Origin of the sequence: Streptomyces sp. LHD-70 (genome assembly GCF_031157275.1) — a bacterium.
Classification (GTDB): Bacteria; Actinomycetota; Actinomycetes; order Streptomycetales; family Streptomycetaceae; genus Streptomyces.
Genome location: NZ_JAVIFW010000003.1, coordinates 169,881 through 225,683 on the forward strand (window position 1 = coordinate 169,881; position 55,803 = coordinate 225,683).

Sequence of the window (55,803 nt, forward strand, 5' to 3'; positions counted from 1 at the left end):
CGCGCGAAGTCCGCGTTGGACACGGCACACGCGTCGATCCGGTACGCGCCCGTGGACACCGTACGAACCGGCCCCTCCCCGTCCGCCGCATAGGCCGACTCGTGCTCGCTGCCCATCCGGAACTCCCCGGCCGGCAGGAACACCATCCCCGCGCGCGAAGCCGTCCGCGTACGGGCGGGAGCGGCGGCCGGACCCGCGTCCGGCCGCCGCCCGCCCGAGGGGGCGCAGCAGCTCACTGCGCCCCCATGACGCGCCGGTGCAGTCCACCCTCGTAGTCCTGCTCGTGCCCGGCAGGACCTTCGAGGTCGATGCGCACGGTGTGCACGGTCCCGGTGAACTCGTTGTCGATGACCGCGTACTCCTCGCTGACCGGGGTGCCCAGGTCCACGCCGACGTTCAAGGTCTCGTCGAAGGAGAAGTAGTACGGGATGGTCTGCTCGACGCGTCCCGTGGCCTGCTCCTTGCCGTCCACGGTGAGCGTGACCGCGCCGCCCTTGCCGAGCCCGCCCCCGTCGTAGCCGAACTCCAGGCGCACCTCGTGGCGGCCGGGGGAGAGCGGCAGGGCGGCCTCGATCCGGTAGCGGTGCAGGTCGAACCAGTTGTACTCGTACGCGGGCCGGCCGTCCTTGACGTACAGGGTCCAGCCGCCGAAGCGGCCGCCCTGCGCGATGAGCACGCCCCGCGCGTCCGGCTCCGGCGTCTCGATGTCCGCGGTGATGCTGTGCGAACGGTTCTTGACGTTGGGCGTGGTCTCCTCCGTGAAACGGCGCATGCCGCCCCGGTACGTCACGGAGGTGCGGTCGCCGAGCAGGTTGATGCGGCCGGCCACGGCGGGGTTCTCGCGTTCGGTGACGCGGTCGTCGAGGGGGAACACCTGGTGCTTGGCGGCCTCGATGAGGAACAGGTCCTGCAACCGCCGCAGTTTTTGCGGGTGTTGGGCCGCTAGGTCGTGGGCCTGGCTCCAGTCCGTGGTCAGGTCGTACAGCTCCCAGACGTCGTCGGCGAAGGGCCGGTCCTTGTCGGGGACCATCTCCCAGGGCACGCCGTGCCGGGTCACGGCCATCCAGCCGTCGTGGTAGATGCCGCGGTTGCCGCACATCTCGAAGTACTGCGTGCGGTGCCGCTCGGGCGCGTCCGCGTCGGTGAGCGTCGCGTGCATGCTCGTGCCCTCGACGGGCTGCTGCGCCACCCCGTCCACGCTGTGCGGCTGCGGGATGCCCGCGCAGTCCAGGACCGTCGGCAGCACGTCGATGACATGCGTGAACTGGTGCCGCAGACCGCCGCGTTCGGGCGCGCCCTGCGGCCAGTGCAGGATCATGCCGTCCCGGGTGCCCCCGAGGTGCGAGGCGACCTGCTTGGTCCACTGGTACGGGGTGTTGAGCGCGAGCGCCCAGCCGGCCGGGGCGATCGGGTAGCTCTTCGGCCCGCCGATCTCGTCCAGGTGCCCGATCATCTCCTCCGGGTCGTCCACCACCCCGTGCCCGAGCCGGTGCTCGACGACGGTGCCCTCGATGCCGCCCTCGCCGGAGGCGCCGTTGTCCCCGAGGATGTACAGGAACACCGTGTTGTCCAGCTCGCCGAGCTCCGCCAACACGTCCACGAACCGGCCCACTTGGGCATCGGCGTGCTCGGTGAACCCGGCGAAGGTCTCCATGAACCGGGCGGTGAGGCGCCGCTGGGTGTCGGACAGCTCGTCCCAGCGCGGCACGCCCTCGGCCCAGGCCGCCAGTTCGGTGCCGGGCGGCACGACCCCGAGCTCCTTCTGCTGCTCAAGGGTCAACTCCCGCTGCCGGTCCCAGCCGTGGTCGAAGCGGCCCTCGTACTTCTCCTGCCACTCGTGGGCCACGTGCAGCGGGGCGTGCGAGGCGCCGAGCGCGAGATACGTGAAGAACGGGCGGTCCGGGGTGAGCGTGCGCTGCGTGCGCACCCAGTCCACGGCGTGGTCCACGAGGTCCTCGGTGAGGTGGTAGCCGTCCTCCGGGCGCCGGTCCGGCTCGACCGGGGTGGTGCCCTGGTAGAGCTGCGGGTACCAGTGGTTCATCTCGGCGCCCATGAAGCCGTAGAAGGTGTCGAAGCCCTCCCCGGTGGGCCAGCGGTCGAAGGGGCCGACGGCGCTGATCTCCCGCGGCGGCGTCTGGTGCCACTTGCCGAACGCGGCCGTGCTGTAGCCGTTGCCCTGGAGGATCTGCGCGAGGGTCGCGGCACTGCGCGGCCGGAACCCGTTGTAGCCGGGCGCGGCGGTGGCCATCTCGGTGGTGCCGCCCATGCCGACCGAGTGGTGGTTGCGGCCGGTCAACAGGGCCTGCCGGGTGGGCGAGCAGAGCGCCGTCACATGGAAGCGGGTGTAGCGCAGGCCGTCCGCGGCGAGCCGGTCGGCGGTCGGCATCTCGCACGGCCCGCCGAAGGCGCTGGACGTGCCGAAGCCGAGGTCGTCCACGAGGACGACGACGACATTCGGCGCACCCGGCGGTGGCGGGACCGGGCCGATGGGGGAGAAGGCGCTGTCCTGTTCGTGCACGTCCATCGCGGTGGACACCGGCGTACGCAGGTCCGGCTGGGGCAGTACATGGCGTCCGGCAACGAAGTCCGACAAAGGTGCCTCCTCGAGCGTCAGCTGTTCGCCGTAAGAAAGGGGGGCTGCGATGTCAGAAAAATGGCAGCCGCCGTCCTGGCCGGTCAACAGATTCCCGAGGAGGAGCCGGGACTCAAATTGAATGCGCCCGGTAGAAAATTTCTATGGAGCAGAGGAATTCCCTATTCCCGCCCCTGCACCCCGCCCCTGCACCCCGCCCTTGCACCCCGCCCCTGCACCCCGCCCCCTACACCACCGGAACCGGCGAGAACCGCCCCGCGATCCGCAGATCCGCCTCGATCCGCGCGGCCGTGGCCCGCAGCTCCGGCAGCACCTCGTCCCGCACCTGCGCGGGCGTACGACGACTGCTGTGCATGGCGACGTTCACGGCCGCCACCGCGCGCCCGGACGCGTCCCGCACGGGCACGGCGAGGGAACGCAGCCCCTCCTCCAACTCCTCGTCGACCAGGGCATGCCGGGCCGCACCCACCTCGTCCAGGAGGGCGTCGAGCGAGGCCCGGTCGGTGACGGTGTGCGGGGTCAGCGCCCGCAGTTCGCTCCGGTCGAGCAGGGCGGCACGCTCGTCCGCGGGCAGGTCGGCGAGCAGCACGCGGCCCATCGACGCGGCGTACGCGGGCAGCCGGGTGCCGATGGTGATGTGCACGCTCATGATGCGGCTGGTGGCGACCCGCGCCGTGTACCGGATGGCGTCCCCGTCGAGCACCGCGAGCGACGCCGAGTCGTGCACCGTCCGGACCAGGGCGGCCAGATGGGGCGAGGCGATCTCGGGCAGTGTGCTGCGAGAGAGCGGCGCGTGCCCGAGGTCGAGGACGCGCGGCGTGAGCCGGAACTCGCGGTCGTCGCGGCGGACGAGCCCGAGGTGCTCGAAGCTCAGCAGGGCCCGGCGGGCCGTCGCGCGGACGAGCCCGGTGGCCTCGGCGACGGCGGTCAGGCTGAGCGCGTCCCGGCCCTCGTCGAAGGCGGTCAGCACGGTCAGGCCCCGGGCCAGGGACTCCACGAACCCGGAACCCAGCTCCTGCTTGGACGCCGTGGTCCAGTCGGTGAGCCGCGCCTCAGGCCGGGTGCGCGGGGCGGCGGGTGCCCGCAGCAGCCGCTCCATCGCGGCCACCGTGCGGCGCGCGCCGGGCAGCAGCGAGCGGCGCAGGGACGCGGCGCTGTGCCGACTGGTGTGGCTGACCACGCTGAGCGCGCACACCGTACGGCCCTCCGGGTCGCGCACCGGGAGCGCGACGGCGACGAGTCCCGGCTCGATCAGCTGGTCGTCCACGGCGAGCCCGGCGTCCCGAGCCTCGGCGGCGCGCCCCTCGAACTCCTTTACAGAAGAAGCAAGTTGAGGGGACTCGGCCTCGGTCTCGGGGCGGCCGGGGATGGCGGGAAAGCCCCGGTCGAGCGGGTCGGCGGCGCGCCGTTCACGCCAGTGCGTCCACTGCTCGTCGGTCCAGTCGGCGGCGAACAGGGCGCCGGGCGCGGTGCGTTCGGCGGGCAGCAGGTCGCCGATGCGGAAGGAGAGCGACATGGCGCGGCGCCGTGTCGACTGGTGCACGAAGCGGATGCCGTCGCCGTCCGGCACGGCAAGGGACACCGACTCGTCCAGCTCGTCGGCGAGTTGCTCGGCGAGCGGCCCCAGCGGCCCCGGCACGTGCAGCGCCCCGAGGAAGGCGTTGCCGAGCTCCATCAGGCGCGGGGCGAGTGACGCGGTGTGCGCGTCGAGCCGTACGTACCCCATGCGGGCCAGGGTCGCGGTGACGCGGTCGACGGTGGAGCGGGCCAGGCCGGTCGCGCGGACCAGCTCGCCGACCGGGCAGCGACCGTCGGCGGCGCCGAGCGCACGCAGCACGGCGACCCCACGCAGCAGCGGGCCGACGGCCTCGGCCGGCGGTCCGCTCGGGTCGGCGGGCGGGGGTGTGACGGCCATGGCTCCTCCGCTGCGATGCCGGTCGAGCCGTACGGAACCGGCCGTTGACATCGGGACCGGCCGCGCGCAGACTCGGGGCGCTCAAGAATGAACACAAGTTCACTGGGCGAACGCAGCCTAGCACTGCGGCGCCCACGCCCGAGCGCCCCGCACCGAGGAGGACCCTGATGCACCCCGAGCACACGCGTGTCGCCATCGTCGGCGCGGGGCCGGCGGGCCTGCTGCTCGCCCGCCTGCTGCACCGCGCGGGCGTCGACACCGTCGTCCTGGAGAGCCGGGACCGGGCGTACGTCGAGCGCCGCCAGCGCGCCGGAATCCTGGAGCAGGCCACCGTGGACGCCCTGCGCGCAGCCGGAGCCGGTGACCGCATGGACCGCGAGGGCATCCCGCACGACGGCATAGAGCTGCGCTTCGGCCGCCGCGCCCACCGCGTCGACTTCCCCGCCCTGACCGGCGGCCGGCGCGTGATGGTGTACGCGCAGACCGAGGTCGTCAAGGACCTCGTCTCCCTCCAACTCGCCGACGGGGGGCCGCTGTTGTTCGAGACCGAGGTGCGGGAGGTCACCGGCGCCGACACCGCCCGCCCCGTCGTCCACTACCGCCACGAGGGCCGCGACCGCACGCTCAGCTGCGACTACGTCGTCGGCTGTGACGGCTTCCACGGCGTCGTCAGGAACGCCGTCCCGGAGTCGGTGCGCAGCACGTACGAACGCGTCTATCCGTACTCCTGGCTCGGCATCCTCGCCGAAGCGCCGCCCGTCTACGACGAGTTGATCTACGCCCACTCGGAGCGCGGCTTCGCCCTCGCCAGCATGCGCTCGCCCCAGGTCGGCCGCCTCTACCTCCAGGTCCCGAACGGCACCGACCCCGCCGACTGGCCGGACGACCGCATCTGGGACGAACTCGACGCCCGCTTCGCCCTCGACGCCGAGCCCGCCCTGAAGCTGCGGCGCGGCCCGATCACCGCCAAGTCGGTCCTCCCGATGCGCAGCCACGTCACCGAACCCATGCGGTACGGGCGCGTGTTGCTCGCCGGTGACGCCGCCCACATCGTCCCGCCGACCGGCGCCAAGGGCCTCAACCTCGCCGCCGCCGACGTGATCGTCCTCGCCCGCGCCCTCACCGCCCGGTACCGCGACGGCTCGACGGCGCTCCTCGACTCGTACTCCGACACCTGCCTGCGCCGGGTCTGGCGCGCCGAGCACTTCTCGTACTTCATGACGACGACGCTGCACGCCGACCCGGACCAGAGCGCGTTCGACACCCGTCTCCAGCTCGCCCAGCTGGAGCGGGTGTCGACCTCGACGCACGCGGCGGCCGAACTGGCCGAGAACTACACGGGGTTGCCGATCTCGGACTGAGCCGGGGCGGGTGCGCGGCGGTCGGCGAGTCGGCCTGCGAGGGGGACCAGGGCGATCGCCGCCGCACCCACCAGGCCGGCCACCGCGAACGCCGTGAAGCCCCAGCTCTCGTTGCCGTTGGCGGCGAGCGCCCCGCCCAGCCACGGGCCGAGGACCGCGCCGGTACGCCCGACCCCGGTCACCCAGCCGAGCCCGGCGGCCCGCTCGCCGGCGCCGTACACGGTGTCGGTCGCGGCGTACACCATCACCTGCGCGATGAACAGCCACACACCGGTGATCGCCACGACCACGTAGGTGACGCCGAGCGGCAGCTGCTCCCTGAGGAGCAGCGCACCCGCGGCCGTGAGCACGAACCACAGCGCCGACACCCGCACCGCGCCGAACCGGTCCGCGGTACGGCCCGCGATCAGCATGCCGACGATGCCGCCCGCGTTGATGACCATCAGGAAGCTCACCGAGGACGTGAGGCCGTAGCCGGAGGCGCGCATCAGCTGCGGCAGCCACGTCGAAACCCCGTACACGAGCAGCAGCCCGCAGAACGAGGCGAGCCAGAGCAGCGGCGTCGACCCGCGCGTGCCCGGCGCGAACAGCGCGCGCACGGCGGCCAGTCGGCCCTTCACGCCGCTCGCGGGCGCCTCCACCGGCGTGGGCTCCGGCAGCCCGTACCGCACGGCCACCTCCCGCGCCCGCTCCCGCTGACCGCGCGCGAGCAGCACACCCGGCGACTCGGGCAGCAGCTTCAGGAGCAGCGGTACGGCGATCAGCGCGGGCGCGACCCCCGCCCAGAACACCCAGCGCCAGCCGACCGCGGGCGCGACGGTCAGGCCGAGACCCGTCGCCGCCCGCGTGGTACGAGGTCATCAGGACGCCCGTGGTCAGCGCGGCCCGGCGCGGCGGCGCGAACTCCAGGACCATCGCCAGGCACAGCGGCATCAGACCGCCGAGCCCGAGCCCCGCCAGGAACCGCCCGGCACCGAAGAGCCCCGGCGACATGGCGAGCGCGCACACGGCACTGCCGAGCGAGAACAGCGTCACGCTCGCCACCAGCATCGGCCTGCGCCCCAGCCAGTCCGTGAGGTTCCCGGCGACCAGCGCGCCGATCAGCATCCCCAACGTGGTCCAGCTCCCGATCGTCCCCGCCGACGCGGGCGTCAGGCCGAGCCCCGGGTCGTCGAGCATGTGCGGCATGACGGCGCCGTAGATGTTCACGTCCATGCCGTCGAAGAACACGGCGAGCCAGCACAGCGCGAGCACGGGAAGGACGGATCGGAAGGTGTGTGCGGGGGCCGGGCCGGGCGGCTGCGGCTCGGCGGACGCGCGGGAAGAAGTCATGGCAGTCCCTGAATCCCTGGGAACGAGCGGCTTGTTCGCGTGGCGAACTTCGCTTCACTGTTAGGAGCTGCATGAGTGTCGGGGCGGCGGGTGTGGCTGTCAATGAGTGGGACACGCCCTTTTCACACGCCCTTTTCACGCGCCCTTCTCGCGAGCCCTTGGTGGCCGCCCCCGCCCCGCTGCGAGCAGCGTCACGACCCGGTACGGGAATACGAACGTCCCACCGCACCTTGCACGCGACATGACCGCAGCACACCCCGCCCTCGACCCGCACGCCCCGACGCCCTCGGCTCCGCACCCCCTGGACCGGCCCACCCGCTCCGCGCTCACCGGGCCGCAGGCCCACCTCGCCGAGCGGCGCGGGCGTGTGCTGCGCTTCCCTGCCGACGTCTCACCCTGGCTCGCGCTGCCCGAGGACCCGCGGGCCGAGGACTGGGCGGATCTCGCCGCGCTCGTCGGCCCGGGCGGCACGTTCGCGCTCGCCGCGACGACGGACGTGACACCGCCTTCCGGCTGGGCCGAGACGTTCCGCGTCCCCGGCGTCCAGCTCGTCGACGACGGCGTGCGGGCTGCTCTCGATGAAGAGGCCGTACGGCTCGGCCCCGCCGACGTCCCGGAGATGCTCGACCTCGTGGAGCGCACCCGCCCCGGACCGTTCCTGGCGCGCACCGTCGAACTCGGCGGGTACGTGGGCATCCGCCGCGGCGGCGCCCTCGTCGCGATGGCCGGGGAGCGGCTGCGGCCCCAGGGGTACGCCGAGATCAGCGGAGTCTGCACCGACCCCGCACACCGCGGCCAGGGCCTGGCCGCCCGGCTCGTCCTGGCCGTCTCGGCGGGCATCAGGGCACGCGGCGAGCTGCCGTTCCTGCACACCGGCGCCGAGAACACCGGAGCCATCCGCCTCTACGAATCCCTCGGCTTCCGGCTCCGCAGAGAGCTGCTGTTCTTCGGCCTGGAGGTCCCGGTGACGGCCTCTTAGGCGTGCCCCTCTAGGGGCGCGGGGCTGTGACATTTGCGGCTCCGCCGCGGGGCGCGACCAGCCACAACGGCGCGGCAGCCGAACGACAGCCTCGAACCGGGGCCCGGGGGCGAAGCCCCCGAAGCCGACGGCAGTCTTTCGGGAAGGGGCGGGGCGGGGAACTAACCCAGCCTGTCCGGCGCTTGAGGGCAAGCCCCCGGGGCGGCCGACGGCACCGAGCCAACGGTGCGAGGACAGCCCCGGAGACTCAACCCTTCCGCCCCCGATGCCGGTAGAACTCAGCGGTGGACGGCGCCAGCGGCGTATTGCCGAGAATCAGATCGGCCGCCTTCTCGGCAAGCATCATGACCGGCGCGTAAATGTTGCCGTTCGTCAGATACGGCATGGCCGAGGCGTCGACGACGCGCAGCCCCTCGACTCCGTGGACCCCCATGGTGGTCGGGTCCGTCACCGCCATGTCGTCGATGCCCATCTTGGCCGTGCACGACGGGTGGTACGCGGTCTCTGCGTCCCGGGCCACCCACTCCAGGACGGCCTCGTCGTCGCTCACCTCCGGGCCGGGCGACATCTCTCCCGCGTCGAACTCCGCGAAGGCGGGCTGCTTCAGGATGTCCCGGGCGACCTGGATGGCCTCGATCCACTCCTTGCGGTCGTTGGGCGTGGAGAGGTAGTTGAACCGCAGCGCCGGGTGCTCGCCCGGATGCCCCGACTTGATCTTCACCGAGCCGCGCACATCGGAGTACATCGGCCCGATGTGCACCTGATAGCCGTGCTCGGCGTCCACCGGCGTGCCGTCGTAACGCACCGCGATCGGCAGGAAATGGAACATCAGGTTGGGGTAGTCCACCTCGTCGTTCCCGCGCACGAACCCACCGGCCTCGAAGTGGTTGGTGGCCGCCGGGCCCGTATGGGACGTCATCCAGCGCATTCCGACAGCGGGCCGATTGCGCCATTTGATGAGGGGGTTGAACGAGATGGGCTGCTTGGAGGCGTGCTGCACATACACCTCCAAGTGGTCCTGGAGGTTCTCGCCGACGCCCGGCAGTTCATGCACCATCTCGATGCCGAGCCGGGTGAGTTCATCGGGATTGCCGACACCGGAGAGCTGAAGGAGCTGCGGGGTGTTGATGGCTCCGCCGGAGAGGATCACCTCGCCGCCGAACACCTCCTTCTGCTGCTTTCCGTACCGGCGATAGGCGACACCGACCGCCCGCTTCCCCTCGAAAAGCACCCGGTCCACCTGCGCGAAGCACTGCACGGTGAGATTGGCGCGCTTCATCACCGGATGCAGATACGCCTGCGCCGCGGACCACCTGCGGCCGTCCTTGATGTTGCGGTCGAAGCGGGCGAAGCCCTCCTGCTTGTAGCCGTTGACGTCCGGAGTCAGGTCGTACCCGGCCTGCTGAGCGGCCTCCAGGAACGCCTCGAACAGCGGGTTGTCCGCCTTCCCGCGGTCCAGCCACAGCGGGCCGCCCTGACCGCGCCATTCGTCGGCGCCGGCCGCGCAGTGCTCCATCCGCTTGAAATACGGCAGGCAGTGCGCGTAGTCCCAGGTCTCCATTCCTGGATCGGCGGCCCAACGCTCCAGGTCCATGGGATTTCCGCGCTGGAAAATCATTCCGTTAATGGAACTCGAACCGCCCAGCAACTTGCCGCGCCCGTGACTGACCCTGCGGCCGTTCATGTGCGGCTCGGGCTCCGACTCGTAGCACCAGTCGTAGAGCGGATTGCCGATGATCATGGTGAGGGCGGCCGGCATGTGCGTAAGCACGTCCCACTTGTAGTCCGGCCGTCCGGCCTCCAGGACCAGCACCCGGTTGGCGGGGTCCGCGCTCAGCCGATTCGCCAGGGCGCACCCCGCAGAGCCGCCGCCGACAATGATGTAGTCAAATTCTGCCCGGCCCATGTCGCTCCCTGGTTTCTCGTCGAACGTCTCGTTGCACGCCCCCGCGGCACGCGCCCAACGTAATGCGTAATCAATTCATCGCGCACAACGGAAGAGCCGAATCCGGCGCAACCGAGAAGGGAATTCCCACGTCCAGTCTGTATATCGACGGAGAGTGGGTGGCGGCAGCCGGGAGCCATGCGCGAGATCATCAATCCCTACGACCAGTCCGTGGTCCGCACCGTGGCCGAGGGGGGCCCGGCCGACGCCGAGGCCGCCGTGGCCGCCGCGCGGAAGGCCTTCGACGGCGACACCTGGCCGTCCTGGACCCCGCGTCGGCGGGCCGAACCGCCGCGCCGTACGGCCGAGTTGCTCCAGCGGGACCGCGAGGAGATCGCCCGCCTCTGCAAACGTTCCGGCACCGGGGCCCTTAGGCCCTGTCTTCAAACTCCCGCCTGCCCCGAGACGCCCGGCACGTACGGACCGGCGCTTGAGGGCGGTGCGGACCACCCGGTCCCGCACCGCCCCCGCCTCGGGGGCCACGCACCGTGAGCGGTCGGCGCGCGATTGTCAGTGCCGGGTGCCACGCTGAACTCACCGACGACCCACGGAAGGAACCGCTTCATGATCACTACGGACTTCGCCAACGGCGCCCCCTGTTTCCTCGACCTCGGAGCTCCCGACGTCCCGGCCGCCACGGCCTTCTACGGCGCCGTGCTGGGCTGGGACTTCGAGTCCATGGGCGACGGCGGGGACATGGAGGGAGGCATGTTCCGCAGCGACGGCAAGCTCGTCGCCGGGCTCGGCAAGCTCACCGAGGCAGGCGCCCGCTCCGCCTGGATGATCTACTTCAAGGTCCCCGACGCGGACGCCGCGAAGCAGTCCGTCGAGACCGCGGGCGGCACCGTCCGGGTCGAGCCGATGGACCTCGAGGACTGGGGCCGCATGGCGCAGTTCAGCGACCCGCTGGGCGGCCAGTTCGCCGTCTGGCAGCCGGGCAAGGACTCCGGCGTCGAGAAGGTGGACGAGCCGGGTTCGCTGTCCTGGACGGAGCTCTACACGACCGACGCCGCGGCGGCGAAGGAGTTCTACACCAGCGTCCTCGGCTGGCAGTACAGCGACATGGACCTGCCCGGCGGCGGAGGCACGTACGTGCTCATCACCCCCGCCGACCAGCCGGAGGAGCGGATGCACGGCGGCATCATGCAGATGCCCGCCGAGCACCTCTCGCTGGCGAACGGCAAGCCGTACTGGCACCCGGTCTTCAACGTCACCGACTGCGACGCCGCGGTCGCCAAGGTCACCGAGAACGGCGGCAGTGTGCAGATGGGGCCGGAGGACGCGGAGGGCGTCGGCCGGATGGCGGTCTGCGTGGACCCGGCCGGAGCGGACTTCGTCGTGCTCAAGCCGTCCGAGAGCAGCTGATCCTCGGGCGCGGATGTCGAGAACGCCCGGCCGGTTCCGCCATGGACGCACCAGCGTGCCGGACGGGCCACTCGACGCCACCGACGAAAGAGCGATCGCGATGGAACCGACCGAGATCACGGAGGTCCTGAACCGGCCGATCAGCCAGGATCTCCTGGCCCGCGCCCTGACGCGCCTGGCCTATGTCGCCAAGGACGGCACACCGCGCTGCGTCCCGATCGGGTTCACCTGGAACGGCTCGGAGCTCGTTCTCTGCACCGCGAAGAACGCCCCGAAACTGCACGCGTTGCGCCAGAACCCGATGGTCGCCCTGACCATCGACACCGAGGTCCACCCGCCGAAAACTCTGCTCATCCGCGGGCGTGCCGAGCTGGACACCGTCGACGGCATCCCGGACGAGTACGTCCAGGTCAACGGCAGTTACGAGATGACACCCGAGCAGCGCGTCGAGTGGGAGGCCGAGGTCCGCTCGCTCTACGACGGCATGGTGCGCATCGTCATCACGCCGACGTGGGCGAAGCTCATCGACTTCGAGACGACCCTGCCCAGCGCGGTCGAGGAGCTGATCCGGCAACGCGCGGAGCGCCAGCGGGCCTGAGGGCTCTCGGTGCGCCGCCCCACGAGGCTGTACGGAGGAGGGCCCGGCCGGTGCACACCGGCCGGGCCCTCCCGTCGTATCCGGGGGGCTCACTCCTTGCGGTAGCCGTACGCCTCGCGGGCCGCCGTCTCCACCGCGTTCAGGTCCGCGCCCGCCGAGGCCGTGACCACCGCCGCGACCGCGCCCTCCACGAACGGGGCGTCCACCAGGCGTGCGCCGTCCGGGAGTTCGTCGCCCTCGGCGAGCAGGGCCTTCACGGTGAGCACCGCGCTGCCCAGGTCGACCAGGAGCGCGACGCCCGCGCCCCGGTCCACGGAACGGGCCGCCCGCGCGATCAGCTCCGAGCTCGTACCCAGGTCGCCGCCCTCCGTGCCGCCCGCCGCCGCGACCGGGGCCGTGCCGGCGCCGCCCGCGAGGCCGGTCGCCAGCTCGGCGACGGACGAGGCGACGGCCGCGCTGTGCGACACCAGGACGACGCCCACCTGCTTGCCGTCGCTCATACGGCGCCCCCGGCGGTCTCGGCGGTCTCGGCGAGCGCGGTGAACAGCAGGGCCGAGGACGTCGCGCCGGGATCCTGGTGGCCGATGCTGCGTTCGCCCAGATAGCTCGCGCGACCCTTGCGGGCCTGCAACGGAATCGTCGCCTCCGCTCCCTTGTCGGCGGCGTCGCGCGCCGCGTCGAAGGAGGCCGGCAGGGCGTCGACCGCCGGAATCAGCGCGTCCAGCATCGTCTTGTCGCCGGGCGCGGCCCCGCCGAGCTTCGCCACCGCGTCGACGCCCGCGCGCAGCCCCTGCGCCAGCTCCTCGCGCGACACCTCGCCCGCGTCGCCGAGCGTCTTGCCGGTGGTACGGAGCAGCGTGCCGTAGAGCGGGCCGGACGCCCCGCCCACCTTCGAGATCAACTGCCGCCCCGCCAGGGCGAGGAGAGCACCGGGCGCGGTGGCGTCGCTCCCGTCGAGCGCCTCGGTCACGGCCGCGAAGCCGCGCCGCAGGTTGGCGCCGTGGTCCGCGTCGCCGATCGCCGAGTCGAGCTCGGTCAGCCGGTCCGCCTCCCGGTCCACGGCCGATGCGGCGGTGGTCAGCCAGCGGCGGAAGAAGTCGCCGTCGAGCACGTCGAGCACAAGTCCTCCAAGTTCGGTGGTCACCGGCCTGTGCGAGCTCCGGGTTCCCTGGTCACATGCCCCAACGCAGCCCGGGCGTACGCACCGGAGCGTCCCACAGGCCGAGGAGTTCCTCGTCGATCTGGCACAGGGTCACGGAGGCGCCCGCCATGTCGAGGGACGTCACATAGTTGCCGACCAGGACGCGGGCGACGGCGACGTTCCGCTCCGCCAGGACGCGCTGCACCTCGGCGTGGAAGCCGTACAGCTCGAGCAGGGGCGTGGCACCCATGCCGTTGACGAGCAGCAGCACCGGGTTGCGCGGCCGCAGGTCCTCCAGGACGGCGTCCACGGCGAAGTCGGCGATCTCCCTGGACGTCATCATGGCGCGCCGCTCCCGGCCCGGCTCGCCGTGGATGCCGACCCCCAACTCCAGCTCACCGGCAGGCAGTTCGAAGGTCGGGCTGCCCTTCGCGGGTGTCGTGCAGGCGCTCAGGGCGACGCCGAGGCTGCGGGAGTTCTCGTTGACGCGCCGCGCGATCGCCTCGACCCGCTCCAGGGGCGCCCCGGCGTCGGCGGCCGCGCCCGCGATCTTCTCGACGAAGAGGGTGGCGCCGGTGCCGCGCCGGCCCGCGGTGTAGAGGCTGTCGGTCACGGCCACGTCGTCGTCGACGAGGACCTTGGCGACCTGGATGCCCTCGTCCTCGGCGAGTTCGGCGGCCATGTCGAAGTTCAGCACGTCACCGGTGTAGTTCTTCACCACGAACAGCACGCCCTTGCCGCTGTCCACAGCCGCAGCCGCCCGCACCATCTGGTCCGGCACGGGCGAGGTGAACACCTCCCCGGGACAGGCCGCCGACAGCATCCCGGGCCCCACGAACCCCCCGTGCAACGGCTCGTGCCCGGACCCGCCCCCGGAGACGAGCGCCACCTGGTCGGCGACGGGCGCGTCCCGCCGTACGATCACCCGGTTCTCGACGTCGACCGTCAACTCGGGGTGCGCGGCCGCCATCCCGCGCAAGGCGTCGGCCACTACGGTCTCGGGGACGTTGATGAGCATTCTCACGGGTACCTCCGACAGATGTGCGGGGTTCGGCGGGCTGATACCGAGCCGATGCCGCGTCTGGTGACGGATCGTCAGGTGTTGGGCTCGGCTCACGGGCCTCAGTATCGATCGGCTTCGGCCGCGGGTCACGGCTTTCGGCGGGCCGTCTGGAATGTTCTCGGTCGGCGCGCCTGCTACCCGGGACGAGCGGGTGCTCCCTCGCGACCGCAGCGGTGCGGAATCCGCAGTTGCCGCTGCTGGATCCGGGGGTGTTGGCCGAGCGTGCGGCCACGCGGTAGCGGTGGCAGAAGGAGTCGTGGCAGAGGTAGGAGCCACCTCGGATGACTCGACGGGTCCCGCTGTCGGGGCCTTGAGGGTCCTGGGCCGGCGCGTGGGTGTAGTAGTCGGCGGCGAACCAGTCCGCGCACCACTCCCACACGTTGCCGCTCACCTCGTACAGGCCGAAGCCGTTCGGCGGGTACGAGCGCACCGGAGCGGTCGCGAGCCATCCGTCGTCGCCCGTGTTGGCGTGCGGGATCTTCCTCTGGGTCCTCGTCATCCTGATGGCGGTCAACGGCGCCTTCCTCACGCTCCTTTACGGGACGTACGCCAAGGACGTCACCCGCGTCCAGGAGGAACCGGACCGGCGACGGACGGCAGCCCTCGCGCCCTGAACTGCGAGCCGTCGCATGAGCGTTGACGTCCTGACGATTCGGTGTGAGGAACGCCCGAGCGGCACAGAGCTCTCAGCGAACAGCCAGCGGACGCTTCCCCCGCAGGTCCTCCGCGTCGTACGACCCGGACCCGTCGGCCAGCGTCAGCGTGAACGTCGAGTAGACCTTCCTGCCGTCGACCGTCCTGGGGTCCGCGAGGCGGAGGGTGGCCTTCAGCGGCTTGTCCATGCACGTGGAGAGGCACCAGCTGCCGGTGACCAGGCCCGCGCCGACGGCCCTGCGGGCGTCCCACCGCGCCCAGTTGACGTCGTGGACGCTGGTGAACTCGGACAGCACCAGGCGTTCGGGGCGGCGCCCGGTGCTGGTCCGTGCGGTCTCCTCGCCGGAACGCTGTACGACATAGGGGGTCGCCGAGGACCGTTCGGCCCGGTCGCTCGTGCCCGGGGCGGCGTTCGCCGACTGGGGCGGTGCGAGCAGGGCGAGTCCGGCGACGGTGGCGAGTCCGGCCGTCAGGGCGGCGTTCGACCGGGGCTTCCTGGTCATCGTGGTGCGGTCCATGCTGCGGCTCCGTACGCGTGGGGGGCGACGACTCGGAGGAACGTGTGCTGGGTCTCTAAGTCGACATAGCGGGGGGAAAGTTATCGCGAACGTGCGCGGACACGATCCCGACCCGCCGTACCGGGCAATCCGTACGGAGCGCGCACGACGGCGGCGGGGCACGTGCGCCGCCGAGGCCCGCACGCGCCCCGCCGCAGGGCTTTCCGCCGGTGTCAGACGCGGTCCGCCGCGATCAGCACGTACTGGAACGACCCGTCCCTGTACGCGTTGATGAACGCCTCCTCGATGCCCGTGACCAGGGACGACGTGGCCCGCAGCTCCCAGTACGGGAGGGTGTCGGGGGTGAGGTCGACGACGGCCTGCGGGACGAGGCGGTTGTCGGCCATGGCGCGCAGGTACTCGCGACGCGAGTGGATGTTGCACTCGAAGTGCGCGTTGATCTGGGAGACCCACTTCGAGGGCTGGCCGTACCGCGGATTCCAGCAGCCGGTGATGGTCACATAGCGCCCGCCGACCTTCAGGACGCGGGAGTGCTCGGCGAACAGGTCGTGCAGGTCGACGTACATGGTCGACTCGTTGTTCCACGAGGCCGCCGCCTGGCCCGTCTCCAGGGGCGTGGCCAGCATGTTGCAGACCCGGGCGCGCACCCGGTCCTCGATGCGGAGTTCACTGGCGCGCTTGTTGGCGAAGTCGGCCTGCTTGGCCGACAGGGTGACGCCCTCGACCTTGCAGTCGAAGCGCTGGTGCGCCATGACCATCGAGCCGCCGCGGCCGCAGCCGGCGTCCAGGAGGGTGTCGTCCCGACCGATGTCCCCGAGGTGCCCGAGCAGGAGGTCGGCCTGCGCCGACTCGAGGCGGTGCAGTTCGGCGATGAGCTTCTTCTCGCTCTCGCTGTCCTCGGGGTCGCCGAGGGAGGCGTGGTCCACCTCGCCGATGCCGTAGTGGTGGTGGTAGAGACCGTCGACATCGCCGAGCCGGAGGTTCACCGGCCGCGCCTCACCGTCCCAGTAGCGGGCGATGTCCCCCTGGTAGGGCGTCGCCGGGCCCGGGATGCGCGGAGTGCCGGTGCCGGTGGCGGTGGCGGTGAGTTCGGTGCTGGTCACAGATGAATCCATTTCTCTAACCGGAACTTCTCTTACCAGAAGTCGGGCAGGCTGTAGCGGTAGGTGTTGGTCCGGTGCCAGTAGTGGTTGCCGTCGACCCAGGCGGCCACGCCGCGCAGGAAGCGCAGCACACTCGGCACCGGGCAGGCCGCCGCCAGGGACGCGGCCTCGGTCTCGAAGGCGTGCATGAGCTCGTTGTGGACCTCGACCGACTTCAGGTACCCGTCCTGCTCGGACAGGCTCTCCCGTTCGGCGATCACCACGGGCAGGTTCAAGTGCAGCCCGGGCGTACGGAGTTCCTTCGTGTACGAGTACAGGTCGTTGACGATCGTCGTCGCGTTGCCCGCGAGCGCGATGACCTTCTGCATCGCCTCCTGGGCGTGCAGGTCGGCCGGCAGTTCGTAGCCGCCGACGGTGTCGGTGATGGTCGGGCAGGGACGGAAGTTGTTGAACTGGCGCATCGCCAGGTACTCCCAGACCTCCGGGACCTTGTCCTCCTGCGCCCAGGCGGCCTCCGCGAGGTAGCCCATGTGCAGCCGCGCCATGTCGTGCCGGTACCGGTCGGCCTGGGCGGGGCTGCCCGCCTGGACGAAGTACTCCATGGCGGAGCGGTACGCGCGCCGGGGCGCGTCCGAGTGCAGCGACTCAGCCCACTGCGACTGGTACTCCCGCGTCGTGTAGAGGGGATCGAGCGCGGTGTGCGCGAGCAGCAGGCGCTCGCCGAGGCCGAAGGGCGATCCGCCGTGGTCCTCGCAGTAGCAGTCGTCCACCGCGTTCTCGGCCACCATCAGGCGGGTGGCGATCATCAGGTGGTCGACGGTGGGCGCGTCCGGATGGCAGGCGACCATGTAACGGCCCACGGAAAAACCGTCGAACTCCTCCTCCCAGTCGTCGGGATACAGCGAAACCTCGTCCAGGGCCCAGGACTTGATCCGCCGGCTGACCTCCTCGACCCGCACCGGATCGGGCTCGGGGATCGGGTGGAAGTAGAGCCCCGGGACGGGCCTCCCCTCGGCGGGGTCCGACGGTTCCGGCGCCGTCGGCGGTGCGCTGCGCGGCGTCAGGCGCAGGCCCTCCGTACCGAGACCGCTCGGGCCGGCAAGGACCCGCGCGAGACCCGCACCCGGAACCGGAGCGGGAGACGGTACGGGCGGCGGCGGTACGGGCGGCACGGCTGGGGCGGGCGGGGAAGGCACGGTGGGCCGGCCGCCGGTGACGGCCGTCATGTCGTGGACGCGGGCCGCCGCATCGGCGAGCACTTGCGCCCCGAGGTGAGACGCGGCGGCCGGCAGACTCGACGTCGGAGGTGTCGGCTCAGGCGCGGGCATCCGTTGCTCCTTGGGAAGATGGGCGGCAGTCCCGGGCCCCGCGGGCGGTGCGGGTGGCGGGGCGTCCGGGCGGTGCCAGTCGCCGCGCCGTGCCCGCGGGGCCGGGGCCGTTACCTGGACCAGTGGCCGATCTGCACGTTCTCCAGGACGCCGACCGCGTCCGGCACGAGGATGGCGGCGGAGTAGTACGTGCTGACCAGGTACGACGTGATCGCCTGCTCGTTGATGCCCATGAACCGGACCGACAGGCCCGGCTCCAGCTCGTCCGGCAGACCGGTCTGGTGCAGGCCGACGACGCCCTGGTTGTCCTCGCCGGTACGCATGCAGAGGATCGAGCTGGTGCGTTCCTTGGTGATGGGGATCTTGTTGCACGGCAGGATCGGCACCCCGCGCCAGGCCGGGACCTGCTGACCGCCCAGGTCGACGTGGTCCGGGTAGAGCCCGCGCGCGTTGAACCCGCGCCCGATCGCCGCGATCGTCCTGGGATGCGCGAGGAAGAACTTGGAGCCGCGCCGGCGGCTGAGCAGTTCGTCCAGGTCGTCCGGGGTGGGCGGGCCGGAGTGGGTCTGGAAGCGCTGCTTGAAGTCGGCGTTGTGGAGCAGGCCGAACTCCCGGTTGTTGACCAGCTCGTGCTCCTGGCGCTCCCGCAGCGCCTCGACGGTGAGCCGGAGTTGTTCCTCCGTCTGGTTCATCGGGTGGTTGTAGAGGTCGGCCACCCTCGTGTGCACCCGCAGAATCGTCTGGGCGACCGAGAGTTCGTACTCGCGCGGCTTCAGCTCGTAGTCGACGAACGCGCTGGGCAGCTCGTGCTCGCCGGTGTGGCCGGCCGACATGGCGATCTCCGCCTCGCCGCGGTGGTTCTGCGGCTGGTCGGAACGCGACCTGAACTCCTCGACGTGGTCCCGCAGTTGCGGTGCCGAGGCGAGGACCGCCGCGAAGTCCGCGCGGGACAGGGTCAGGAGGGTGCCGGAGGTCTCGGCGATCGCGGTGTGCTGCCACCGGGCGTCGTCGTCGAGCAGCGCGTGCTCGCCGAACCGGTCGCCGTCGGCGAGTACGTCGAGGGCGACCTCGTCGCCGTAACTGCCCTCGGAGGTCTGGCTGACGCGGCCGTGCGCGATCAGGTGGAGCTGGTCGGCGGGCGCACCGCGCACCACGAGCGTCTCGCCGCTGCCGAAGTCGCGCTGCACGCACCGGTCGGCGAGGGCCGTCAGCACGTCCACGTCGGCGTAGCCGCGCAGCAGCGCCAGTTCGCCCAGCTCGCGCGGGATCACCCGGACGTCGGCGCCGTCCTGGACGAACTCCACGCGCCCGTCGCCGACGGTGTAGCTGAGGCGGCGGTTCACCCGGTAGGCGCCGCCCTTCGTCTCCACCCAGGGGAGCATCCGCAGCAGCCAGCGGGAGGTGATCTCCTGCATCTGCGGGGCGGACTTGGTGGTGGTGGCGAGGTTGCGGGCAGCCGCCGTACCCAGGCTGCTTTGCCGAGGCGGCTCGAGGCGCGTTTCCGGGCTGGATTCGACAGTCATGTCGGACGAACTCTCCTTGTTCAAAGCGGAGGTGGCGCACGGGGGCGCCGCGGAGCGAAGAGGGGGGAGGGGGAGAGGGCGGGGCATGCAGGAGTGGGGCTTCGAGATCGCTGGGAACGCTAACGGCCGTTCCACCCGCCCGGCCATGCCGAATCGGCGACATTAACTCGAATCGATGATCATGCTCGTCCGGGTGTTTGCGCAGGTACCGATGAGATTCAGCCGGGTTCGCTCGGCCAGGTCCGCGATCTTGGGCGGCGCGTGCACAGCCAGGAGGGGGAATTCAGCCAGGACCGCGCTTTCCGCGCTTGACGTGGAGGGGCAAACGCATGCGGCGCCCGGAGGTCCGGGCGCCGCACGGTGTTCAGCGGTGGTGCTGCTCGATGCTCAGGGGTTGCACTGCGCGGGCCACGCCTGCTGGGACCACGCGACCCAGGGGCGCCACGACTCCAGGTTGTACGTCCCCCACTCGAAGGGGTTGAAGGCGACGTGGCAGCGCAGCTGCTCCTCGATGGTCGGCGTGAGCAGATGCCCCTGCGTCCCCAGTTTGGTCCGCATCTCGCTGGTGTGCGCGAAGTGTGCGGCCGGACCGCTCCACGCCCTGCCCCAGCCGGTCGGGTCGACGTTGATGACGTAGCCGCGCGGGTCCTGTGTGACCCAGGGCTGGTGCATCAGGTCCCGGCCCAGCCAAGGGTCCGCGACCACCGGGTACGCGGACTCGGGCAGCGCCCGGTGGTCCACTTCCTGGACCAGGGTGTTCCCCTCCACCTCGTATCGCGTCGGTACGGCCCGGCCCTGCGCGGTCTTGGCCCACGGGGCGTTGAACCCGCCGAGGAACTCGCCCTTCGCCCCGGTGATCGCGACACTGCCGTCCTCCCACTCGTCGAGCGAGGCCCCTTCGGGCACTTGGACGTCGTACGCGTAGGACTCGGGCGCCCGGCCGTGTTCGATGACGGTCGCGATCTGCGCCGAGCCGTCCCCGGCCGCCGGACGCGCCGGTCACGGCATCGTCGAACACCTCCGGCGCCACCCGCTCGATCGCCGCCTTCGCGTCGACACCACCGTCACCGGCTCCCGTGGTCGCCCCCGTCGGTACGGCGACGGACAGGGCCACCGTCAGCGTCGCGGCCACGGCCGCTGCCTGCCTGATGCGCATGTCATCCCCCTCGATCTTGAACGTGCTGTGCCCGCACCATCCTGCTGAGGGACCGTGGAAGAAACCTTGAACAGACCTTGGACGCCGGGACGGCTCCGGGGAGCGTTCACCTACGTGTGGCGCCATGTGGTGTCGAGTGGCGCCACCGCCAGCATTCCAGTGCCGTCGAGTCGTTGACATTGCGCTCAGCTGTGCGTGGCACCACCGATGATGCGTCCTCTTCGGGCTGGTTTCCGCAGCTCAAGGCCCCTGTAAGAGGGCACTCGTCGGCGTCGGCGCCAGAAGGGCTTGCGTGTGGCGCCATTGTGGTGCCATCATGACGTCATGAACCTCACTCCGTACGTCGACACCCTCCGCCGCGAGCTCGCGGTGGCCGCCGAAGTCGGCGGGGACGGTGGGTGCGAGATCGCGGAGCGGCTGATGGTGCCGCTGGAGTCGGCCACCCGGCTGACGCTGCTCGACGCGCTCTCCGCCGCCATGGACGAGATCACGCGTGAACTCGCCCCCGGCTCCGTCGACGTACGACTGCGCGGCCTCGACCCCGAGTTCGTCGTGGTGCTGCCGGACGGCGGGCGGGCGGAGGCGCCCGCGACGGTCCCGGCGGTCGCCGGTGCCGACGAGGCCGCCACCGCCCGCGTCAACCTGCGGCTGCCGGCCCCCCTCAAGGCGCGCGCCGAGGAGGCCGCGCGCCGGGACGGGCTCTCCGTCAACGCCTGGCTGGTCCGGGCCGTCTCCGCCGCGGTCGGCGGCGACGACCGGCCCCGGCCGCGTACGACCGACGGGGGCCGCGCCGTCGGAACGCACCACACGGGCTGGGTGCGCTAGCCGCACCCGCCGCGACCCCAACCTCCCGCAGCACTTCCCACACCACGTCCCACCCGCAGGGACACCCCGACGAGCCAAGAGGACGGCACAGCCATGCCTGCTTACGACACCCCCGCACCCATCTCCGTCACCGCCCGCATCAGCGCCGGCACCATCCACTTCCTCGCGGGCGACCGCACCGACACCCTCGTCGACGTCAAGGCCCGCGACCCGAAGCGGGACCTGGACGTACGGACCGCCGACCAGACTCAGGTCTCGTACGCGGGCGGCGGCCTGACCGTCAGGACACCGAAGGCGAACAAGCTCGGCCGCACCGGCACCGTGGACGTCACGGTCGAACTGCCCGCGGGCTCAGGCATCGACGTGGCCGGCGCCTGGACCCAGGTCCTCGGCGAAGGCCGGCTCGGTGACGTCCGCGTGAAGACCGCGACCGGCGACGTGCGCCTCGACGCGACCGGCCCGCTGCGTCTGGACACGGCACACGGATCGATCACCGTCGACCGGGTCGATGGCGCCGCCGAGATCAGCACCAGCTCCGGCAGCCTGCGCGTCGGCCTCGTCGAGGGCCCCGCCGTACTGAAGAACTCGCACGGCACCACGCTCGTCGGCGCCGCGACCGGGCAGCTCACCGTGAGCGGCGCCAACGGCGACATCGACATCACGCGCGCCGAGGCCTCGGTCACCGCCACCACCGCCCACGGAACCCTGCGCCTGGCCGAAGTGGCCCGCGGCACCGCCGAGTTGGAGACCGCCTACGGCTCCATCGAGATCGGCATCCGCAAGGGCACCGCCGCCTGGCTGGACGTCAACTCCCGCTCCGGGCACGTACGCAATCTGCTCACCTCGGCCGAGGCGCCGGACGACACCGAGGAGACCGTCACCGTCCGCGCCCGCACCCGGCACGGCAACATCGACGTCCGCCGCGCCAAGGCCTGACGCCCCAGCACTCGCCCAGGACCCGCCCGGCCCCACCACCAACACCACACCTCCACCACACCTTCCACCGGGAGAGCCCATGCCTTCCTCAGCCATGCCCGCCACCAGGCGCCCCGTCGACGGCCACGCGCCGCTCGCCATCTCCGCCACCCGACTGCGCAAGTCGTACGGCGACAAGCTCGTCCTCGACGGCATCGACCTGCACATCCCCGCCGGTTCGGTCTTCGCCCTGCTCGGCCCCAACGGCGCCGGCAAGACCACCGCCGTCCAGATCCTCTCCACCCTCATCGCCGCCGACCCCGGCTCCGGCGCCCTGCACGTCGGCGGCCACGACCTGGCCGTCGACCCGCAGGCCGTGCGCGCCGCGATCGGCGTCACCGGACAGTTCTCCGCCGTCGACAACCTGATCACCGGCGAGGAGAACATGCTCCTCATGGCGGACCTGCACCACCTCACCCGCCGCGAGGGCAGGCGCGTCGCCGCCGAACTCCTGGAGCGCTTCGACCTGGTGGAGGCCGCGAAGAAGCCCGCCTCCACCTACTCCGGCGGCATGAGGCGGCGCCTCGACATCGCCATGACGCTCGTCGGGAACCCGAGGATCATCTTCCTCGACGAGCCGACGACCGGCCTCGACCCGCGCTCCCGGCACAACATGTGGGCCATCATCCGCGGCCTCGTCGCCGACGGTGTCACCGTCCTGCTCACCACCCAGTACCTGGACGAGGCCGATGAACTCGCCGACCGTATCGCCGTGTTGAGCGACGGCAGGATCGCCGCGGAGGGCAGCGCCGAAGAGCTGAAGCGGATCGTCCCGGGCGGGCACGTCCGCCTCCGCTTCACCGACCCGGCCGCGTACCGCCACGCCGCCCTGGCCCTGGGCGAGTTCGGCCGGCACGACGAGTCGATGTCGCTGCAGGCACCCAGCGACGGCAGCCAGCGCGAACTGCGGTCCCTCCTCGACCAGTTGGACGCCGTCGGCATCGAGGCGGACGAGCTGACCGTGCACACCCCCGACCTCGACGACGTGTTCTTCGCCCTCACCGGCACCGACACCCGCGTCCCCGCCCAGCAGACCAAGGAGACCGTCCGATGAGTACGAGCATCACCACGCGCCCCGTACAGCGCCCCGCCCCACGGGCCCACGCCGTGCGCGACTCGGCCACTATGCTGCGCCGCAACCTGCTGCACGCCCGACGCTACCCGTCCCTCACCCTGAACCTGCTGCTCACGCCCATCATGCTGTTGCTGCTCTTCGTCTATCTCTTCGGCGACGTGATGAGCGCCGGCATCGGCGGTGGCGGGGCGGACCGCGGCGAGTACATCGCGTACATCGTTCCGGGCATTCTGCTGATGACCATCGGCGGGACCGTGGTCGGCACCGCGGTGTCCGTGTCCAACGACATGACCGAGGGGATCATCGCCCGCTTCCGCACCATGGCGATCCACCGCGGCTCGGTGCTCATCGGGCACGTCGTCGGCAGCGTGCTGCAGGCGATCATGAGCGTGATCCTCGTCGGCGCCGTCGGCGTGGCCATCGGCTTCCGGTCCACGGACGCCACGGCCCTGGAGTGGCTGGCCGCGCTCGGCCTGCTCGTCCTGTTCGCCGTCTCCCTCACCTGGATCGCCGTCGGCATGGGCCTGATCAGCCCGAACGCGGAGGCGGCGAGCAACAACGCGCTGCCGATGATCCTGCTGCCGCTGTTCTCCAGCGCGTTCATCCCGATCAGCACGATGCCCGGCTGGTTCCAGCCGATCGCCGAGTACCAGCCGTTCACCCCGGCCATCGAGACCCTGCGGGGGCTGCTGCTCGGCACGGAGATCGGCCACAACGGCTGGCTGACGGTCGCCTGGAGCGTGGGCCTCGCGATCCTCGGCTACCTCTGGTCCACGTCGCGGTTCAACCGCGACCCGAAGTAGACACCGGGCAGGTCGCATCGACCCAACTCGCCCGGCTGCAGGGCGGCGTACCCCGACCGCGTCGGTGGCGCGCCGCCCCGCGGGCTCTCCCGACCACGTCAGTGGCGCGCCGCCCCGCGGGGCTCTCCCGACCGCGCACCGTTCCCTTGCCGGGAGGAGAATGGAGCCACGGCAAGCCCCGCCCACCCGCCGGAGGAGAGCTGCCATGACCGAATCGATCGACGCCGTCGAAGCCGACCGCGCCCTGAAGGCCAAGCACCGCAAGATGTGGGCCCTCGGCAACTACGCGAACGTCGCCACCCAGCTCATCCCGGACCTGGGCCCCGCCCTGGTCGAAGCCTGCGGCGTGCGGGCCGGGACACGCGTCCTGGATGTCGCCGCGGGCGCGGGGAACGCCGCGATCCCGGCCGCCGCGGCCGGTGCCGAGGTCGTCGCCCTGGACCTGACGCCCGAGCTGTTCGACCCCGGCCGTGAGCGGGCGGCCCAGCTCGGCGTCAGCGTGGAGTGGCGCGAAGGTGACGCAGAGGCACTGCCGCTTCCCGACGACACCTTCGACACCGTCCTGTCCTGCGTCGGGATCATGTTCGCCCCGCATCACCAGGCCGCCGCCGACGAGACGGTCCGCGTCTGCCGGCCGGGCGGCACGATCGGGCTGATCAGTTGGACGCCGGAGGGCTTCATCGGCGAGATGTTCGCGACGATGAAGCCGTACGCCCCCGCCCCTCCGCCCGGCGCGCAGCCGCCCCCGCTGTGGGGCCGTGCCGATCACGTACGGGAACTCTTCGGCGACCGCGTGACCGGCCTGGACGCCCAGAAGCGCACCGTGCGGATCGACCTCTTCCCGAAGCCCGCGGACTTCCGTGAGTTCTTCAAGGCCAACTACGGCCCGACGATCGCCGTCTACCGCAACATCGGCGACGACCCGGACCGCGTGACCGGCCTGGACGACGCCCTCGACGCCCTGGCCCAGCGCTCCCTCGACGCCTCCGGCTCCGACGGCATGGAGTGGGAGTACCTGCTGGTCACCGCCCAGAAGGCGTAACGCCTGCGGTCGCCGCCTCCTTGCCCAACAGTGCGGCCGTGAAGGGGTGTCGAGGGGCGGCCAGGACGCTGCGGGTGCTGCCCTCCTCGACCGTCTCGCCCGCGTCGAGCACCGCGATCCGCGAGGTCAGCGCCGCCGTGTCCAGGTCGTGGGTGATCAGGACCAGACACAGCTCGGCGCGCTCGCGCCGGAGCGTGTCGAGGGCGTCGAGGAGGCCGCGCCGGGTGACCGTGTCGAGGCCCGAGGTGATCTCGTCGCAGATCAGCACCCTGGGCCGGGCCAGCAACGCCCGTGCCAGAGCGGCCCGTTGGAGTTCACCGCCGGACATCCGGCCGGGGCGCCGCCGTACGACCTCCTCGGTCAGGCCCAGGCCCGCGAGGGTGGTCACCGCCTCCGCGAGGGCCGCGTCCCGGTCGAGCCCGCGCAGCCGTACCGGCGTACGGGCCACCTGGTCCAAGACCGGGCGGTGCTCGTCGAACGCGGCGCTGGCGTCCTGGAACACGTACTGAACGGCGGCGAGTTGCTCGCGGCTGCGCGCGCGCAGGCTGCGGGGCAGGGGCGTGCCGTCGAGGAGGAGCGTGCCGTCGTGGTCCCGGTGCAGCCCGGCCAGGCAGCGGGCCAGGGTGGTCTTGCCGCTGCCCGAGCGGCCGACGACCGCCAGGGACTCGCCCGTACGGAGGGTCAGGGCGGGCGCGCGCAGCACCGCCGTACGGCCATGGCGTGCCGTGAACCCGTGTGTGCGGAGGACTGCTCGGCCTTCCCCGCCTTCCGGCTCGACCGGCTCCTTCGTGCCGTCCGCCGCCAGGAGAGCCGCCGTCCAGGGATGCCGCGGCGCCGACCACAGGCGGGCGGCCGGGCCCGACTCGACCACCTTCCCCTCGCGCAGCACGAGCACCTCGTCGGCCAACGCGCGCACCACGTCCAGGTCGTGGCTGAGCAGGACGACGGCGATGCCCGCCCGGCGCAGCGCCGCGAACCGTTCGACGACATGCCGTTTGGTGACGGCGTCCTGCCCGGTCGTCGGCTCGTCGGCCACCACCACGCGGGCGCCGAGCAGCAACGCCTGGGCCAGGACGACGCGTTGCTGCTGGCCGCCCGAGAGCTGATGCGGGTAGCGCAGCAACATCCCATCTCCATCAGGGAGTTGAGCTTCCTTCAGGGCGGCCAATACGCGTTCACGGGCCGCCTCCCTGCGCTCACGTCGCGGCAGGTGTCGCACCTGGGTGTGCGCGATGTCCCACAGCAGGGCGCCGACGCGGCGCACCGGGTTGAGGACCGCGCCCGGATGCTGCGGGACGTAGCCCACGAACCCTTCCGGCGCGCGTACGTCACCGGTCACGCGGGCGTCCTGCGGGTACTCGCCGAGCAGGGCGAGCCCGGTCGTCGTCTTGCCGCTGCCGGACGCGCCGACGAGCGCGGTGACCGTGCCCGGCCGCACCCGCAGCCGCACTCCGTCGACGATCGCCCGGCCGTCGACCTCCACCCGCAGCCCGTCGATCTCCGCGACGCATTCCGTGATCATTTCTGCCTCTTCCTCCGCTGGTCGAGCGCTGAGTCGACGAGCAGGTTGCCGCCCATCGTCAGCGCGACGATCAGCAGGGCGGGTACGACGACGGCCCAGGGCTGCACGAACAGGCCGGTGCGGTTGCGGTCGACCATCACCGCCCAGTCGGCCGCGTCCGGTTCGACGCCCACGCCGAGGAACGCGGCCGTGGCCACCAGGTACAGGACTCCGGTGAAGCGGACACCCGCGTCGGCGGCGAGGGTGCGCGTCGTGGAGCGGCCGACGTACCCGACGGCCGTGCGCCACCACGACTCGCCCTGCATGCGCAGCGCCTCGACGGCCGGGCGTGCGGCGGCCTCCGCCGCGGTGGCGCGGACGATGCGGGCCGCGTCCGGGATGTTGACGAGTGCCACAAGCAGCGCGAGCCCCACCGTCCCCGGCGTGAACACGGCCGCGACGAGCAGGATCATCAGCAGCGACGGCACCGCGAGCAGCACGTCCAGGGGCCGCATCAGCAGCTCCTCAAGCCAGCCCCGGTGGGTGAGGGCACTCGCAAGCCCGAGCGGCAGCGCCACCACGTACGCGAGAACCGTCGCGGCCAGCGCGACCAGGACCACCGAACGGCCGCCGAGCAGCACCTGCCGCCAGACGTCACGGCCGACGAAGTCGGTGCCGAGCCAGTGCCCGCCGCCCGCCGTGAACGAGGCGGCACGCGGCCCCGGTTCGCCCGCGAACAGCGGACCGAGCAGGGCGAGCAGCAGCGGAACGCCGACGATCAGCGCGCCGAGCAGAAAACGTGAACTGCCTTGCTTCGTAAGGGACTTCACGCGGCCACCTCCCCGCGCGGCGCGAACCGGCGGGCGACGAGGTCCGCGCCGATGTTGAGCACGACGGTGAACACACCGAAGACGACCGCGAGGCCCTGCACGACGGGGAGGTCGCGTTCGGCGACGGCGTTGATGAGTACGGTCCCGAGTCCGGGGATCACGAAGAGCGCCTCCACGACGATGACACCGGACAGCAACCAGTCGACGGTGCGGGCGAGTTGCTGCGTCGCGGGGGTGACGGCCGCGGGCAGGGCGTGCGCGTACCGGACGCGGGCGCCGGAGACGCCGTAGCGCCTGGCCTGGGCGACGTACGGCGAGGCGAGCGCGTCGATCATGCCCGCCCGCACGAGACGGGCGAGGGTGCACACCGGCCGGGAGAGCAGCACCAGGACGGGCAGGACGAGCGCGGCCGGATGGGCGAGCAGGTCCGTGCCGTAGCCCACGGCGGTCGGCGGCAGCCAGCCGAGGCGGATCGCGAACACGGTGCTGAGGAGCACTCCGCAGGCGAACTCCGGTACGGCGTAGAGCCCCAGCGTCGCCGAGCTGACCAGGCGGTCCGGCCACCGGCCCTCGTGCCGGGCGGCAAGGACGCCGAGGCCGACGCCGAGCGGGACGAGTAGCGCGACGGTCAGCGCGGCGAGCAGCAGCGTCGGCCCGAAGCCGTCGGCGATGTACGTGCTGACCGGCCGCCCCGAGGCCAGCGACGTACCGAAGTCCCCGTGCGGCAGGCCCGCCGCCCAGTCCGCGAGGCGCTCCACGGCGGGCCGGTCCAGGCCCATCGCCTCGCGGATCGCGGCGATCCGGGCCGGGTCGGGCTGGTCCCCGGCGAGCGCGACGGCGGCGTCACCCGGCAGCGCCTCGGCGAGCGCGAAGACGAGCAGCACGACCGCCGCCGTCTGCACCGCACCGAGCAGCAGCCGCCGGGCGAGGAGGTGTCCGTAAAGTCCCGTCGTCCGCCCGGAGGGCGGGCCCTGCGGCGTCATGGGTGTGCCCCCTGCTCTGGGGGCACCTCCCGGCCGGAGGCTGGGGGAGCGGGCCAGGCGTCGCGGGGCTGGGGGCACCTCCCGGCCGGAGGCTGGGGGAGGGACTTTCCCGACACCTCCTCGCCAACGACGCAGTCCGCTCACGCGAGCCACACCTTGTCGAAGCGCGCCCAGTCCAGGGAGTTGGCGGGTGCGTCGGTCTCGACGCCCCGGACGTTCTTCGCCGTGCCGAGGATCCAGTCCGCGAAGCCCCAGACCAGGAAGCCGCCCTCCGCGTACAGGCGGCGCTGCATCCGTTGGTAGACGGCCGCGCGCGCCTTCTTGTCCTTGGTGGACTGCGCCTGCTGGTAGAGGGCGTCGAAGTCCTGGTGCTTCCAGTGCGTGGCGTTGGTGGTGGAGCCGGTGAGCAGCCGCTGCGAGATGTGCGTCTCGATGGGCATCGCGCCCGAGCGGTACGAGCAGAGGGTGCCGCCGTCCAGGATGTCCCGCCAGTAGCTGTCCTTGCTGCCGGTCCTGACCTTGATCGTCACGCCCGCCTCGGCGGCCTGGTCGCGGAAGATCGAGGCGGCCTCGGTGAACCCGGCGGCGACCGGCGAGGTGTCGAGCGTGACCGTGAGGTCCTCGGCGCCGGCCTTCTTGAGCAGGGACTTCGCCCGGCCGAGGTCCTGCTCGCGCTGCGGGAGGCCGTCGGCGTAGTACTCGTACCCCTTGCCGAACAGGTCGTTGCCGATCTCGCCCGCGCCCGAGAGCGCGCCCTGGACGAGTTCCTCGCGGTCGGCGATCAGGAAGAACGCCTCGCGGACCCGGGGGTCGTCGAAGGGCTTGCGGTCGGTCTTCATGGCGAAGGACTGCATGGCGCTGTTACGGAGCCGGACGATCCTGATCTGGCCCGAGCGCTCATGGGTGCGGCCGGTGGTCGGGTTCAGCTCGTGGGCGTACTCGACCTGGCCGCCGAGCAGGGCGTTGATCCGCGCGGACTCCTCGTTGGCGACGACGATCTCCAGCTCGTCGAGGTGCGGGGCGCCCTCCCAGTAGTCCGGGTTGCGCTTGAAGACGGCGGACCTGCCGGGCGCGAAGGAGACGAAGCGGAACGGGCCGCTGCCGACCGCCTTCTCATCGAACTCCTCGGCGCCCTCCGGGACGATGTACGCGCCGAACGTGGCCAGGACGTTGGGGAATTCGGCGGTCGGGCGCTTCAGGACGAACTCGACGGTCCGCTCGTCCACGGCCCGGCTGGCTGTGAGGTCGATGGGTTCCAGGGACGCCTTCGCGCGGAACGCCTTCTTCGGGTCGGCGATGCGGCGGTAGCTGTAGAGCACGTCCTTCGCGGTGACGGGCCTGCCGTCGTGGAAGGCCGCCTTGCGCAGGGTGACCTTCCAGCGGTCGAGGCCCGCGTTGGGCTCCCAGCCGGAGGCCAGGCGCGGCTCGGCGGACAGGTCGGCGCCGTAGTCGGCGAGCTTGTCGAACAGGGCCTTGGCGCGGGCGACGTCGGCGAACAGGTTGGCCAGATGCGGGTCGAGGGTCTCGCTAGCCCCGCCGCCCGCGAAGGCGGCGCGCAGCCGGCCGCCCCGCTTCGGCTTGCCGTCGCCCGTGCCGCCGGCCGCGGTGTCGGTGCCGGAGCCGCAGCCGGTCAGGGCGAGCGCGCCGAGCCCGGCGGCTCCGGAGACGGCGAGGAAGCCTCTGCGGCCAAGGCCGGGGAAGCGGGAGTCGGGCGTGTGGTTCATGGTGATGTCCTTGTCGTGGGATACGCGAAGTGGCGTGTGTCGTACGTCAGTTGAGGCGGGCTACCAGGTGCATCCGATCGGCGTCCGTGGCCGATCCGGGCGCGTCGCCCTCACGCCAGGCCGGTTCCGTACGCGGCCCGGGGCCGTCGTGCAGGGCGAGCACCTCGAAGCCGTGGCCGGCCAGGACGTGCCGCAGCTCCTGCGGGAACAGCAGCCGCCAGGCGGAGCGCTGCTCGACCGGCTCCGAACCGTCGTCGGCGGTCCACACCCGGGTGCGGCGCAGGAGCTGTGCGGTGCGGTCGACGGACAGGGTGGTGGTGGACTCGTACGCGACGCCCTGCCACGTGAAGCCGTTGACGCGCGGGGCGTCGAGGAGTTCCGTACGGCCCAGGAAGAACGCGCCGTTGCGCATCTCCGCGACCAGGAGCCCGCCGGGGGCGAGGCTGCGGCGCACCGAGGTGAGGAAGCCGTCGAGCTCGGTGTTGGTGTGGCAGTAGAGCAGGGCACTGTCCAGACACACCACCGCGTCGAACTCCCGTGCCGGGAGCGTGAATCGGCGCAGGTCCGCGTGCAGATACTCGGGCCCGGCATGCTGGACACGGGCGTACGCGAGCATCGCCTCGGAGAGGTCGGCGCCGGTGACGGTGCGGCCCGCGCGGTGCAGGTGGGCGGCGTCCCGCCCGGTGCCGCAGCCCAGGTCGAGGACGCGGGGGCCCGAGCCGTACCGGCGCAGGCAGTCCTCGGCCCAGCGCCCGGCGAGCTGCTCGGGGTCGGGGAAGCGGGCTTCGTACAGGGCGGGGTTGTCGGTGAGGAGGTTCTCGGTGCTCGTACGCGCAGTCATGCTGGGCTCGTTCCTGCGAGGCTCGTTCATGCCGGGGCCTTCGTGGATTCGGTTGCGGGGAGGGCGTCGCGCCGGTGCAGCCAGGCCACCGCGGCGGCCGAGGTGAGGCCGAAGGCCAGACAGCACACCCAGGGCAGCCAGCCGAGGCCGGTGCGCGTGCCGGTGTCCATGGCCCAGCCGACGACCGCGTTGCCGACGGCGGCCGCGACGCCCGACACCACGTAGAACAGGCCGAAGTACGTGCCGGTCAGCTCGGGGCGGCCGAAGCCCGGGATCAGCTCCAGCACGAAGGGCTGGGCGATCATCACGCCGAGGTAGAGCAGCAGGGCACCGGCGAGGACGGGCAGCGCCCGCAGGACCGCGTCCGCGAGCCCGTCCGGGGCGCCGTCGTACAGCGTCACCGCCAGCGGAGGCACGAAGGACAGACCCGTCAGCGCGACCCCGAGACTGATCCAACGTGCCCTGCTGCCACGGGACTTGAGCGCCCGCGTGAGGCGCAGTTGCAGCCAGAGGTTGGTGAGCGTGCCGACGAGGAACACGATCCCGGCGGCGCCGTCCCAGCCGGTGGCGCGGCGGGCGCCGTCCGGGAGCAGCAGATACAGCTGGTTCTCCATCGTGAACAGGCCGACCATGGCGAGCGAGAACGCCACGAAGCGCCGGTTGCCCACGACCTCCCGCCAGTCCGCGACGACACTGTTCCCGCTGGCCGCGACCTTGCGGGCGGGGAGTACGAGCGCCTGCGCGACGGTGAGGGCGGCGAAGATCCCGGCGGCGGTGAGCGCGGAGGTCCGGAAGTCGACGAGGAGCAGCGCGCTGCCGAGCAGCGGGCCGATCAGCGCGCCGGTGGTGGCGAACACGTTGAACAGCGCGAACGCCTCCGCCTTCCGCTCGCCCGCCTCCAGGGCGAGATAGGCGCGGACGGCCGGGTTGAACAGCGCCCCCGCCAAGCCGCTGAGCACGGAAGCGGCGAGCAGGACGGGCAGCCCGTCGCCGAGCGCGAACAGCCCGAAGCCGACGGTGCGCAGGGCGCACCCGGCGATGATGACCCCGCGCGCCCCGAGCCGGTCCGCGGCCGAGCCGCCGATGAGGAACAGGCCCTGCTGGCTGAGGTTGCGCACGCCGAGCACGATCCCGACGACCGCCGCGGAGAGCCCGAGGTCGTCGCCGAGGTGCAGGGCGAGATAGGGGACGAGGAGGTAGAAGCCGGTGTTGACGCCGAGCTGGTTGACCAGGAGCAGCCGGATCGCGAGCGGGAACGCGCGCATCTCACGCAAGGTGTTCACGCCCGCACCCCCGCACGCGGCCGTACGCCAAGTCCCGGACCGGCAGGGGCGGTTACGGTGCCGTCGGCGCCGCCGATGCCCGTCCACGGGTCGTCCGCGAGCAGCAGATGCCCGTCGAGGTCGACCCAGCGGGCCCGGTCCACGAGGTGCACGGCCGGTGCGATGCCGAGGGTGCTGGCGGTCAGACAGCCCAGCATCAGCGCGGTGCCGGTGCCCTCGACCAGCTCGGCGATCCGCAGCGCCGCGCTCACGCCTCCGCACTTGGCGAGCTTGATGTTGATGCCGTGCACGCGCCCGGCCAGGCGCCCGGCATCTCCAAGATCCACGGCGTCCTCGTCCGCGATGACGGGCAGCGGTGAGGCCTCGGCGAGCCGGGCCAGCTCGTCGGGGGTGCCGGGCGGCAACGGCTGCTCGACGGCCTCCACACCCAACTCGGCGAACCTAGGCAGGAGTTGGAAGGCGGTGGCGAAGCTCCAGGCCCCGTTGGGGTCGAGCAGCAGCCGCGCCCCGGGTGCGGCGGCCCGCACGGCCCGTACGCGCGCCAGGTCGTCGGCGGGGTCCGGAGTACCGGCCTTCACCTTGAGGACGGAGAACCCGGCACGGACCAGTTCGGCGGCCTGTGCTGCGGCGGCCTCCGGCGTGGTGATGCCCAGGGTGCGGGCGGTGGCGGCGGACGGGACTCTGCGGACACGGCCCAGGAGCCGGTGGACGGGAAGGCCCGCGCGCTTGCCGACCAGGTCGAGCAGCGCGGACTCCACGGCGGCGGTCACACTCGGCGGAACGCCGGGCCTGCCGCGCTCACGCAGGGCTTCGAGGGCGCTCTCCGGACCGGCGAAACCGCTCAACCACCGTCCGCTGTCGTGCAGTTGACGTTCAAGTGCCGCGGCGTCGAGCCCGTAGTAGACGCTGCTGACGGCCTCGCCGTGGCCGTACAGACCGTCGTGCTCGACGGTCAGCCACACGGCGTCGCGGGCGGCCATGGTGGAGCGGGATATTCGCAGGGGTTCGGTGAGCTGGAGGCGCACGGTGCGCAGGCTGGACTTCACTGGTGTTCTTCCACTGGGGTGCTGGGGCCGGACCCGACGGTTTCCACGTGGGCGGCGAGCGGGTCGGTGACGGTGCGGCACCGGACCCAGCCGGTGGCCTCCACGGCACGCGGGTACGGGATCTCGACGGGGCGTACGGCGGCGGTGGCGCGGTCGATGCCGTGCGCGGCGGCGAAGTCGTCGTCGTACACGCTGTTCAGGTAGCGGTGCGGACCGTCCGGGAAGACCGTCGCGACCACCGCTCCCGGGTGGACGCGGGCCGCCCAGGCGGCGACGAGCGCGGCCGCCCCGGTGCTCCAGCCGCCGCTGACGAACGCACCGGCGGCAAGGCGGCGGCAGGCGTCGGCGGCCTCGGCCGGGCCCACCCAGTGCACCTCGTCGAACGCGTCGTAGGCGACGTTGCGCGGATGGATGGAGCTGCCCAGGCCGCGCATCAGGCGGGGGCGCTGGGGCTGGCCGAAGATCGTCGAGCCGGTGGCGTCCACGCCGATCAGGCGCAGGCGCGGCCAGTGCCGCCGCAGCGGACCGATGACGCCCGCACTGTGCCCGCCCGTGCCGACACTGCACACCAGCACGTCCAAGTGGTCGAGCTGTGCGGCGAGTTCGGCGGCGAGCGAGGCGTAACCCGCGGTGTTGTCCGGGTTGTTGTACTGGTCCGGCCAGTACGCGTCCGGGAGCTGCGTGAGCAGGGCGCGCAGCCGGGCAAGGCGCGCCGCCTGCCAGCCGCCCTCGGCCTCCGGCCGGTCGACGATCTCGACCCGGGCACCGTGCGCCCGCAGCAACTGCCGCATGGAAGGCTCCAGTTCGGCGTCGCCGACGAGCACGATGGGATGGCCGAGCGCCTGTCCGGCGAAGGCCAGACCGACGCCGAGCGTCCCCGACGTGGACTCCACCACCGGCGCGCCGGGCCGCAGCTCGCCCCGCTCACGGGCGCCGAGCAGCATCGACACGGCCGCCCGCGCCTTCATGCCGCCCGCGCCGAGCCCTTCGAGCTTCGCCCAGAAGCCGGGCTGCGGACACGGCAGATCGACGCCGACGTGCGCGAGCGGAGTGCCGCCGAGCAGTCGCAGCAACTCCCGGTTGCCGGGCGGGTGTTGGAGGGCCTGCGTGGGGTGCGCGGTCGTCAGGGCGGTCATCGGCCCGCTCCGTAGCGGTGCACGGTGCCCGGCCCGCCGTCCAGCCAGAAGAACGGGTACGGCTCGGCGCAGACCGCGCTCACACCGGAGCCGATCAGCCGGGGGAGTACCGCGCTCCCGGTCTGCGCGAACATCACGAGCTGCCTGCCGTGCCGCCGCGCATGCTCCCGCAGCGGCTCGAAACTGCCGTTGCCGAGCGTCATCCCGGACGCGAGCACCACGTCACAGCCCTCCAACTCGGCGAGCGCGTCCGTCCGTACGGGCTCGCCCCACTCGGTCGTACCGCCCTTCAGATCACACGGCACATACGCGAGACCGCGCGCCCGCAGCGCTTCGAGCAGCGAGTTGACGACGCCCACCACGAGCACGGTCGCCCCCGGCTCGGCGTCGATCAGCTCCACCACACCCCGCGCCCGAGCCCGCGACTTCTCCAGCGAGCTCCCGGCGGGCAGGGCGAGGGGCCGCGCGCCGCTCCCGGGACCGTGCGGCCATGCCCGCATCAGATACGCGTCGAGCGCCGCCACCCGCACCGAAAGGCTCGGGTGGCCGAGGAGTTGGGCGATGTCCGCACCCACACACTCCTCCACCGCACCGTCGGCCAGCGTGCCCGGCTCGACCGCACAGGACCCGACGGCCTCGCCGAGGCGCAGGCTGAGCACCTCGTTGCGGTACCCGCCGCTGCGTCCCTCGTGGCGTACGGCCTGCCGCGTGGTGAACGCGACCGAGACCCGCTCGGCGCTCGGGTCGGGCCCGAACTCCCCGCGCAGCACGCCCGCGACCAGGTCGTCGTACGACGAGGCAGTGGACCGTATGCGGGGGACATGGGTGATCGTGCTCATCGGGCGGCCTCCACCTTCGGGCAGAGCGCGGCGAGCAGCGCCTCGACGCGGCTCCGTGCGCCGGGCCCGTCCGCGTCACCGGCCATGACGTGCCCCAGGTACTCGTTGTTGCTGCCCGCGGCCTTCACGGCCTTGCCCGCCTCGGCGAGCTGAAGCCCCAACAGGCCCTCGGCACCCCGCACTTGCTCCGCCCCCTCGATCTCGGTCAGCGTCCCCGCCGCCTGCGGTACGAGGAAGCCGATCGCGGCGCTGCTCAGCCCGGTCGCCCTGCGTTCCAGGTCGGGTGCGCGGCCGAGCGCGACGTCCACCGCGGCCGCGGCGAGGTCGATGCCGGTGACGTGCCGGACGAGTTCGGTGATGCGGTTGCCCGCGGGCCGGGGGTTGACCTCCACGACGCGCGGTCCTGCGGCGGTCAGCTTGATCTCGGTGTGCGCCACGACCTCGTCGAGGCCGAGCGCCTTCAGGGCCGCGAAGGCCGTCTCCACGGCGGCCTCGGCGTCCGCCGCAGCGAGCGCCGCGGGGAACATGTGCCCCGTCTCGATGAACGCGGGCGCCCCGCCCACGCTCTTGTCGGTGACGCCGACGACGTGCGCGGATCCGCCGAACGACACGGTCTCGACGCTCACCTCCGGCCCGTCGAGCAGCTCCTCCAGGAGGACTACGGGGTCGCGGCGCTGGCCGCGGGCGTTGACCGGGAAGTCGGCGAGGGCGCGGTGGGCGCGGGCCAGCTCCGCCTCGTCGTCCACCCGGCGGACGAACATCCCCGCGCACAGGTCGACGGGCTTGAGCACCAGCGGAAAGCCGAGCTCACGCGCCGCGTCCGTGGCCTCGGCCAGGCTCCCGCACAGCGCGAACCGCGGCCCCGGCACCCCGGCGTCGGCCAGGACCCGGCGCGTCCTGTCCTTGCGGCAGGCGCTCTCGACGGACTCCGCCGTGGGGCCGGGAAGCCCGAGCCGGTCGGCGATCCGGGCGGCCGTGGGCAGGTAGTAGTCGCACGACGTGATCACCCCGTCGAAGCGCAGCGCGTCGTGGGCCCGCTCGACGAAGGGCAGCAGCGCCTCGGTGTCGTTGGTCTCGGCGGTCAGCACATGGCGCGCTCCGAGCAGCGGGTGCGCGGTGCCCTCGGGGGCCGAGCGCAGGTAGTGGTGCAGCTCCCGTGTGAGGAACGTGAACTCGTGACCGGCCTCACGGACGGCCCGAGGCAGCAGTCTGCTCATCGATCCCACCCAGCTCTCGATCATCAGCAGATGTGCCACAACGTCCCCTTTTCACCGCGTGATTGAGCATGACGGCCCTCTGCGCGAGGGCACTCGACCGGCCCGTCGGCTTGACCGAGAGGGACCTTATCGACAATCGTTTTCATTGTCATCTGCTGCTGCCGCCTCGGCGGCGCCCCCCCCCTTCCCGGAAACGCGAGACCCGTGCCCCCTGCCGTACGCCCCGGCCGCAGCGTGCTCTGCGCCGCCACCGCCCTCACCGCCGCCTTCGCCACCCTGGCTCCGGCACCACCGGCCCGAGCCGCTCAGGCCGCTCCCGCCCTCCGCTTCGGCGCCTGCCCGGACTCGGTCCCCGCGCCGCCCGCGCCCGACCGTGTCGAATGCGGCGCACTCGACGTGCCCCTCGACTGGAGCGAGCCGCACGGCAAGCGCATACGCATCGCCGTCTCCCGCGTCCCCGCCTCCGGCACACCCGCCGAACGGCGCGGCGCGCTGCTCGTCAACCCCGGCGGACCGGGCGGCTCCGGGCTCCCGTACGCGGTGACGAAGCGGGCGAAACTCCCCGAGAGCGTGCGCCGCGCGTACGACGTCATCGGATTCGACCCGCGCGGCACCGGGCACAGCGCCCCCGCCGACTGCGGCGCCATGGGCGGCCTCTTCGACAGCCCGGCCGCCGACCCGGTGCCGGTCGGCACGGCAGCCGAGACCGCGTACCTGGACTCCCTCGACCGCATGGCCGACGACTGCGCCGCCGGTGTCGGCGATGCCCTGCCGCACCTGTCGACCACCGCGACCGCCCGCGACATGGACGCCCTCCGCGCCGCGCTCGGCGAGCCGCGCACCCACTTCCTCGGCGTCTCCTACGGCAGCTACCTCGGCGCGGCCTACGCCCACCGATTCCCGCACCGCGTCGGCCGGATGGTGCTCGACAGCGTGGTCGGACCGTGGTCCTGGTACGACTTCGACGTCCGGCAGAGCCGCGAACTCCTGCGCCAGCGCGCGGTGTTCTTCACCTGGACCGCCCGGCACACCTCCCGCTTCGGCCTCGGCGGTGACGCGTCGGACGTGCGAGACGCCTACGAACGCACCCGCCGAGGGCTGGCGAAAAGTCCCCAACACGGCTTCGGCGCCGCCGAGTTCGACCGCGCCGTGTACCGCGCGCTCGGCCGCACCGAACGCTGGGAGCCGCTCGCCGACGGCATCCGCACCTATCTGCGGGACGGTGACGTCAGCGGGCTGCGCCCCTCGGACCCGCACGACAGCCCCGAGTCACGCACCTTCGAGGCCGCCAACCGCACCGTGAAATGCGCCGACGGACCCGGCCCCACGCCCGCCCGGATCCTCGCGGACATCCGCGCCACCCGCCGCGCCGACCCGCTGCCCGTGCTGACCGGCATGGAGGCCTCCACCTGCGCGTACTGGCACCACGAGCCGGCCGCGCACACCCCGCTCGGCAGCCCCGAGGCCCCGCCCGCACTCCTCGTCGCCTCCGCACACGACCCCGTCACGCCGATCGAGGGCGCCCGCCGACTCGCCCACCGGCTCCCCGGATCGCGCCTGATCACCCTCCACGACGACTACTCGCACGGCGTGTTCGCCAGCCGCGGCAACGCCTGTGTGGACAAGGCGACGGCCGCGTACCTGGTCGACGGAACCGTGCCGGACAAGCCCGTGCACTGCACGGGACCGGGACTCCCCGAACCGACCCCTTGATTCCCCGAATCTCTGATCCCTTTCCAGCCCCGCCACGACGACCCGGAGACCTGCCATGGGCCACCCCCTGCCCCCGACGTACACGATCCGCCCCGCCACCCCGGACGAACTGCCGGACGCGCGCCGACTGATGCTCGACACCTTCTACCGGGACTTCGGCTACGGCTACGTCCCCGCGTGGCACCGCGATGTCATCGACCTCGCCGAGACCTATCTGGACGAGCCGCGCCACCTGCTCCTGGTCGCGCTGCACGAGGGGAACGTGGTGGCCACCACGGGCGTACGGTCCGCCGGGCCCGCCCACCCGCCGCACCCCCAGTGGCTCGCCGAGCGCTACCCCTCCGGCACGACCGCACAGCTCGTCCGGGTCTACGTCCATCCGGAACACCGGCGGCACGGCCTCGCGCGGACGCTGGTGCGACAGGCCTGCGCGTTCGCCGCGACGACCCCCGGCTACGACTGCGTCTACCTGCACACCAACGTCAACGCCCCGGGCGCGGAAGGCTTCTGGCGCAGCCTGGCGAAGGAGGTCTTCGACGCCCGCACGACCGGCGAGCACGGCCCCGGGGTGGGGACGGTGCACTTCGAGATCCCGCTGCCGTAGGCCCTGTCTTCAATCTCCCTCCCCCAGCTACCGCTGGGAGGTGCCCCCAGCCGCGCGGCGCCATGCACGCTCCCCCAGCCTCCGGCCGGGAGGTGCCCCCAGAGCAGGGGAGACCCCAATCGAGGGCCTGCGCCCGGCACGCCGAGAGCACGCACTGGGGTCCCCCCGGCCGAAGGCTGGGGGAGCCGCGGGGCCGCCCTTCGGGCGACGACGGGAGATTGAAGACAGGGCCTAGCGAGACGAGAGCTCAGCCCTTGCGGTAGAGGCTCGTGAGGAGTTCGACCGCCGCCTGCGTCGCCGGGTGCGCGTCGTCCCGGCACCAGGCGAGGCGTACGGCGATGGGTTCGGCGTCGCGCACCGGACGGTAGACGATGCCGCGGCGGGCGTACTGGTGGGCGGTCGCCTCCGCGGTCATGCCGACGCAGCGGCCGCTGGAGATCACCGTCAGCCAGTCGTCCACGTCGTGCGTGTCCTCGGTCCGGGGGCGGGCGCCCTGCGGCCAGAGTTCGGCGGTCGTGGTGCCCGTGCGCCGGTCGACGAGGATGGTGCGCCCTTCGAGGTCGGCGAGGCGGACCGAGCGGCGCCGGGCCAGCGGGTCGTCACCGGGCAGGGCGCACAGCCGCCGTTCCAGGCCGACGATCGCGGAGTCGAACCGCCGCTCCTCCAGTGGCCTGCGCACCACCGCAAGATCGCAGGCGCCCTCGGCAAGCCCCGCGGTCGCGGAGTTGACCCGGACCAGGCGCAGCTCCGTACCGGGATGGGCCTGGGCCCAGCGGCGCTGGAACGCGGCGGTGTGCTTGCCGAGCGCCGACCAGGCGTACCCGACCCGCAGGAGCGTATGGCCCGAAGTGGCCTCCTCGACCAGCGCCTCCGCCTCCCCGAGCACCCGCCGGGCCTGCGCCACCACCCGCAGTCCGGTCGCGGTCGGCGCCACCTCGCGGGAGGTGCGCCGGAGCAGCCGTACGCCCAGGGCGCGTTCGAGCGAAGCGAGCGTACGGGACACGGCCGCCTGGGAGACGCCGAGGGCGATGGCGGCGTCCGTGAAGCTGCCCTCGTCGACGATCGCGACGAGACAGCGCAGCTGCCGCAGTTCCAGATCCATAACCCCATCGTATAGATGTCCCATGGCACGCATTTTGCGTATGGCTGGAGCGGGCGCACGCTCGGCTCATGAGCGTCACCCGAGCCTCCGAGTCCCCGGCCGTCCACTCCGGGCCCGCGGCAACCGCCCCTGCCGGTGGGCGGATCGCCGGTGCGGCCGCGATGGCCGGCAGCGGGCTGTCCAACCAGACCGGTGCCGCCATCGGCTCGCTCGCCTTCCCCGCCCTCGGCCCGGTGGGCGTCGTGGCGGTACGGCAGTACGTCGCGGCCCTCGTCCTCTTCGCCGTCGGCAGACCGCGGTTGAGGTCCTACACCTGGGCGCAGTGGCGACCCATGCTGCTGCTCGCCGTGGTGTTCGGGACCATGAACCTCTCCCTCTACAGCGCCATCGACCGCATCGGCCTCGGCCTCGCCGTCACCCTGGAGTTCCTCGGCCCGCTCGCCGTCGCGCTGACCGCCGTGCGCCGCCGCGTGGACGCCTGCTGTGCGCTGATCGCCGCCGCGGGAGTCGTCGTCCTGATGCGGCCGCAGCCCTCCACCGACTACCTCGGCATGGCCCTCGGCCTGCTCGCCGCGGTCTGCTGGGCCTCGTACATCCTGCTCAACCGCACCGTCGGCAGCCGGGTGCCCGGGGCGCAGGGGAGTGCGGTCGCGGCCGGGGTCTCGGCGCTGATGTTCCTGCCGGTCGGGCTCGTCGTGGTGCTGCGGAACCCGCCGGGCCTCGCGGCCGTCGGCTTCGCCGTCACCGCGGGGGTGCTGTCGTCGGCGGTCCCGTACCTCGCCGACATGTGCACGCTGCGCCGGGTGCCCGCCCAGGCCTTCGGGCTGTTCATGAGCGTGAATCCCGTGCTGGCCGCCCTGGTCGGGTGGATCGGACTCGGACAAGGGCTCGGGTGGACGGAGTGGGCGAGCATCGGCGCGATCGTCGCCGCCAACAGCCTGAGCATGCTGACGCGGAGATGAGCAGGCTCGGCGGCCGGGCTGTCCGCCGCGCAACGATGGCCCGCCGCGCAACGATGGCCCGTCGCCCAACGATGGCCCGCCGCAACCGCGCGGTGGGAAAATCATCGTAATGAGAGATTCGCGGCGTTCTCCGACCCGGTCCACAGCGGGGCGGGACCTGCCGCGCCGTTCGCCGGGCCGGCGGCTGCGGTCGCTGTTCAGCCCGCGGAGCGTCGCCGGGCAGGTGTTCCTGCTCCAACTGGCCGTCGTCGTGCTGCTCGTCGCCGCGACGGTCACCGCGCTGGCCCTGCAGGCCCGGCACCAGGCCACCGAGGCCGCCCGCGACCAGGTGCTCAGCACCGCCGAGGCGTTCGCGAACGCGCCGGGCACGGCCGAGGCGCTCGACGGCCCCGACCCGACCGCCGTGCTCCAGCCCCGCGCCGAAGAGGCCCGCAAGCGGTCCGGCGTCGACAACATCGTCGTCTCGACCGCCGAAGGCATCCGCGTCACCCACCGCGACCCGCAGCTGATCGGCAAGCATGTGGTCGGCCCCTACAAGGCGGCGGCGCGCGGTGAGCCCTTCACCGAGATCTTCGACGGCCCGATCGGCGTCTCCGTGTACGCCGCCGTCCCGGTCTTCCGCCCCGACGGCTCGGTCGCCGGCATCGTGTTCCCCGAGATCACCGTCCAGAACGTCAACGAGGCGGTCGGCCGGCAGCTCCCCGTCCTCTTCACGGCCGGCGCCGGCGCCCTCGCCCTGGCCGCCGCAGGGGCCGCCCTGGTGAGCGGCCGCCTGCGCCGCCAGACCAGCGGCCTCGGCCCGACCGAGATCACGCGGATGTACGAGCACCACGACGCGGTGCTGCACTCCGTCCGCGAGGGCGTCCTCATCGTCGGCGGCGACGGACGGCTGCTCCTCGCCAACGACGAGGCCCGGCGCCTCCTCGACCTGCCCGAGGACGCCGAACGGCAGGTGAAGGAGGCGCCGGGCCTCGTCGACCTCGGCCTGGCCCCCGGCATCGCCGAACTCCTCGCCGCCGGACGCCGCGCCACCGACGAGGTGCACCTGGCGGGCGACCGGCTGCTCGCCGTCAACGTCCGCCCCGTCGACCGCGGCGGCAGCAGCTCCACCGGCACCGCCGGATGCGTCGCCACCCTCCGCGACACCACCGAACTGCAGGCCCTCACCGGCCGCGCCGAGATCGCCCGCGAACGGCTGCAGCTCCTGTACGACGCGGGCGTACGCGTCGGCACCACCCTCGACGTCGTCCGGACCGCCGAGGAGGTGGCCGAGGTGGCCGTGCCCCGGTTCGCCGACGTCGTCACCGTGGAGCTGCTGGAACCGGTCCTGCGCGGCGAGGAGGCCGACGCTTCGGCGACGCAGATGCGCCGCACCGCCATCGTCGGCCTGGAGGGCGACCACCCCCTCTACCCGGTGGGCGAGCTGATCCGCTTCACGCCCACCGCGCCCGCCGCCGCCGGGATCCTGCGCGGGCACGCCGTACTCGAACCGGACCTCGGCAGCGACCGGACCTGGCGTGCGGGCGACCCGGACCGCGCCCGGCGGGTCCTGGAGCACGGCTTCCACTCGCTGATCGCCGCGCCGCTGAGCGCCCGGGGCCGGACCCTCGGCACGGCCACCTTCTGGCGCAAGGACTCCTCCCCGCCGTTCGACGAGGACGACCCCTCCTTCGCCGAGGAGCTGGCGGCCCGCGCGGCCGTCGCCATCGACAACGCCCGCCGCTACACCCGCGAGCACACCCTCGCCGTCACCCTGCAGCGCAGCCTCCTGCCCCGCGCCCTGCCCCAGCAGTCCGCCCTCGACGTGGCCCACCGCTATCTGCCCGCGCAGGGCGGCGTCGGCGGTGACTGGTTCGACGTGATCCCGCTGCCCGGCGCGCGCGTCGCCCTCGTCGTCGGTGACGTCGTCGGCCACGGACTGCACGCCGCCGCGACCATGGGCCGCCTCCGTACGGCCGTGCACAACTTCTCCGCGCTCGACCTGCCGCCCGACGAACTCCTCGCCCACCTGGACGAGTTGGTGGCCACGCTCGACACGGAGGAGGCCACCGACTCCGACGCCCCGGACGTCACCGGAGCCACCTGCCTGTACGCGATCTACGACCCCGCCGCCGGCGTGTGCACCGTCGCCCGCGCCGGACACCTCGGCCCGGCGCTCGTCCACCCCGACGGCTCCGTCACCTTCCCCGACGTACCCGTGTCGCCGCCCCTCGGGCTCGGCGCGGGCCTGCCCATCGAGACCGCGACCCTGCACCTGGCCGCCGGCTCCCGCCTTGTCCTCTTCACGGACGGGCTGATCGAGCGCCGGGACCGCGACATCGACACCGGACTCGCCCTGCTGCGCGACGCCCTCGCCGCCCACCCCGGCAGCGATCCGGAGACCACCTGCACGGAAGTCGTCGACGCGCTGCGGCCCGAGCACCCCCTGGACGACATCGCGCTCCTCGTGGCCCGCACCCACCTGCTCGAACCCGACCAGGTGGCGCTCTGGGAGGTGCCGGACGATCCCGCCGCCGTGCCCCGTATCCGCGCCGAGGTCACCCGGCGCCTGGAGGACTGGGACTTCCGGGAGATCGCGTTCACCACCGAGCTGATCACCAGCGAACTCGTCACCAACGCCATCCGCTACGGCATCCCGCCCATCCGGCTGCGCCTCCTGCACGACACCAACACCCTGATCTGCGAGGTCGCCGACGCCAGCAGCACCGCCCCCCACCTGCGCCGCGCGGCCACCACCGACGAGGGCGGACGCGGCCTGTTCCTGGTGGCCCAGTGCGGCACCCGCTGGGGTACGCGCTACACCGCGCGCGGCAAGGTCATCTGGGCCGAGCAGTCCCTGCACGAGCCGACCGCCGAACCGGAGATGTCCGCGGACGACCTGCTCGACCAGTGGGCGGACGACGAGCTCTGACGGCACCCTGCCGCGGTGGGCGAGCTGCCCGTATTCACCCCGGGCCTGTTGCCCGAAACGGTCAGGTGCAGCGAGTACATCCGCCTGTGGCCGCGCCCTGCTTGCCTCTCATGCCCGTTTGCCTGTCCGTACGGGCAAAAGATCTCACACTTTCTGTGATCTCAACGATTGATTTAACGTTTACGTCGTGGTTACAGTCCCGGCAACCAATGGCGGAGTCAGGAGCAACCCGATGCGTGCAGTTCTGGTCAGCGGTCCCGGGCAGGTCGCGGTGGTCGAGCAGCCCGACCCCACTCCGGGGCCCGGCGAGGTGGTCGTCGAAGTGACGTCGTGCGGTCTGTGCGGGACGGACATGCACATCCTCGGCGGTGAACTCCCGTCCGCCACCTACCCGTTGGTGCCCGGGCACGAGCTGGCCGGACGCGTCGTCGCCCTCGGCCCCGGCGTCACCGGACCGAAGGCCGGCACCCGCGTGGCCGTCGACCCCAACATCCCGTGCGGGGCGTGCCACTACTGCCGGATCGGCCGCGGCAACCTCTGCGAGGACTACCGCGCGGTCGGCGTCACCCGCGCCGGAGGCTTCGCCGAGTACGTCGCCGTACCGGCCCGCTGCGCCTACGTACTGCCCGACGGGCTGTCCGACGCCGCCGCCGGCCTCGTGGAGCCGCTCTCCTGCGCGGTGCACGGACTGAACCGGCTGCCGCGCCGCCCCGGCGAGCACCATCTGATCTACGGCGCGGGAACGATGGGCCTGATGATGGCCGCCGTCGTACGGGGCGCGGGCGCCGCCTCCGTCTCGATGGTCGACCTCAACCAGGACCGGCTTGACTTCGCCAAGTCCTTCGGCGCGGACCAAGTGGCCGTCGACGCCGACGCGTTCGACCGCCCGCACGGCTTCGAGGTCGTCATCGACGCCACCGGCGCCATCCCCGCCATCGAGGACGGCCTCGGCCGGGTCCGCAGGGGCGGCACGTTCCTGCAGTTCGGCGTCAGCGACCCGGCGCGCAGGGCCGCGTTCTCCCCGTACGCCGTCTACAACAGCGAGATCGACATCATCGGCTCGATGGCCGTGCACCACAGTTTCGAGCCCGCCATCGACCTGCTCGCCGCCGGACTCGACCTCGACCCGCTCGTCAGCGACGTCTTCGGGCTCGACGCCTTCGACACCGCCGTCGACACCTTCCGGGCGGGCACCGGCCGCAAGGTCCACATCGCGCCCAAGGGGGTGGCCGGGGCATGAGCACACCCACCGCCGTGGACGCCCGCCACCCACTCGACCGGATCGGCATCCCCAAGCAGCTGATCTGGGGCTATGTCGGACTGCTGTTCTTCATGATCGGCGACGGCATCGAGACCAGCTACCTCTCCAAGTACTTCGGCAGCGACCTCGGCTTCTCCGAGACCGGCGCGGGCGCGATCATCACCGTCTACGGCGTCACCGCCGCGATCGCCTCTTTCCTCGGCGCGGGCCTGCTCTCCGACCGCTGGGGGCCGCGCCGCGTCATGGCCGTCGGCGCCGGCATCTGGATCGCCTTCCACATCCTGATGCTCACCGTGGCGATCCCCGCCGAGAGCTACCCGCTCGTCATGGCCACCTACGGAATCCGCGGCTTCGGCTATCCGATGTTCGCGTACGGATTCCTCTCCTGGATCATGGCCGTGGCGCCGAAGGACCACCAGAGCAAGGCAGTCGGCTGGTTCTGGTTCTTCTACAGCTCCGGCTACCCGATCATCGGCTCGTTCCTCTTCGCCGCCGCCATGCCGCTCGTCGGCTTCTACGCCACGCTGTGGGTCTCCCTCGCGGTGATCGCGATCGGCACGGTCATCGTCCTCGTCCTGCTGCGGGAGCGCACCGGCTTCACGGGCCTCGCACCCGGCCGGGACTCGCGCGGCGAACTGGCGGGCACGTTCCGGATCCTCTTCGAGAAGCCCAAGCTCGGCGTCAGCCTGATCATCCGGCTCATCAACACGACGCCGTCGTTCGGCATGTGGGTCTTCATGCCCTTCTTCGTCCGCGACCTCGGCTTCAGCGACGGCCAGTGGAACAGCCTGCTCGTCATCATGATGGTGACCAACCTCGGTGCCCTCCTCGTCTTCGGCGTCCTCGGCGACAACTGGAGCGGCCGCAAGACCTGCGCCCTGTTCGGCGGCGTCCTCGGCGCCGTCGGCTGCCTGGCCTGCTACTACCTGCCCGCGGCCGCCGGATACAACTTCCTCGTCGCGGCGATCGCGGTCGCGGTCTACGGAGCGGGCCTCGCCGGGTACGTCCCGCTGCCCGCGATGATGGTCGCCCAGGCCCCGGAACGCCGAGGCCAGGTCATGGGCGTCTACACCCTCGGCGCGGGCCTGAGCGTCGCCGTCGGACCCCTCATCGGCACGCTCTCGTACAGCACTTGGGGCTTTCAGGGCCTGATGTGGATCTACGCGGGACTGCTGCTCGTCAACGCCGTGCTCTGCCTGTACGTGACGTCGCCGGGGGACGGCATGCCGGACGAGGACGCGGTTCCGGGCGACCGTCCCGAGCAACTCCCGGCCGTCCCGGCCGCCTGACGAAAGGCCCCCATGTCCCCCCTCCTCCCCACCACCATGCGCGCCGCCGTCCTGCACGGCCCCGAGCAGCTCGTCGTCGAGGAGCGCCCGGTCCCGGCCCCCGGCCCGCGCCAGGTCCTCGTACGCGTCGACGCGGTCGGCACCTGCGGCTCCGACGTCCACTACTACCGGCACGGCCGCATCGGCGACTTCGTCCTCGACGCCCCGATGATCCTCGGCCACGAGCCGTCCGGCACGGTCGTCGCCCTCGGCCCCGGCGCCACCCGCCACGAGGTCGGCGGGCGCGTCTCCGTCGAACCGGGCACGCCGTGCGGCACGTGTACGGAGTGCCGCCTCGGCCGCTACAACCTGTGCCCGCGGATGGTGTTCTACGCGACCCCGCCCGTCGACGGAGTCTTCTGTGAATACGCCGCGGTGCACGAGGAGTTCGCCCACCCCGTGCCCGACACGCTCGGCGACGAGGCGGCCGCGCTCCTCGAACCGCTCTCGGTCGGCGTGTGGTCCTGCCGCAAGGCACGGGTCGCGCCGGGGGACCGGGTCCTGGTCACCGGGGCGGGACCCATCGGCCTTGTCGCCGCGCAGACCGCTCTGGCCTTCGGCGCGAGCGAGGTGGTGATCACCGACATCGTGCCCCAACGCCTCGCACTGGCACGGGAGTTGGGCGCCACGGCGGTGGACGTGTCGCGTACGCCGCTCGCCGGCCTCTCGTACGACCCGGACGTCCTGCTCGAATGCAGCGGGGTGCCCGCGGTCATCGGGGATGCGGTCCGCTCGATGGCGCGGGCGGGCCGGGTCGTCCTGATCGGCATGGGCGGCGACGAGGTGCCGCTGCCGCTCGCGAAGGTGCAGAACTACGAGCTGGAGGTGACGGGCACCTTCCGGTACGCCAACACCTGGCCCACCGCGATCGCCCTCGCCGCCTCCGGGCAGGTCGCCCTCGACCCGCTGGTCACCCACCGCTTCGGCCTCGCGGAGACGGAACGGGCGCTCACCGTGGGCGCGGAGGACCCCACGGCGATCAAGAGCGTGGTGCTTCCCCAGCGCTGACCCGGGTGACGCCGACCCCGAGCGCGCGGATCGCGTCGGCCTCCGCGTCCGGGGTCCCGGCGTCGGTGACGACCTCCTCGTACCGGGCGGCGGTGCCGTACGCATACGTGGCGGTCTTGCCGAACTTGGAGTGGTCGGCGAGGAGCACGGCCCGTCTGGCGGAGTCGAGCATGGCCTCCTTGACCTCCGCGTACTCCTGCAGCGGATGGAACAGCCGCCCTTCGAGCACGGCCGTCGCCGACATCAGCGCCAGGTCGGCGTGGATCCGGCCGAGGGCGCGGACGACGTCGGGCCCGGTGCAGGAGTTGAACTCGCCGTGGAACCGGCCACCGAGCAGGGTGACGCTCAACTCCTGTGCCGTACCGAGCCGTTGGGCGAGCCCGACCGAGTTGGTGACGACGGTCAGATTCCTGACGCCTCGGATCAGCTCCGCCAGCGGGAACAGCGTGGACGAGTCGTCCATCAGCAGCGTCGCCCCGGGGGTGATGCGCTCCGCGACGGCGGCGCACAGCGCTTCCTTCACGACGACGTTGCTGCCTTCCCGGAAGCGCGTCGCCGTCTCCATGGTGAGCGCCGGGAACGCCACGGCCCGCCCCCGCACCTTCCGCAGCAGGTGCCGCCCGGCCAGGTCGTCCAGGTCCCGGTGCATGGTCATGAGGCTCACGTCGAACCGTTCGGCGAGCACGTCGATCCGTGTCTCCCCGTGCTCGGCGACATGCCGCAGAATCTCCTGCCGACGCTGCTCTACGGCGGCTTGCGACGGCCTGGGCACGGGGAGTCTCCTTTCGCGGGACGCCCCTGAGATGTCGCACGGAGTGCACATCTCAGGGGCGCGGGGAACTGCGCGAGCAACCACGACGCGGCCCGCAGTCGGCGACGGACCGTCGTCACTACGGCGCTGAGCCGTCCCACGATCGTACGGGGGCCTCAGTCCGTGCCCGACTCCATCGCCGCGCGGTCCAGCGCCTCATCCTCCGCGGAGACCTCCCCGCGGGACGCGATCGCCTCGGCGCCGCCCTGGGGCATGTCCGGCATCGTGCCGATCAGGCCCGTCGCGGCGGCCTGGTCCGCGCCGATCGCGGGGGTGGACGTGCCGATCAGGCCGATGCCCGCGTACTGCTCCAGCTTCGCGCGGGAGTCGGCGATGTCGAGGTTGCGCATCGTCAGCTGGCCGATGCGGTCGAGCGGGCCGAACGCCGAGTCCTCGGTGCGCTCCATGGAGAGCTTGTCCGGGTGGTAGCTGAACGCCGGGCCCGTGGTGTCGAGGATCGAGTAGTCCTCGCCGCGCCGCAGGCGGAGCGTGACCTCGCCGGTGACGGCGGCGCCGACCCAGCGCTGCAGCGACTCACGGACCATCAGCGCCTGCGGGTCCAGCCAGCGGCCCTCGTACATCAGGCGGCCGAGGCGGCGGCCCTCGTTGTGGTACTGGGCGAGCGTGTCCTCGTTGTGGATCGCGTTGACCAGGCGCTCGTAGGCGGCGTGCAGCAGGGCCATGCCCGGTGCCTCGTAGATGCCGCGGCTCTTGGCCTCGATGATCCGGTTCTCGATCTGGTCGGACATGCCCATGCCGTGGCGGCCGCCGATCGCGTTGGCCTCCATCACCAGGGCGACCGCGGACTCGAACTTCTGGCCGTTGATCGTCACCGGGCGGCCCTGGTCGAAGCCGATCGTCACGTCCTCGGTGGCGATCTCGACCGACGGGTCCCAGAACTTCACACCCATGATCGGGTCGACGGTCTCGACGCCGGTGTTCAGGTGCTCGAGGACCTTGGCCTCGTGTGTGGCGCCCCAGATGTTGGCGTCGGTGGAGTACGCCTTCTCCGTGCTGTCGCGGTACGGGAGGTCGTGGGCGACCAGCCACTCCGACATCTCCTTGCGGCCGCCGAGCTCCGTCACGAAGTGGGAGTCGAGCCACGGCTTGTAGATGCGCAGGTGCGGGTTGGCGAGCAGCCCGTACCGGTAGAACCGCTCGATGTCGTTGCCCTTGTACGTCGAGCCGTCGCCCCAGATCTGGACGTCGTCCTCGAGCATCGCCCGGACCAGGAGGGTGCCGGTGACGGCGCGGCCGAGCGGGGTGGTGTTGAAGTACGCGCGGCCGCCGGAGCGGATGTGGAACGCGCCGCAGGTCAGTGCGGCCAGACCTTCCTCGACCAGGGCCGCGCGGCAGTCGACCAGACGCGCGATCTCGGCACCGTAGGTCTTCGCACGGCCGGGCACCGAGGCGATGTCGGGCTCGTCGTACTGACCGATGTCGGCGGTGTAGGTGCACGGGACGGCGCCCTTGTCGCGCATCCACGCGACCGCGACGGACGTGTCGAGGCCGCCCGAGAAGGCGATGCCGACGCGCTCGCCGGCCGGAAGGGAAGTGAGGACCTTGGACATAGGAAGATTATGCATGGTCGCGCATGGTCATGCAAAGTCGGGCCGCATAAAGCTGCCGTCGCCGCCCTGGAGCGAGAACGCGGGGGCGGCGACGGCAGGCTTACGGCACAGCCGTGATCAGACGATTCCCTGCGCCTGCATCGCGTCCGCGACCCGCAGGAAGCCCGCGATGTTGGCGCCCAGGACATAGTCGTCGGGGGCGCCGCCGTACTCCTCGGCGGTCCGGCGGCACTCGGCGTGGACGTCCCGCATCACGGCGGCCAGGCGGGCCTCGGTCTGGTCGAAGGTCCAGCGGTCGCGGGCGGCGTTCTGCTGCATCTCCAGGGCCGAGGTGGCGACGCCGCCCGCGTTGGCGGCCTTGCCGGGGCCGAAGAGGATGCCCGCCTCGCGGAACACCTCGACGGCCTCGGGGGTGGAGGGCATGTTCGCGCCCTCGACGACGGCGAGCACCCCGTTCTTGGTGAGCGCGACGGCGTCCTCGCGGCGGATCTCGTTCTGCGTCGCGCACGGCAGGGCCACATCGCAGGCCACGTCGTAGATCGTGCCGCGGGCCGAGAACCGAGCCGTCGGCCTGGCCTCCGCGTACACGGAGAGGCGCTCGCGGCGCACCTCCTTGAGCTCCTTGAGGAGTTCGAGGTCGATGCCGTCCTCGTCCACCAAGTATCCGGAGGAGTCCGAGCAGGCCACGACCCGGCCGCCGAGGGCGTGCACCTTCTCGATCGCGTACAGGGCGACATTGCCCGAGCCGGAGACCACGACCCGGCGCCCGTCGAAGGACGCCCCGCGCGTGGCGAGCATTTCCTCCGCGAAGAACACCGTGCCGTAACCCGTGGCCTCGGTGCGGGCGTGCGAGCCGCCCCAGGCGACCGGCTTTCCGGTCAGCACCCCTGCGTCGAAGCGGTTGGTGAGGCGCTTGTACTGGCCGAAGAGGTAGCCGATCTCGCGGCCGCCCACGCCGATGTCGCCCGCCGGGACGTCCGTGCGCTCGCCGATGTGGCGGTACAGCTCGGTCATGAACGACTGGCAGAACCGCATCACCTCGGCGTCGGAGCGGCCGTGCGGATCGAAGTCCGAGCCGCCCTTGCCGCCGCCGATGCCCATGCCCGTCAGTGCGTTCTTGAAGATCTGCTCGAAGCCGAGGAACTTCACGATGCCGAGGTTCACGCTCGGGTGGAAGCGGAGCCCGCCCTTGTACGGTCCGAGCGCGCTGTTGAACTCGATCCGGAAGCCCCGGTTGACTCGCACCGCACCCGCGTCGTCCACCCACGGCACCCGGAAGACGACCTGCCGCTCGGGCTCGCAGAGCCGGTCGACGACGGCGCCGCGCACATACTCCGGGTGCCGCTCCAGGGCCGGTCCGAGAGAGGACAGCACCTCGGTGACGGCCTGGTGGAACTCAGCCTCGCCGGGGTTGCGCCGACGGACCTCCGCCTGGACGGCCTCGATGTGCGTGCTGACGTCCATGAAATGACTCTCGCTCTCTCGTGCCGGGCGGCCTGGCTGGCTCTGCTCGATCGTCGTCGTTCGAACCCGCAGGTGGCAAGGGTGCCCGGGGTGTGTGGAGCACCACGCCGGCCGGGAGCCGGCGGGTTGCCGCTACGAGCGTACGGCCGTCACCAGCCACGCCGTGCTGCGCAGCCGTACGCCGTCCCGCTCCCCGTCGCGCGCCCCGCCCCGCACCTCGTGGCCGCGCAGATGATCCATGAGTGCCGCGCGCGCACGCTCGGCCGCCTCGGCGGAGACCTGGCCGGTCATATGGCGTCCGGGTCCGGTCTGCAGCATGAAGTCCGCCGCGTCCTCCGCGTCCCGCCCCCACGTGCCGTACGCCTCCACATGCTCCGTCCGTACGTTGGTGAACCCGGCCTCGGAGAGCACGGCGCGGACCCGGTCCGGGTCGGAGAAGGCGAACATGCCCGGCAGGCCCGGCGTGCCGAACTCACCGACCGGCAGGTACTCCCGCAGCGACAGCATGGCGCCCAGCCACCCGTTGCCCTCGGGCTCGGCCGGGCACACGAACGCGAGCCGGCCGCCGGAGCGCAGCGCACCGCCGATGTTGGCGAACGCGGCGACCGGGTCGGTGAAGAACGTCACCCCGTACCGGCTGACCGCCGCGTCGAAGGCGCCGGGGGAGAAGGGGTGGACCTGGGCGTCCGCCCGTACGAACGTGACGTTGCCGAGGCCCTCGCGCGCCGCGCTCGCACGGGCCCGGTCGAGCATCGGGGCCGACAGGTCGACGCCGAGCACCCGCCCGTGCTCCGCCCGCCGCGCCGCGAGCCGCGAGGTCTGCCCGGCGCCGCAGCCGATGTCGAGGACCTGCCCGTCGGCGCCGAACCGGGCCGCGTCGAGCAGGGGTTGGTTGAAGCCGGAGTTGATCGCGTCCCAACGGTCCTGGTGCTGTGCCCAGTACGCCCCCTCGGGACCGTTCCAGGACTCTTCCTGCTCGGTGTTGACGACGTCGCGCATCGGATGCCTCCTGCTCGGGTCCGCTGCCGCGAACCTATGATGGGCGTACGCCCAAACAGTATGGGCGGATGCCCAAACTCGCAACGCCCTTTCGGTGCACGGAGGTTGGCGTGGCGTACGACAGTGAGCGAGGTGGTCCCGTGGCACCGCGGGGAGTGGCGATACCGGATGCGCGGGAGCGGCTGTTCGCCGCCGCCGAGCGGGTCCTGGAGCGGGACGGGCCCGGTGCCCTGAACAGCAGGGCGGTCACCGACGAGGCCGGTTGCTCCAAGGGTCTGCTGCACACCCACTTCGCGGGGCTCGACGACTTCGTGGCCGAGCTGTGCCTCGACCGCTTCGCCCGCACCGCACGGCAGGCCGAGCGGCTCCCGGCACGCGCGGGCGAGGGGTCCGTGGCCCGGACGCTCGGCGAGGTCGCGCTCGCCCTGCTCCGCTCCGGCGGGCCGACGATCTCGGCGCTCGCGCTGTCCCGCCCCGCCGCCACGCTCCGGATCCGGGAGGCCCTGGAGTCGGGCGCGCCCGGCTTCGATGCGATCGAGGAGGCGATCGCGTCGTACCTCGACGCGGAGCGGCGGCTCGGCCGGATCGCGCCGGACACCGACACCGCCGCGGCCGCGCTCGCCGTGGTCGGCGCGGTCCACCACCTGCTGATGACCGCCCGGCCGGGCGGCGCGGACCCGGCCCGGCGGGTCGAGCGGGTGGTGGCCCTGCTCGTGGGCGAGGCCACCGGTCCGCTGTCCTGAACTGGGGCTTTCCCGTTGACCGTCCGTGCCTGTGCACGCTCCGGCCGGGAGTGTACGTTCGTACGCTTGGCTTGTAGGGTCGCGCCATGACTGTGGACGTCGACGTACTGGACCGGCCCGTGCCGGCCGTGCGGCGGGCTCGGGTGGCCGTCGCCGTGCTGTTCTTCACCAACGGGGCGCTGTTCGCGAACCTGTTGCCGAGGTATCCGCAGATCAAGGCGGACCTGGGCCTGGCCAACGCGAGTTACGGCCTGGCGGTCGCGGCCTTCCCCGTCGGCGCCATCGTGGCCGGGCTCGCGGCGGGCGCGCTCATCCGGCGGTTCGGCTCGGCGCGGGTGGCCGTCCTCGGCACGCTCCTCACCGGAGCGGGGATGCTCGCCGCGGGGTCCGCGCACACGGCCGCGCTGTTCGCGGGCGGGCTGTTCCTCGCGGGGGCGATGGACGCGATCGTGGACGTGGGGCAGAACGCCCAGGGCCTCGAGGTGCAGCGCCGCTACGGCCGCTCCATCATCAACTCCCTGCACGCCATCTGGTCCATCGGCGCCGTCACCGGCGGGGCGATGGCCGCGGGCGCGATCGCCCTCGGCCTGTCCCGCACCGCCCATCTGACCTTCTCCGCGCTGCTGTTCAGCCTCGCCGCATGCGTCGCGCTACGGCACTGCCTGCCGGGGGCGGGAAGTACGGAGGAGCCCGAGGCCTCGTCCGGCGCCAATCCGGTCGCGCCGCGCCCGGCGTCCCGGCTGCGCCTGTGGTCCGTACTGGCCGCGCTCGTCCTCATCGCCACCGCGGGCACGCTCGTCGAGGACGCGGGCAACTCGTGGGCGGCCGTGTACCTCGCCGACTCGCTAGGCGCCTCCGCGACTCTCGCCGCCTCCGGCTTCATCGCCCTCGTCGGCGCGCAGTTCGTCGGCCGGATCCTCGGCGACCGGCTCGTGGACCGGTTCGGGCAGCGGGCGGTGGTCCGCGCCGGGGGGCTGCTCGCCGCGGCCGGGATGGGGCTCGCGCTGGCCGTGCCGACGGTGTGGGGCACCGTACTGGGCTTCGCCGCGGCGGGGTTCGGCGTGGCGACGACGGTGCCTGCGGCGATGCACGCGGCCGACGAACTCCCGGGGCTCCGCCCCGGAACGGGGCTCACGGTCGTCTCGTGGCTGATGCGGCTCGGGTTTCTCGTCTCGCCACCCGTGGTCGGTCTTGTCGCTGACGCGAGTTCGCTCCGCGTGGGGTTGGTGGTTGTTCCCCTGGCCGGGGTGCTGGCGCTCGCGCTGGCGGGGGTGTTGGGGGTGCGGCGGAGTTCTGTGTGAGTGCCGGGTGCGGGCCGGTGGGGGTTGCTTGCGCAGTTCCCCGCGCCCCTGAGATGGGCACTGCGTGCACCATCTCCCGGGGGAGGCGCGGCGCAGCCGCATGCCCCCAGGGGCGCGGGGCTGTGACATATGCGGCTCCGCCGCGTGGGCGCGAGCAACCACAAGGCGACCCGCACCCGGCCACGCAACAAACACCTCAGCGGCGCGCAGCCCTCGCCTCCCGCGGCGGTGCGACGAACTGCAGCTCAAGCGCCGCCGGGGGAGCCGCGAGGCCCGGGCCTCCCGCTGTGACCCAGGCGAGCAACTCGTCCGTGCAGTCGTCGTCCATGGCGAAGCCGATCCACTGAGCCCTGCCGCCCGCCTGCCGTCCGGCGGTCGAGGGCTGTACGACGATGACGTTGGCCTGGTCGCACGGGCCCAGGCAGTCCGAGACCCGTACGGCGAGCCGGCCGCCCGAGTCGGCGGCGGCCGCGCGGAGCCGGTCGAGCTGCCAGTCGTGGTCGGTCCCCGGGTACTTGCGCGGGTTGCCGCAGCAGCACCCCCGGCACACGACCAGGGTGCACGGCCGCGCCGCCGCACCGACCCGGAACGTACGCCTGGGCTGTGCGGCGGTGGGTGCGTCGGTCATCGGGGGCGGGCTCCTTCGGGGGTGGTGTGGGGCGTACGTCCCGATCCCATCAGACTCGGGTGCGGCGAGGGCGGGCGGGTCGGCCGGGAGGTACAAGTCGACCGGGTGAGCGGAGAGTTGCCGCCCCCATGGGGTGCCGGAGGCGTGGGTAGGCTGCGCGCGGACGGGGAGTCGGGTGAGAGGGATGGCGGAACTCATGGCGCGTCAGAAGTGGTGGGGGCGGGGCTTGGCCGTCCTGGTGGTGGTCGCCGTGGCGGGGTGTGCGCCGGCGGGTGGGGAGGGCGGCGCCGGTCCGGAGGCGACCGACGCCAAGCCGTCGGCGGGCGGCGGCGCGGGCGGCGGTGGAGGCGATGAGCACGTCGGGACGCTGCCGGGTGTGCCGACCGTCGACCAGGCGCGCACGAGCCTCGCCGGTCTGAAGGTCGCGCCGCACGGCTCCATGTCCGGTTACAGCCGCGAGAAGTTCCCGCACTGGTCCGCACAGGGCGAGAACTGCGACACCCGCGAGGTCGTCCTGGAGCGCGACGGCACCGACGTGCGGCGGAACGAGGAGTGCCGGGCCGTCTCGGGGACCTGGAAGAGCGCGTACGACGACGAGAGGTTCACCGACTCCTCGGACCTGGACATCGACCACATGGTGCCGCTCGCCAACGCCTGGCGCTCCGGCGCGGACGACTGGACCCAGACCCGGCGCGAGGAGTTC

General features: G+C 72.3%; 50 protein-coding genes and 2 pseudogenes (2 of these 52 running past the window's edge). 21 read left to right on the forward strand and 31 right to left on the reverse strand.

Features of this window, described 5'->3' with window-relative positions; all coding sequences use genetic code 11:
- The 3 genes from RCO28_RS08895 to RCO28_RS08905 all read right to left on the reverse strand — a co-directional run.
- A protein-coding gene (locus RCO28_RS08895) for a formylglycine-generating enzyme family protein (RefSeq protein ID WP_308940449.1) crosses the window boundary here: on the reverse strand, positions 1-146 show its 5' end (the start). It extends 646 nt beyond the left edge of the window; only the first 146 of its 792 coding nucleotides appear in the window; the start codon lies at positions 144-146; its stop codon lies beyond the left edge, outside the window.
- An 86-nt stretch (positions 147-232) separates the two neighbouring features.
- Entirely contained in the window at positions 233-2,593 is a 2,361-nt protein-coding gene (locus tag RCO28_RS08900; protein WP_308940450.1) for an arylsulfatase, read from the reverse strand.
- A gap of 226 nt (positions 2,594-2,819) precedes the next feature.
- The gene (locus RCO28_RS08905; protein WP_308940451.1) at positions 2,820-4,508 is read right to left on the reverse strand and encodes an IclR family transcriptional regulator C-terminal domain-containing protein; all 1,689 of its coding nucleotides are present in this window, start codon (positions 4,506-4,508) and stop codon (positions 2,820-2,822) included.
- Positions 4,509-4,675: 167 nt separating this feature from the next.
- Between RCO28_RS08905 and RCO28_RS08910 the strand changes: the two genes are divergently transcribed.
- A complete protein-coding gene (locus RCO28_RS08910; protein ID WP_308940452.1) occupies positions 4,676-5,869 on the forward strand; it encodes a 4-hydroxybenzoate 3-monooxygenase in 1,194 nt (397 codons plus the stop codon).
- On the opposite strand, the gene RCO28_RS08915 is transcribed toward RCO28_RS08910, so the two are convergent.
- Together RCO28_RS08915 and RCO28_RS08920 are read right to left on the reverse strand one after the other, a co-directional pair.
- Positions 5,842-6,660, reverse strand: coding sequence for an MFS transporter (locus RCO28_RS08915; protein ID WP_308940453.1), 819 nt, complete (start codon positions 6,658-6,660; stop codon positions 5,842-5,844). The genes RCO28_RS08910 and RCO28_RS08915 overlap by 28 nt on opposite strands.
- A 109-nt stretch (positions 6,661-6,769) precedes the next feature.
- A pseudogene (locus RCO28_RS08920) lies at positions 6,770-7,201 on the reverse strand (MFS transporter); the annotation flags it as partial.
- A 241-nt stretch (positions 7,202-7,442) separates the two neighbouring features.
- Here RCO28_RS08920 and RCO28_RS08925 point away from each other — a divergent pair.
- Positions 7,443-8,180: a GNAT family N-acetyltransferase gene (locus RCO28_RS08925; RefSeq protein ID WP_308940454.1), complete on the forward strand. Its 738-nt coding sequence runs from the start codon at positions 7,443-7,445 to the stop codon at positions 8,178-8,180.
- Positions 8,181-8,427: 247 nt separating this feature from the next.
- Here RCO28_RS08925 and betA read toward each other — a convergent pair whose 3' ends face one another.
- Positions 8,428-10,086 carry a choline dehydrogenase gene (gene betA / locus RCO28_RS08930; RefSeq protein ID WP_308940455.1) on the reverse strand — a complete coding sequence of 553 codons (1,659 nt, stop codon included), beginning with the start codon at positions 10,084-10,086 and terminating at the stop codon, positions 8,428-8,430.
- A gap of 177 nt (positions 10,087-10,263) precedes the next feature.
- Between betA and RCO28_RS08935 the strand changes: the two genes are divergently transcribed.
- The 3 genes from RCO28_RS08935 (at position 10,264) to RCO28_RS08945 (ending at position 12,088) form a co-directional block, all read left to right on the forward strand.
- Positions 10,264-10,617 (forward strand): aldehyde dehydrogenase family protein, encoded by a 354-nt coding sequence (locus RCO28_RS08935; RefSeq protein WP_308940456.1) that lies wholly within the window; start codon positions 10,264-10,266, stop codon positions 10,615-10,617.
- A gap of 72 nt (positions 10,618-10,689) precedes the next feature.
- Positions 10,690-11,490 carry a VOC family protein gene (locus tag RCO28_RS08940; RefSeq protein ID WP_308940457.1) on the forward strand — a complete coding sequence of 267 codons (801 nt, stop codon included), beginning with the start codon at positions 10,690-10,692 and terminating at the stop codon, positions 11,488-11,490.
- Positions 11,491-11,590: 100 nt separating this feature from the next.
- Positions 11,591-12,088, forward strand: coding sequence for a pyridoxamine 5'-phosphate oxidase family protein (locus RCO28_RS08945; protein WP_308940733.1), 498 nt, complete (start codon positions 11,591-11,593; stop codon positions 12,086-12,088).
- A gap of 89 nt (positions 12,089-12,177) precedes the next feature.
- Here RCO28_RS08945 and RCO28_RS08950 read toward each other — a convergent pair whose 3' ends face one another.
- From RCO28_RS08950 to RCO28_RS08965, 4 genes and pseudogenes are all read right to left on the reverse strand, one after another.
- Positions 12,178-12,588: a PTS fructose transporter subunit IIA gene (locus RCO28_RS08950; protein WP_308940458.1), complete on the reverse strand. Its 411-nt coding sequence runs from the start codon at positions 12,586-12,588 to the stop codon at positions 12,178-12,180.
- Positions 12,585-13,199: a dihydroxyacetone kinase subunit DhaL gene (gene dhaL / locus RCO28_RS08955; protein ID WP_308940734.1), complete on the reverse strand. Its 615-nt coding sequence runs from the start codon at positions 13,197-13,199 to the stop codon at positions 12,585-12,587. Before dhaL ends, RCO28_RS08950 begins: the two co-directional genes overlap by 4 nt.
- 61 nt (positions 13,200-13,260) lie before the next feature.
- Positions 13,261-14,253, reverse strand: a complete 993-nt coding sequence (gene dhaK, locus RCO28_RS08960) for a dihydroxyacetone kinase subunit DhaK (protein WP_308940459.1) — start codon at positions 14,251-14,253, stop codon at positions 13,261-13,263.
- A 268-nt stretch (positions 14,254-14,521) separates the two neighbouring features.
- Positions 14,522-14,722 (reverse strand): annotated as a pseudogene (locus RCO28_RS08965) (formylglycine-generating enzyme family protein); the annotation flags it as partial.
- On the opposite strand from RCO28_RS08965, the gene RCO28_RS08970 reads away from it, so the two are divergent.
- On the forward strand, positions 14,673-14,906 hold the full coding sequence (locus RCO28_RS08970) for a hypothetical protein (protein ID WP_308940754.1): 234 nt from the start codon (positions 14,673-14,675) through the stop codon (positions 14,904-14,906). The pseudogene RCO28_RS08965 and the gene RCO28_RS08970 sit on opposite strands and share 50 nt — an antisense overlap.
- A 72-nt stretch (positions 14,907-14,978) precedes the next feature.
- Here RCO28_RS08970 and RCO28_RS08975 read toward each other — a convergent pair whose 3' ends face one another.
- The 5 genes from RCO28_RS08975 to RCO28_RS08995 form a co-directional block, all read right to left on the reverse strand.
- Complete coding sequence (locus RCO28_RS08975; protein ID WP_308940460.1) at positions 14,979-15,464, reverse strand: hypothetical protein; 486 nt, start codon at positions 15,462-15,464, stop codon at positions 14,979-14,981.
- Between the two features lie 212 nt (positions 15,465-15,676).
- Positions 15,677-16,567 carry a geranyl diphosphate 2-C-methyltransferase gene (locus tag RCO28_RS08980; protein WP_374991124.1) on the reverse strand — a complete coding sequence of 297 codons (891 nt, stop codon included), beginning with the start codon at positions 16,565-16,567 and terminating at the stop codon, positions 15,677-15,679.
- A 32-nt stretch (positions 16,568-16,599) separates the two neighbouring features.
- Positions 16,600-17,793, reverse strand: coding sequence for a family 2 encapsulin nanocompartment cargo protein terpene cyclase (locus RCO28_RS08985; RefSeq protein WP_374991134.1), 1,194 nt, complete (start codon positions 17,791-17,793; stop codon positions 16,600-16,602).
- A gap of 212 nt (positions 17,794-18,005) precedes the next feature.
- Positions 18,006-19,418 (reverse strand): family 2B encapsulin nanocompartment shell protein, encoded by a 1,413-nt coding sequence (locus tag RCO28_RS08990; protein ID WP_308940463.1) that lies wholly within the window; start codon positions 19,416-19,418, stop codon positions 18,006-18,008.
- Positions 19,419-19,805: 387 nt separating this feature from the next.
- A complete protein-coding gene (locus RCO28_RS08995) occupies positions 19,806-20,324 on the reverse strand; it encodes a DUF2599 domain-containing protein (RefSeq protein WP_308940464.1) in 519 nt (172 codons plus the stop codon).
- 574 nt (positions 20,325-20,898) lie between these two features.
- On the opposite strand from RCO28_RS08995, the gene RCO28_RS09000 reads away from it, so the two are divergent.
- The 5 genes from RCO28_RS09000 to RCO28_RS09020 all read left to right on the forward strand — a co-directional run bounded on the left by RCO28_RS09000 (position 20,899) and on the right by RCO28_RS09020 (position 25,294).
- Positions 20,899-21,399, forward strand: coding sequence for a hypothetical protein (locus RCO28_RS09000; RefSeq protein ID WP_308940465.1), 501 nt, complete (start codon positions 20,899-20,901; stop codon positions 21,397-21,399).
- A gap of 93 nt (positions 21,400-21,492) precedes the next feature.
- Positions 21,493-22,335, forward strand: coding sequence for a DUF4097 family beta strand repeat-containing protein (locus tag RCO28_RS09005; protein ID WP_308940466.1), 843 nt, complete (start codon positions 21,493-21,495; stop codon positions 22,333-22,335).
- A gap of 79 nt (positions 22,336-22,414) precedes the next feature.
- Positions 22,415-23,428, forward strand: coding sequence for an ATP-binding cassette domain-containing protein (locus RCO28_RS09010; RefSeq protein ID WP_308940467.1), 1,014 nt, complete (start codon positions 22,415-22,417; stop codon positions 23,426-23,428).
- Positions 23,425-24,252 carry an ABC transporter permease gene (locus RCO28_RS09015; protein ID WP_308940468.1) on the forward strand — a complete coding sequence of 276 codons (828 nt, stop codon included), beginning with the start codon at positions 23,425-23,427 and terminating at the stop codon, positions 24,250-24,252. The genes RCO28_RS09010 and RCO28_RS09015 overlap by 4 nt, the downstream gene beginning before the upstream one ends.
- 205 nt (positions 24,253-24,457) lie before the next feature.
- On the forward strand, positions 24,458-25,294 hold the full coding sequence (locus RCO28_RS09020) for a methyltransferase domain-containing protein (RefSeq protein ID WP_308940469.1): 837 nt from the start codon (positions 24,458-24,460) through the stop codon (positions 25,292-25,294).
- Here RCO28_RS09020 and RCO28_RS09025 read toward each other — a convergent pair.
- The 10 genes from RCO28_RS09025 to RCO28_RS09070 all read right to left on the reverse strand — a co-directional run bounded on the left by RCO28_RS09025 (position 25,275) and on the right by RCO28_RS09070 (position 36,733).
- A complete protein-coding gene (locus RCO28_RS09025) occupies positions 25,275-26,816 on the reverse strand; it encodes an ATP-binding cassette domain-containing protein (protein WP_308940471.1) in 1,542 nt (513 codons plus the stop codon). The genes RCO28_RS09020 and RCO28_RS09025 overlap by 20 nt on opposite strands.
- Positions 26,813-27,625 (reverse strand): ABC transporter permease, encoded by an 813-nt coding sequence (locus tag RCO28_RS09030; RefSeq protein ID WP_308940472.1) that lies wholly within the window; start codon positions 27,623-27,625, stop codon positions 26,813-26,815. The genes RCO28_RS09025 and RCO28_RS09030 overlap by 4 nt, the downstream gene beginning before the upstream one ends.
- On the reverse strand, positions 27,622-28,608 hold the full coding sequence (locus RCO28_RS09035) for an ABC transporter permease (protein ID WP_308940473.1): 987 nt from the start codon (positions 28,606-28,608) through the stop codon (positions 27,622-27,624). The genes RCO28_RS09030 and RCO28_RS09035 overlap by 4 nt, the downstream gene beginning before the upstream one ends.
- A 140-nt stretch (positions 28,609-28,748) precedes the next feature.
- Entirely contained in the window at positions 28,749-30,332 is a 1,584-nt protein-coding gene (locus RCO28_RS09040; protein WP_308940474.1) for an ABC transporter substrate-binding protein, read from the reverse strand.
- Positions 30,333-30,378: 46 nt separating this feature from the next.
- Positions 30,379-31,173: a class I SAM-dependent methyltransferase gene (locus tag RCO28_RS09045; protein WP_308940475.1), complete on the reverse strand. Its 795-nt coding sequence runs from the start codon at positions 31,171-31,173 to the stop codon at positions 30,379-30,381.
- 26 nt (positions 31,174-31,199) lie between these two features.
- On the reverse strand, positions 31,200-32,456 hold the full coding sequence (locus RCO28_RS09050; RefSeq protein ID WP_308940476.1) for an MFS transporter: 1,257 nt from the start codon (positions 32,454-32,456) through the stop codon (positions 31,200-31,202).
- Positions 32,453-33,502, reverse strand: coding sequence for a dipeptide epimerase (locus tag RCO28_RS09055; RefSeq protein ID WP_308940477.1), 1,050 nt, complete (start codon positions 33,500-33,502; stop codon positions 32,453-32,455). Before RCO28_RS09055 ends, RCO28_RS09050 begins: the two co-directional genes overlap by 4 nt.
- Positions 33,499-34,638 (reverse strand): pyridoxal-phosphate dependent enzyme, encoded by a 1,140-nt coding sequence (locus tag RCO28_RS09060; RefSeq protein WP_308940478.1) that lies wholly within the window; start codon positions 34,636-34,638, stop codon positions 33,499-33,501. The genes RCO28_RS09055 and RCO28_RS09060 overlap by 4 nt, the downstream gene beginning before the upstream one ends.
- On the reverse strand, positions 34,635-35,477 hold the full coding sequence (locus tag RCO28_RS09065; RefSeq protein WP_308940479.1) for a Rossmann-like domain-containing protein: 843 nt from the start codon (positions 35,475-35,477) through the stop codon (positions 34,635-34,637). Before RCO28_RS09065 ends, RCO28_RS09060 begins: the two co-directional genes overlap by 4 nt.
- Positions 35,474-36,733, reverse strand: a complete 1,260-nt coding sequence (locus tag RCO28_RS09070; protein ID WP_308940480.1) for an ATP-grasp domain-containing protein — start codon at positions 36,731-36,733, stop codon at positions 35,474-35,476. Before RCO28_RS09070 ends, RCO28_RS09065 begins: the two co-directional genes overlap by 4 nt.
- A 165-nt stretch (positions 36,734-36,898) precedes the next feature.
- On the opposite strand from RCO28_RS09070, the gene RCO28_RS09075 reads away from it, so the two are divergent.
- Both RCO28_RS09075 and RCO28_RS09080 read left to right on the forward strand, forming a co-directional pair.
- Positions 36,899-38,407 (forward strand): alpha/beta hydrolase, encoded by a 1,509-nt coding sequence (locus RCO28_RS09075; RefSeq protein WP_308940481.1) that lies wholly within the window; start codon positions 36,899-36,901, stop codon positions 38,405-38,407.
- Between the two features lie 55 nt (positions 38,408-38,462).
- Complete coding sequence (locus RCO28_RS09080; RefSeq protein WP_308940482.1) at positions 38,463-39,011, forward strand: GNAT family N-acetyltransferase; 549 nt, start codon at positions 38,463-38,465, stop codon at positions 39,009-39,011.
- Between the two features lie 247 nt (positions 39,012-39,258).
- On the opposite strand, the gene RCO28_RS09085 is transcribed toward RCO28_RS09080, so the two are convergent.
- Positions 39,259-40,113 (reverse strand): LysR family transcriptional regulator, encoded by an 855-nt coding sequence (locus tag RCO28_RS09085; protein WP_282538379.1) that lies wholly within the window; start codon positions 40,111-40,113, stop codon positions 39,259-39,261.
- A 68-nt stretch (positions 40,114-40,181) separates the two neighbouring features.
- Between RCO28_RS09085 and RCO28_RS09090 the strand changes: the two genes are divergently transcribed.
- The 5 genes from RCO28_RS09090 to RCO28_RS09110 all read left to right on the forward strand — a co-directional run bounded on the left by RCO28_RS09090 (position 40,182) and on the right by RCO28_RS09110 (position 47,583).
- Positions 40,182-41,075 (forward strand): DMT family transporter, encoded by an 894-nt coding sequence (locus tag RCO28_RS09090; RefSeq protein WP_374991125.1) that lies wholly within the window; start codon positions 40,182-40,184, stop codon positions 41,073-41,075.
- Between the two features lie 109 nt (positions 41,076-41,184).
- Positions 41,185-43,986: a SpoIIE family protein phosphatase gene (locus tag RCO28_RS09095; RefSeq protein WP_308940483.1), complete on the forward strand. Its 2,802-nt coding sequence runs from the start codon at positions 41,185-41,187 to the stop codon at positions 43,984-43,986.
- A 232-nt stretch (positions 43,987-44,218) separates the two neighbouring features.
- Positions 44,219-45,226: a zinc-dependent alcohol dehydrogenase family protein gene (locus RCO28_RS09100; protein WP_308940484.1), complete on the forward strand. Its 1,008-nt coding sequence runs from the start codon at positions 44,219-44,221 to the stop codon at positions 45,224-45,226.
- Positions 45,223-46,536, forward strand: a complete 1,314-nt coding sequence (locus tag RCO28_RS09105) for an MFS transporter (protein WP_308940485.1) — start codon at positions 45,223-45,225, stop codon at positions 46,534-46,536. The genes RCO28_RS09100 and RCO28_RS09105 overlap by 4 nt, the downstream gene beginning before the upstream one ends.
- Positions 46,537-46,548: 12 nt before the next feature.
- Positions 46,549-47,583: an NAD(P)-dependent alcohol dehydrogenase gene (locus RCO28_RS09110; protein WP_308940486.1), complete on the forward strand. Its 1,035-nt coding sequence runs from the start codon at positions 46,549-46,551 to the stop codon at positions 47,581-47,583.
- Here the strand turns inward: RCO28_RS09110 and RCO28_RS09115 are convergent.
- The 4 genes from RCO28_RS09115 to RCO28_RS09130 form a co-directional block, all read right to left on the reverse strand.
- Positions 47,555-48,355, reverse strand: a complete 801-nt coding sequence (locus RCO28_RS09115) for a DeoR/GlpR family DNA-binding transcription regulator (protein WP_308940487.1) — start codon at positions 48,353-48,355, stop codon at positions 47,555-47,557. The genes RCO28_RS09110 and RCO28_RS09115 overlap by 29 nt on opposite strands.
- 155 nt (positions 48,356-48,510) lie before the next feature.
- The gene (argG, locus tag RCO28_RS09120; RefSeq protein WP_308940736.1) at positions 48,511-49,965 is read right to left on the reverse strand and encodes an argininosuccinate synthase; all 1,455 of its coding nucleotides are present in this window, start codon (positions 49,963-49,965) and stop codon (positions 48,511-48,513) included.
- Positions 49,966-50,082: 117 nt separating this feature from the next.
- Positions 50,083-51,429, reverse strand: coding sequence for an NADP-specific glutamate dehydrogenase (gene gdhA / locus RCO28_RS09125; protein WP_308940488.1), 1,347 nt, complete (start codon positions 51,427-51,429; stop codon positions 50,083-50,085).
- Between the two features lie 132 nt (positions 51,430-51,561).
- A complete protein-coding gene (locus RCO28_RS09130; RefSeq protein WP_308940489.1) occupies positions 51,562-52,428 on the reverse strand; it encodes a class I SAM-dependent methyltransferase in 867 nt (288 codons plus the stop codon).
- 140 nt (positions 52,429-52,568) lie between these two features.
- Between RCO28_RS09130 and RCO28_RS09135 the strand changes: the two genes are divergently transcribed.
- Both RCO28_RS09135 and RCO28_RS09140 read left to right on the forward strand, forming a co-directional pair.
- The gene (locus tag RCO28_RS09135) at positions 52,569-53,171 is read left to right on the forward strand and encodes a TetR/AcrR family transcriptional regulator (RefSeq protein ID WP_308940490.1); all 603 of its coding nucleotides are present in this window, start codon (positions 52,569-52,571) and stop codon (positions 53,169-53,171) included.
- An 86-nt stretch (positions 53,172-53,257) separates the two neighbouring features.
- Entirely contained in the window at positions 53,258-54,472 is a 1,215-nt protein-coding gene (locus tag RCO28_RS09140; protein ID WP_308940491.1) for an MFS transporter, read from the forward strand.
- Between the two features lie 196 nt (positions 54,473-54,668).
- Here the strand turns inward: RCO28_RS09140 and RCO28_RS09145 are convergent, their stop codons facing one another.
- Positions 54,669-55,100, reverse strand: coding sequence for a (2Fe-2S) ferredoxin domain-containing protein (locus RCO28_RS09145; protein WP_308940492.1), 432 nt, complete (start codon positions 55,098-55,100; stop codon positions 54,669-54,671).
- A 196-nt stretch (positions 55,101-55,296) separates the two neighbouring features.
- Between RCO28_RS09145 and RCO28_RS09150 the strand changes: the two genes are divergently transcribed.
- On the forward strand, positions 55,297-55,803 hold the 5' portion of the coding sequence (locus tag RCO28_RS09150; protein WP_308940493.1) for an HNH endonuclease family protein. Its footprint extends 216 nt past the window's final position; 507 of the gene's 723 nt are visible here — the first part of the coding sequence; it begins with the start codon at positions 55,297-55,299; its stop codon lies off the right edge, out of view.

Excerpts from the sequence above, each read along its gene's own strand:
- RCO28_RS08905 (WP_308940451.1), bottom strand. The coding sequence starts at position 4,508 with ATGGCCGTCACACCCCCGCCCGCCGACCCGAGCGGACCGCCGGCCGAG.
- RCO28_RS08910 (WP_308940452.1), top strand. The coding sequence starts at position 4,676 with ATGCACCCCGAGCACACGCGTGTCGCCATCGTCGGCGCGGGGCCGGCG.
- RCO28_RS08925 (WP_308940454.1), top strand. The coding sequence starts at position 7,443 with ATGACCGCAGCACACCCCGCCCTCGACCCGCACGCCCCGACGCCCTCG.
- betA (WP_308940455.1), bottom strand. The coding sequence starts at position 10,086 with ATGGGCCGGGCAGAATTTGACTACATCATTGTCGGCGGCGGCTCTGCG.
- RCO28_RS08935 (WP_308940456.1), top strand. The coding sequence starts at position 10,264 with ATGCGCGAGATCATCAATCCCTACGACCAGTCCGTGGTCCGCACCGTG.
- RCO28_RS08940 (WP_308940457.1), top strand. The coding sequence starts at position 10,690 with ATGATCACTACGGACTTCGCCAACGGCGCCCCCTGTTTCCTCGACCTC.
- RCO28_RS08945 (WP_308940733.1), top strand. The coding sequence starts at position 11,591 with ATGGAACCGACCGAGATCACGGAGGTCCTGAACCGGCCGATCAGCCAG.
- RCO28_RS08950 (WP_308940458.1), bottom strand. The coding sequence starts at position 12,588 with ATGAGCGACGGCAAGCAGGTGGGCGTCGTCCTGGTGTCGCACAGCGCG.
- RCO28_RS08975 (WP_308940460.1), bottom strand. The coding sequence starts at position 15,464 with ATGGACCGCACCACGATGACCAGGAAGCCCCGGTCGAACGCCGCCCTG.
- RCO28_RS08985 (WP_374991134.1), bottom strand. The coding sequence starts at position 17,793 with ATGACGGCCGTCACCGGCGGCCGGCCCACCGTGCCTTCCCCGCCCGCC.
- RCO28_RS08990 (WP_308940463.1), bottom strand. The coding sequence starts at position 19,418 with ATGACTGTCGAATCCAGCCCGGAAACGCGCCTCGAGCCGCCTCGGCAA.
- RCO28_RS09000 (WP_308940465.1), top strand. The coding sequence starts at position 20,899 with ATGAACCTCACTCCGTACGTCGACACCCTCCGCCGCGAGCTCGCGGTG.
- RCO28_RS09005 (WP_308940466.1), top strand. The coding sequence starts at position 21,493 with ATGCCTGCTTACGACACCCCCGCACCCATCTCCGTCACCGCCCGCATC.
- RCO28_RS09010 (WP_308940467.1), top strand. The coding sequence starts at position 22,415 with ATGCCTTCCTCAGCCATGCCCGCCACCAGGCGCCCCGTCGACGGCCAC.
- RCO28_RS09015 (WP_308940468.1), top strand. The coding sequence starts at position 23,425 with ATGAGTACGAGCATCACCACGCGCCCCGTACAGCGCCCCGCCCCACGG.
- RCO28_RS09020 (WP_308940469.1), top strand. The coding sequence starts at position 24,458 with ATGACCGAATCGATCGACGCCGTCGAAGCCGACCGCGCCCTGAAGGCC.
- RCO28_RS09025 (WP_308940471.1), bottom strand. The coding sequence starts at position 26,816 with ATGATCACGGAATGCGTCGCGGAGATCGACGGGCTGCGGGTGGAGGTC.
- RCO28_RS09035 (WP_308940473.1), bottom strand. The coding sequence starts at position 28,608 with ATGACGCCGCAGGGCCCGCCCTCCGGGCGGACGACGGGACTTTACGGA.
- RCO28_RS09040 (WP_308940474.1), bottom strand. The coding sequence starts at position 30,332 with ATGAACCACACGCCCGACTCCCGCTTCCCCGGCCTTGGCCGCAGAGGC.
- RCO28_RS09045 (WP_308940475.1), bottom strand. The coding sequence starts at position 31,173 with ATGACTGCGCGTACGAGCACCGAGAACCTCCTCACCGACAACCCCGCC.
- RCO28_RS09060 (WP_308940478.1), bottom strand. The coding sequence starts at position 34,638 with ATGACCGCCCTGACGACCGCGCACCCCACGCAGGCCCTCCAACACCCG.
- RCO28_RS09065 (WP_308940479.1), bottom strand. The coding sequence starts at position 35,477 with ATGAGCACGATCACCCATGTCCCCCGCATACGGTCCACTGCCTCGTCG.
- RCO28_RS09080 (WP_308940482.1), top strand. The coding sequence starts at position 38,463 with ATGGGCCACCCCCTGCCCCCGACGTACACGATCCGCCCCGCCACCCCG.
- RCO28_RS09085 (WP_282538379.1), bottom strand. The coding sequence starts at position 40,113 with ATGGATCTGGAACTGCGGCAGCTGCGCTGTCTCGTCGCGATCGTCGAC.
- RCO28_RS09090 (WP_374991125.1), top strand. The coding sequence starts at position 40,182 with ATGAGCGTCACCCGAGCCTCCGAGTCCCCGGCCGTCCACTCCGGGCCC.
- RCO28_RS09095 (WP_308940483.1), top strand. The coding sequence starts at position 41,185 with ATGAGAGATTCGCGGCGTTCTCCGACCCGGTCCACAGCGGGGCGGGAC.
- RCO28_RS09100 (WP_308940484.1), top strand. The coding sequence starts at position 44,219 with ATGCGTGCAGTTCTGGTCAGCGGTCCCGGGCAGGTCGCGGTGGTCGAG.
- RCO28_RS09105 (WP_308940485.1), top strand. The coding sequence starts at position 45,223 with ATGAGCACACCCACCGCCGTGGACGCCCGCCACCCACTCGACCGGATC.
- RCO28_RS09110 (WP_308940486.1), top strand. The coding sequence starts at position 46,549 with ATGTCCCCCCTCCTCCCCACCACCATGCGCGCCGCCGTCCTGCACGGC.
- argG (WP_308940736.1), bottom strand. The coding sequence starts at position 49,965 with ATGTCCAAGGTCCTCACTTCCCTTCCGGCCGGCGAGCGCGTCGGCATC.
- gdhA (WP_308940488.1), bottom strand. The coding sequence starts at position 51,429 with ATGGACGTCAGCACGCACATCGAGGCCGTCCAGGCGGAGGTCCGTCGG.
- RCO28_RS09130 (WP_308940489.1), bottom strand. The coding sequence starts at position 52,428 with ATGCGCGACGTCGTCAACACCGAGCAGGAAGAGTCCTGGAACGGTCCC.
- RCO28_RS09140 (WP_308940491.1), top strand. The coding sequence starts at position 53,258 with ATGACTGTGGACGTCGACGTACTGGACCGGCCCGTGCCGGCCGTGCGG.
- RCO28_RS09145 (WP_308940492.1), bottom strand. The coding sequence starts at position 55,100 with ATGACCGACGCACCCACCGCCGCACAGCCCAGGCGTACGTTCCGGGTC.